Source organism: Micromonospora noduli, from assembly GCF_003264475.1.
In the GTDB taxonomy this organism is placed as follows: domain Bacteria; phylum Actinomycetota; class Actinomycetes; order Mycobacteriales; family Micromonosporaceae; genus Micromonospora; species Micromonospora noduli.
In genome coordinates this window covers 1-57,671 of the sequence record NZ_PYAC01000023.1, presented here as the reverse complement: position 1 = coordinate 57,671, position 57,671 = coordinate 1, and the positions used below count along the sequence as shown (strand labels likewise).

The following is a 57,671-nucleotide window of genomic DNA, read 5'->3' as shown; positions in this document are numbered from 1 at the left end:
CCGGATCGGGCACCACCGACCGGTCGGCCACCGCGGCCAGCTGATCGCCGCTGACCGGCACGGCACCCGGCCGGGCCTGACCCTGGAGAGGGTCAGGCCGCGGCGAGCGCTGGGGCGATCGTGTCGGGCGCCCAGCGCGAGCGGTGGCACTGCGACCAGCCCCGACAACCTGGGTCACCCAGCGAGCACAGCCGCAGCCTGCTGAGCACCTCACCGTCCTCGGTGTCCCGCACGTCGAAGTGCACCGGACGGACCGTGCCGTCCGGAGCGACGAGCAGGTGCCGGCCCGCGTCGAGCGTGTCGTCGCGCAACAGGCAGTTGCGGCCCAGCAATCGGGCCAGCGCGGCGATGCTCGCGTGCTCGGAGAGCTGCTCGGGCACCCCGTAGCAGTCCACCACCGTCGCGAACTCGCCCGGCGCCTGCCAGACGTCACACACCACCGCGTACGCCGGCAGCCGCGCCGGGTCGGCCACCGCCAGCGGCATCACCACCCGACCAAGCGCTTCCGCCAGCGCCGGGTAGACCTCCACGGGTTGAGCCCCGTCGATTCTCCAGTTCCACAGCTCGGTCATTCCGCCTCCTCGCTGCGTTCGTCCCCACCGGCCTCCGGATCGGGCCTTACACACGATGGTGGGGGGCATTTGACCCCAGCCGGGGGCAAGTTACCGGTCTGTGACCATTCCGGGCAAAATTTCCCTGAGCGGCATTGCTCGGAGTAGCGGGAAGGTGACAGTTTATCGGGTATGGTGCGCCATCCGCGCCACCGCCACCGCGTGTTCCGCCGCGGGTCGACCGCCCCCGGTCAGCGCAGCACGACCAGGTGCTCCCCCCGGGGCAGCAGCTCGCCCACCACGGGAGCGCCGGGCACCTCGCCGGCGACCAGCAGGCCACCTGAGGTCTGCGCGTCGGCCAGCAGCAACCGCTCCGCCTCGTCAGCCGCGCCGAAGTCCGTCCACGGGGTCACCCACTCCAGGTTGCGCCGGCTGCCGCCGCTGACGAACCCGTCGCGCAGCGCCTCACGCGCGCCGGCCAGATAGGGCACCCGGGCGGTGTCGATGGCCACCGTGACCTGGCTGGCCCGGGCCAGCTTCGAGGCGTGCCCGAGCAGCCCGAACCCGGTCACGTCGGTGCCGCACCGGATGCCGGCGGCGACCGCCGCGTGGGCGGCCTCCCGATTGAGCGCGCTCATCGTGGCCACCGCCTCCGGGAAGCTCTCACCGGTCGCCTTGTGCCGGGTGTTCAGCACACCCACCCCGAGCGGCTTGGTCAGCGACAACGGCACCCCGGCCCGCCCGGCGTCGAGGGTGATCAGCTCCTCCGGTCGGACCGTGCCGGTGACCGCGAGACCGTACTTCGGGCCGTCGTCGTCCACGCTGTGCCCGCCGGCCAGGTGACAGCCGGCCTCCCGCGCCACGTCCTGGCCGCCGCGCAGCACCTCACGGGCCAACTCCAGCGGCAGCACGTCGCGCGGCCAGCAGAGCAGGTTGAGCGCCACCAGCGGGGTGCCGCCCATCGCGTACACGTCGGAGAGCGCGTTGGCCGCTGCGATCCGACCCCAGTCGTACGCGTCGTCGACCACCGGGGTGAAGAAGTCGGCGGTGCTGACCAGGCCGGTCCGCTCATCGAGGCGCACCACAGCCGCGTCGTCGCCGTGGTCCAACCCGACCAGCAACTCGGCGGTGCCGGTCGCCGGGCCGAGACCAGCCACCATGATCTCCAGCTCGCCCGGCGGGATCTTGCAGGCGCAGCCACCGCCGCGGGCGTACTTGGTCAACCGTACGGGTTCGGTCATCCACCAATGATCGCGACAAGGCGCCACGATCGCCACCGCGACCACCCATCCGGTGACCAAATTCGGACGCCCGAGAACGATCGTGACCGGTGTTACCGCTCCGTGACCCGCTGGGTTGCGTTCTGCCACATCAGGCCGCCTACAGTGGCCGCACCGGGGGTCAACCGACCCCGATCCGGGAGACGACAGGGGACGGTGGACGACGTGACGACGGGCGAACCGCTCATCGTGCTGGACGCGGTCAACAAGTGGTTCGGGCCGCTGCACGTGCTGGACGACGTCTCACTGTCAGTGGGTCGGGGCGAGGTGGTCGTGGTGATCGGCCCGTCCGGCTCCGGCAAGTCGACGCTGTGCCGCACGATCAACCGACTGGAGCCGATCAACTCGGGCACCATCACCTTCGACGGTCAGCCGCTGCCGGCCGAGGGCAAGCCCCTCGCGAAGCTGCGCAGCGAGGTGGGCATGGTCTTCCAGTCGTTCAACCTCTTCGCGCACAAGACCATCCTGGAGAACGTCACCCTCGGCCCGATCAAGGTCCGCAAGGAGAAGCCGACCGCCGCCCGCGAGCGCGGCCTGGCCCTGCTGGACCGGGTCGGCATCGCCAACCAGGCGGACAAGTTCCCGGCCCAGCTCTCCGGCGGCCAGCAGCAGCGGGCGGCCATCGCCCGGGCGCTGGCCATGCAGCCCAAGGCGATGCTCTTCGACGAGCCGACCAGCGCCCTGGACCCGGAGATGGTCGGCGAGGTGCTCGACGTGATGACCTCGCTGGCCAGCGACGGCATGACGATGGTCGTGGTGACCCACGAGATGGGCTTCGCCCGGCACGCGGCGAACCGGGTCATCTTCATGGCCGACGGGCAACTGGTCGAGGACGCCCCACCGGCGGAGTTCTTCGCGAACCCGCGCAGCGAGCGGGCCCGAGACTTCCTCTCCAAGATCCTCACGCACTAGGCGTCCGTAGTGGAGCGCGCCGTACTCGGTGGGCTCCGTTGAAGAAGGAGAAGAGTATGCGTATCAAGCGCGTTGCGGCAGTCGCCGCGGTCGCCGCTCTGGCGCTCGGCCTCACCGCCTGTGGTGGCGACGACGGCGGGGAGGGCACCGGCGCTGGCAGCAAGTCCTTCACCGCCGGCACCACCATGGAGAAGCTGAACAAGGCCCAGAAGATCAAGGTCGGCACCAAGTTCGACCAGCCCGGCTTCGGCCTGAAGGGCCTCTCCGGCAAGCCGGAGGGCTTCGACGTCGAGATCGCCAAGATCATCGTCAAGGAGCTCGGCATCCCCGAGGACAAGATCGAGTGGGTCGAGGCCCCCTCGAAGGTCCGCGAGGACGTGATCGTCAACGGCACTGTCGACCTGGTCGCCGCGACCTACACGATCAACGACAAGCGCAAGGAGCGGATCGCCTTCGCAGGCCCGTACTACGAGGCCGGCCAGAACATCATGGTCAAGAAGGACGACACCACCATCACCGGTCCGGACTCGTTCAAGGACGGCACCAAGAAGGTCTGCTCGGTCACCGGCTCGACGCCGTTCGAGGAGATCAAGAAGTACGTCAAGGACGTCGCCACCCAGCTGGTGCCCTTCGACACCTACGACAAGTGCCGGGACGCCCTCAAGAGCGGCCAGGTCGACGCCGTCACCACCGACAACGTGATCCTGCTCGGCTACATCGCCAAGGACGAGGCGTCGTTCAAGCTGGCCGGCAGCAACTTCACCAAGGAGCCGTACGGCATCGGGGTGAAGAAGGAGGACGCGGACTTCCGCAGCTTCATCAACGACACGCTGGACAAGGCCGTCGCCGACGGCAGCTGGAAGAAGGCCTGGGACAACACCGCCGGCAAGTTCGGCGCGGAACTGGGCTCGGCGCCCACCATCAACCGCTACTGATCTGATCCTTCGATCTGGAGGGTGGGGAGGAACACCGACCCGTGAACGTGCTCATCGACAAGTTCGACGTCTTTGCGGGTGGTTTCTGGCTCACCCTCCAGATCTGCATCCTCGCCGCGATCGGCGCCCTCGTCCTGGGCGCCATCGTGGCGGTGCTGCGCATCTCACCGGTGCCGCCGTTGCGCGCGCTCGGCACCGGCTACGTGAACGTCTTCCGCAACATGCCGCTGACAGTGGTGATGTTCTTCGCCGCGTTCGGCCTGCCGGCGCTCGGCTCCAACGCGGACTTCCTCCGCATCCCGGTGCTCGACTCGCTGTTCACCCGGCTCGGCACCGACCTGCCGTACTTCCGGTTCGCACTGATCGCCCTGGTGCTCTACACCGCGGCGTTCGTCTGCGAGGCGCTGCGGTCCGGGGTGAACGCGGTGCCCGCCGGCCAGGCGGAGGCGGCGCGGTCACTGGGCCTGACCTTCGGGCAGAACCTGCGCTACGTGGTGCTGCCACAGTCCTGGAAGGCCTCGATCGTCCCGCTCGGTTCGGTGATCATCGCGATGATCAAGAATTCGGCGCTGGCCGGCTTCTTCGGGGTTGCCGGTGACCTGTCGGCCACGGCCGACCAGCTCACCGGGGCCGAGGGCTATGCCTTCGTCCCGGTCGCCATCGGCATCTCGATCGGCTACCTGATCATGACCGTGCCGCTCGGCGCCCTGCTGGACCGGATCGAGAAGCGACAGGCGGTGGCCCGATGAGTCAGCAGACCAGCGTCCTCTACGACGTCCCTGGCCCCCGGCAGCGGCGGATCACCCTGATCAGCAGCCTCGTCGCCGGCGTGGTGCTGCTCGTCGGCGCATACTTCTTGATCTACCGGCCCCTGGACGAGAATGGCCAGCTCTCGATGGAGCTGTGGGGCCCGCTGATCGACCCCTCCAACGAGAACTTCTCCCAGGTGTGGGAGCGGATCGGCCTCGGTTTCAAGAACACCCTGCTCGCGGCGGCCCTGGCCATCGTCTCCTCGCTGGTGATCGGCACGCTGCTGGCCGTGCTGCGGATCCAGCTCAAGAGCCTGATCCGACGGCGCTTCACCGGCGTGGCGACGCCGCTGGCGTACCTGCTGCGCGGGCTGAGCAGGCTGCTGTCGGCGGTCACCCGGGTCTGCGTCGAGGTGTTCCGCGGCCTGCCCGTCGTGCTCACCATCTTCTTCGTGGCTCGCGGTTTCCCCGAGTTCGGCTTGTACTTCGACAACTTCTGGTACCTGGTCATCGGCCTCACCATCTACAACTCGGTGGTGATCGGCGAGATCCTCCGCTCCGGCATGGAGGGGCTGCCCGGCGGTCAGGCGGAGGCCGCCGCCGCCATCGGACTCTCCCCGGCACAGACCACCCGGATGATCCTGCTGCCACAGGCCTTCCGGGTCATGCTGCCGGCACTGATCAGCCAGTTGGTCGTGGTGCTCAAGGACACCTCGCTGGGGTTCATCATCAGCTACGAGGAGACCCTGAACATCGGCAAGCAGCTCATCGGCGTGCTGGGCAACCCGATCCAGGTCTACGTCGTGATCGCCGTGCTCTTCATCGTGGTGAACTACTCGCTGTCGAAGCTCGCCCAGTACGTCCAGCGGCGGCTCGCCCGCGGCCGCAAGACCGCCGACACCCCGGCACAGAACCCGCCGCCGGCAGCCCTGGTCTCCCAGGCCGAAGGCGGCGGCGGAGGCGGCGGCGGCATGGGCGCCTGATCGACTCGACTTCCTTGATATCGGGGTATCCCTTCAACTGGGATACCCCGATGTTGCTTACTGCGTGTCAAGGACCGGCCCCGAGTCGGATGGAACGAAAGCCCTGAACGATCCCGTCTCGGAGGCCGACTCGTTCGTGTCGTACATCAACGCTCGCCCGTATCGCAGCGCTCCGCGCCCAGGGCAAGATCTGAGCCAATGAGTATCGTTGCCCGGCTGGTCGTCGGAACAATCGTGGCGCCGTTCGCCGCCGTCGGTGTCTACCTGCACGGACTGTGGGCGGGTCACTTCCTCGATCTCCGCGCCACCAGCGTGTACTGCCCCGCCAAGCCCCTGGCTTCCACGTCGACCAGCGCCGACTGGCTGCCACTGCGGCATCTCTGTCGCTATGCCGACGGGACCACAACCGAGCTGGTCCCCCCATACGTCAACCCGATCGTGTTTCTCTGTCTGGCCATAGCGGTGGCCTGCACGGCACTCGCCCTGCGATCCGCCCGCCGCCCGGCAAACGCCGACCCGACAGCATTCGAGCCTCCGCGATGAGCGATACCCAGGGTCTGACCGGCAGGTCATGTCGGCGGCCGGCGCAGCGGCCGTTCTGACGGAGGCCGGACGGGGCGAGCCCGAGCGTCTCGCCCCGTCCCGCCCTCCGGTTGCCGTCGAGGGGCGCGGCTGCGGGGTTACGTCTCACCTGGAGAGCCGCACCCAGCCCGCAGACCCGATCGGTCAGCGGGCGATCTCGGTGACCCGGGACTCGCGGACCACTGTGACCCGGATCTGACCCGGGTAGGTCAGCTCCTCCTCGATCTGCTTGGCCACGTCGCGGGCCAGCACTGCCGCCCCGATGTCGTCCACGTCGTCCGGCTTGACCATCACCCGGATCTCCCGGCCGGCCTGCATGGCGAAGACCTTGTCCACGCCGAGCTTGCTGGCCGCGATCTCCTCGATCCGCTCCAGCCGCTTGACGTACGCCTCCAGGCTCTCCCGGCGCGCGCCCGGCCGACCACCGGAGCAGGCGTCGGAAGCCTGGGTGAGCACAGCCTCGATGGTCTGCGGGGGCACCTCGTTGTGGTGCGCCTCGATGGCGTGCACCACGTCCTCGTGCTCGCCGTACTTGCGGGCCAGGTCCGCGCCGATGATGGCGTGGCTGCCCTCCACCTCGTGGGTGAGCGCCTTGCCGATGTCGTGCAGGAACGCCGACCGTTTGATGATCGGCACGTCCAACCGCAGCTCGGCGGCCATGATGCCGGCGATGTGGGCGGTCTCGACCAGGTGCTTGAGCACGTTCTGCCCGTACGAGGTGCGGTAGCGCAGCCGGCCGAGCAGGGTCACCAGCTCCGGGTGGATCTCGGTGATGCCGACCTCGACCAGGGCGTCCTCGGCGGCGCGGAGGCAGAGCTGCTCCACCTCCTGCCGGGCCAGGTCGTAGACCTCCTCGATCCGGTGCGGGTGGATGCGCCCGTCCAGGACCAGCTTCTCCAGGGTCACCCGGCCCACCTCGCGACGGACCGGGTCGAAGCAGGAGAGCAGCACCGCCTCGGGGGTGTCGTCGATGATCAGGTTGACGCCGGTCACCGACTCGAAGGCGCGGATGTTGCGCCCCTCCCGGCCGATGATCCGCCCCTTCATCTCGTCACCGGGGAGGTGCAGGACGCTGACCACGCTCTCCGCGGTCTGCTCGCTGGCGACCCGCTGGATCGCGTCCACCACGATGTGTCGGGCGCGCTGCTCGGCGGTGTTGCGCGCGTCGGACTCGATGTCCCGCACGAGCAGCGCCGCTTCCCGCTTGGCCTGCGTCTCGATGGCGTCGACCAGCTCCAGTCGGGCGGACTCGGCGGTGAGCCCGGCGACCCGCTCCAGCTCCCGACGGCGCAGCTCCTCCGACTCGGTCAGCTCGGCCTCCCGCTGGGCGAGCGCGGCCTCCCGGGCGGCGAGGGCAGCCTTCGCGGCGGTGAGCTGTCGCTCCCGCTCGGCGAAACGCTCCACCTCCTCGGTGTGCATCCGCTCCCGCTCGTCCATCCGAGCTGCCCGGCGTTCCACCTCGGCGGCCTGCTCCCGGGTGGTGGCGGCGAGCACCGCGACCTCCCGCTCGCCGCTGCGCCGGGCTGCCGTCCGCAACTGCTCGGCGTCCGCCTCGGCCTGCTTGTGGGCGCGCTCCAGAACGGTGTCCGCCTCGGCCCGGGCGTCGTCGAGGACCCGGCGCGCCTCGGCGCGGGCCGCCTTCGCCTCGGCCTTCGCCGCCGCCGCCTCGGTACGGGCCGCGGCGGCCGCTGACTTCGCCACGTCGATCGTGCTGTTCGCCTCGTCGGCCGCGGTCCGCAGGGCCGCGAGGGACTGCTCCTGGCGGTCCTTCTCGGCGATGAAGGCGGGATCCTCCGGTGCCGGCGCGGCGCCCATCCGGCGCAGTGTCCGGATGCCGACCAGCACGGCCCCGATCACCACCACCGCGAGGACGAGGACGGCCGCGAGGAGCACGACGTCGAACGCGTTCATGCCGGGACCCCGTCGGGTCTACCGATGAACCTGTGCCGCCGCCCCGCCATGGCCGCCTCCCCTAACGTCGAGACCGCAGCGACCGTGCCAGGGGCACACTCCTGCGGCTGTGGACGCCCGACCGGAGCGGCTGGCCGTGGGTAGCTTTCTCCGCCGGCGGTGCCCGTGGGCAGCGTCGGCGACCGGGTGCAGTTGTCGCAGCGTTCCGGACCGGCCTGTCCGGAACTGCCGCCAAAGGCCGCGGAGTCGGCCAAAGTGATGCTGTTCTGTTACGCGATCTATGTTGTGCGCTTAGCCTGCGCTGGTCGGGCAATGTGAGCCTGTATGGCGAGGCTAGGTCGCCGGGGGTGCTCTGGTCAAGGACTCATGATCAAACCCCCCGAACGGAGAGAAGTTGAACCGTTACCGCGCGCTGATATCGCGCCGGACAGGAAGGGACAAACTCCGCGAGGTGTGCTGCCCCCTGGACGTGTCGGGCCTGCTCAGTGCCGTCCAAGGGGTCGTCGGACGAGGCCGAGGACCGAGGGAGGTGTGACCCAACCGTCTAACCGACGTCAGCTGGCACCGACCGCCACCGCTGCCGCGACCAACGCCGCGTTGTCCGCAGCGGGCGAGCCGTCCGGCAGACACACTGTGTCCTCGAGCCCGATTCGGGTGTCCAGACCCCGGCGTACCGCCTCGGCGAGGACCGGCCAGGTCGCCGGTCCCTCGGCGTGCAGCAGCACCGACGGCGCGTCCGCCGGCAGCGCGGCGAGAACCCGGGAGGCGTCGGCCAACGCGACCGCCACCTCCTCGGCCATGCACTCGACCAGAACCCGCCCGGCCGGCACCCGCCACCTCCGGTACGCCGCGACCGCGTCGAGCGTCCACAGCCCTGCCTCGACGAGCACACCACGCTCGTGCAGGGCGGCCGCGACCGCCTCGGCGCCGGGCTCGTGCGCGTTGACCGAGGCGAAGTCGGGCAACACCGGCCAGGCCCGGACGGCGGCCACCCTGGCAGCCGGATCCGGCACGATCCAGGCGCCGGTGCTCACCCCCACCGGCAGCCCCGGCCGGGCGGAACGGATCGCGGTCAGTGCCTCAGCGATCACCGTCGGCCGCAGCGACTCGACGCCGGCCTCGTCCCGGGGATGGACGTGCACGGCCGCGACCCCGAGCGCCACACAGCGGGCCGCATCGGCGGCGAGCTCCGCCGCCGTGAGCGGCACGGCCGGATGGGCTTCCCGGCCGCGCCCACCGTTCAGACAAGCCTTCAACATCGGGGCCCCATCGGGAGTCGCAGCGGCCCGCTCACTCGACCAGACGGTTGTCGCGCTCCAACTCGCCCTCGGCGTCGGCGAGCGCGTCGGCGTCGATCTGCTCGGCGAACTCGGCCGCCTCGGCGCTCTGCGCCGCGAGCGCGTCCTTCACCGCCCGGATGGCCACACCAGGCGGGTAACCCTTGCGGGCCAACATGCCCACCAGCCGGCGGAAGACCGCGTCCGGCTCGCCTCGGGCGGTGCGCAGCTTGCGCTCCACCAGGCCACGGGCGGTGTCCGCCTCGGTCTCCTCGTCCAGCTCACCCAGCGCCTCGGTGGCCACCTCGCCGTCCACGCCCTTGCGGCGCAGCTCGTTGGCGAGTGCCCGGCGAGCGAGGCCGCGCCCGGCGTGCCGGCTGGACACCCAGGCCCGGGCGAACGCGGCGTCGTCGATGATGCCGACCTCGTCATACCGGTCGAGGACCTCGGCCGAGACCTCCTCGGAGATGCCCCGCTTGGCCAACGCCCCGGCCAGCTCGGCCCGGGTGCGGGGCCGGACGGCAAGCTGGCGCAGGCAGATCTCGCGGGCCAACTCCGACTCGTCGCGAGGGGGCGTCGGAGACTCGACGGTGTCGGCCTCCTCGGACCGACCCCGGCGGCCCCGCCGAGGGCGGGGCGCATCAGTGGCGTCGCCCGTACGAGGCGGACTGGCATCCCAGCCCCGCCCCGTACGAGCGCGTCGTCCTGCCATGGGTCAGCGACCGGTCAGAAGTCGACCGGCGGCAGCTCCGGGCCACCGGCGGCGTCACCCGCGCCGACCCCGACGCCGAGCTTCTCCAGGATCTTCTTCTCGATCTCGGCAGCCACGTCCGGGTTTTCCTTCAGGAACTCCCGGGCCTTCTCCTTGCCCTGGCCGAGCTGGTCGCCGTCGTACGTGTACCACGCTCCGGACTTGCGGATGATCGCCTGCTCCACGCCGACGTCGATCAGCGAGCCCTCACGCGAGATGCCCTTGCCATACATGATGTCGAACTCGGCCTGCTTGAACGGCGCGGCGACCTTGTTCTTCACGACCTTGACCCGGGTGCGGTTACCGACCACGTCGGTGCCGTCCTTGAGGCTCTCGATGCGTCGCACGTCGAGCCGGACCGAGGCGTAGAACTTCAGCGCCCGACCACCGGTGGTGGTCTCCGGGCTGCCGAACATGACGCCGATCTTTTCCCGCAGCTGGTTGATGAAGATCGCCGTGGTGCCGGTGTTGCTGAGCACACCGGTGATCTTCCGGAGCGCCTGGCTCATCAGCCGGGCCTGGAGGCCCACGTGGCTGTCGCCCATCTCGCCCTCGATCTCGGCGCGCGGCACCAGGGCCGCCACCGAGTCGATCACGATGATGTCCAGAGCGCCGGAGCGGATCAGCATGTCCGCGATCTCCAGCGCCTGCTCGCCGGTGTCCGGCTGGGAGACCAGCATCGCGTCGGTGTCGACACCGAGGGCCTTCGCGTACTCCGGGTCGAGCGCGTGCTCGGCGTCGATGAAGGCGGCGATGCCGCCGTTGCGCTGGGCGTTGGCCACCGCGTGCAGTGCCACGGTGGTCTTACCGCTGGACTCGGGACCGTAGATCTCGACCACCCGGCCACGGGGCAGGCCGCCAATGCCGAGGGCCACGTCGAGTGCGATGGAGCCGGTCGGAATGATTGCGGTCTGGACGACCGGCCGGTCACCCAGCCGCATCACCGAGCCCTTGCCGAATTGCTTGTCAATCTGAGCGAGAGCAAGGTCGAGTGCCTTCTCCCGGTCAGGCCCTGCTGCCATGGTTGCCACCCCTGCCTTCGCCGGCGTCTTTGCTGAGCTTCGCGTCACGCGGACACGCTAGGCGCTAGGTCCGACAGAAAACCAGCCGACGGGCCGCGAGCTGTGGACGAGCACCCCGCTGTGGACAATAGCCGAACAGGTGTACGACTCGACAAGCGACACGCGGAACCGACGAAAAGGCTGCTCAGCGTAGTCGAGCGGGCACCCGGTCGGGGTACGCGGCACAAACCGCACGCCACACCACGTGTGTCTGCTCCCCCGATGCCAGGGCCTGCTCGATGGTCCGCCCGCCGAGCTGGGACAGCACCTGATCGCGGGCGATGCTGGCCGCGTAGCCGGGCCCGAACGCCTCGTCCAACCGCGTCCAGAAGTCGGTCAGCCGCACAGTGATCAGCCCTCCTCGTCCGGTGCCCCGGTCGGCACCGGGCGCAACGCTAGCGCCACCAGGGGCGCCGCCGCGACCGCCGCGAGCAGGGTGAGCACGGGATATCCGGCGAACTGCATGACAAACCCGCTGACCACGGCGGCCCCGGCCCCGGCCAGCCCCATGATCAGGTCGGACAGCCCCTGGACGCTCGGCCGCACCTCGGCCGCCACCGACTCGGACAGCAGGGTCGAGCCGGCCACCATCGTCCCCGACCAGCCCAACCCCAGCAGGACCAGACCGACCGAGAGCCGAGGCGTGTGGTGCCCGGCGGTGCCGGCGACGGCGCAGGCGGCCAGCAGCAGCCCGACCCCGCCGAGGATCACCGCCCGCCGGCCGAGCCGGTCGGTGAGCCAACCGACCACCGGGGAGAACGCGTACATGCCGGCGATGTGCAGGCTCAGCACGATGCCGACCAGCCGCAACACGTCGGCGTCGGCGTGCGACTCACCGAGCCGGACCGGAGTCATCGCCATCACCGCCACCATCACCAGGTGACCCACCGCCACGGCGGCGATGCCGAGTCGGGCGGCGGGCTGTCCGCGTACCACCGACCAGGCCGCACGCATCCCGGCGCCGCGCGGCGCGCGCGCCTTGACCGGCGCGGCGGCCGGCGTCACACCGCCACCTGCCGCCGGCGCCTCGGCCGCCACCGCGGTCGCCGTCGCATCGGCGGCCGGCGGCAGCTCGGCGGCCGGTGCGTCGTCCGCCGCGACCCGCCGCGCGGTGAGCAGCGGGTCGGGCCGGAGCAACCCGAGGAGTACGACGGCAGCCAGCACGAACGCGGCCGCGCTGAACGCGAACGGGCCGGCCAGCGGCGGCAACCCCCAGCCGGTGGTGACCCGGTCGGCCAGGGCGGCGAAGTTCGGCGCGGCCACCGCACCGATGGTGGTGGCCCAGACGATAAGGGAGAGCTGCCGCCCCCGGCGGGCCGGCTCAGCGAGGTCCACGGCCGTGTAGCGGGCCTGCAAATTCGCGGCGGTGCCCCCACCGAAGAGCAGCATGCCGAGGAAGAGCAGCGGCACCCAGCGGGTGGCCGCGGCCAGCACCACCAGCAGGCCACCGACGGCGCCGACCGCGTACGCCAGCACCAGACCCGGCCTGCGGCCGTGCCGCGCCATGATCCGGGTGACCGGGACGGCGAGCAGCGCGGCACCGACCACCCCGGCGCTCTGCGCGACACCGGCCACCGCGGTCCCGGCGATCCGGGCCGCGAGCAGCGCACCCACGGCGATGCCGATGGTCACGCCGATCCCGCCGATGATCTGGGTGGTGAAGAGCAGCCGCAGGGTACGCCGCTGGATCGACGCGACGTCGGGTCGGGCGACGGTACGCGGCGCGGTCAGGTCGGTCGCCATTGGCGCTCCTGTCGAAAGGGGTGACTCATCCTCGCGCACCCGCACCGACCAGCGGCAGTGGGTTTTGCCGGAACGGGGTCGCCACCGGCGCGGCCCACGCCATGGTGCCCGGGTGGTCGAGCGGTTCGACGCGGCGTGGCACCGGCGCGATCTGGGTCTGATCGCCGCCAAGGGCGTGTTCAGCAGCGCCCGGCCCGCCGGCCCCCGTTACCCACCCACGCGATCGGCGACGCACTGTCAATCTTGGACAGTTTCCGTCAGCGGCTGACGGAAACTGTCCAAGATCTGAACAGGTCACGGCGGCGCAGGGTGCGTGGGGCGGTCGCCGGTCAGCCGGGCAGGGCGCGGGTCACGACGGTCAGGTCGGCGACCAGGCCCTCGTACGCCTTGTCCTGGTCGTCGGCCCGCAGGACGGCGGACGGGTGGATGGTGGCCAGCAGCCGAGCCTGCGGCGCGTCGGCCCGCTTTCCGGCGTTGTCCACCGGCACCTGCTCGAAGTCGGCGGGGTGTTGGGCCGACTCCGGCCAGGGCAGCAGCTCGCCCCGCTGCCGGGTGACCCGGAAGGACGGGCCGAGCAGCGCCTTGGCAGCGGTCGCGCCGAGCACCACCACGACGTCCGGACGCAGCCGGGCGAACTCGGCGACCAACCAGGGGCGGCAGGCGGTGATGTGCACCTGGTCCGGGGTCTGGTGGATCCGCCGCTTGCCGCGCTGTTCAAAGCGAAAATGCTTTACGGCATTTGTGAGGTAGAGGTGACCCGGGTCCAGCCCGGCGTCGTCGACCGCGCGGCGCAGCAGGCGACCGGCCGGACCGACGAAGGGCAGCCCCTTCTGGTCCTCCATGTCGCCGGGCTGCTCGCCGACCAGCACCACCCGGGCGCTCTCGTCGCCCCGGCCGAAGACCGTCTGCGAGGCGTCCCGGTACAGCTCGCAGCCCCGACAGCCGCCGGCGGCGGTGCGCAGGTCGTCGATGGTGTCGGCGTCGGGCGGGATGAAGCGCTGGGCGCCCGGAGCACTCTCGGCCATGCCGACTGTTATATACCCGTTCGATGCTCGCCGCCGGATACGCCCCGGCACACCGGCCGCATCGCGTCAGTACCCGTTACCGCCCCCATCGCCGCCGGACGCGATCGCGATCAGCACGATGACGATGATGATGATCGCCACCGCCACCGCGATCCAGATCCCCTTACGAGCCCCACCAGAAGCCATGTCCCCCACCTCCAGGCGCCCGCATACCCGTCCCGGCCGTCCCGAATCCCCGCGATGTCCTACTTTCTGCCGCAAGGTGCACGGGTCCGACATCTTCCTCGACACGACCCGCGATCGAGGGAAGGGCGGCGGGTCAGGTGGGGAAGCCTTGGGAGGGGGGTGGGTTCTCGGCTCGGGCGAGGGCCGCCGCCAGGGCGACCAGGTCGGCGGTGTCCAGGGAGCTGACGGTGATGCGCAGGGCCGGCGGGGCGGCGATCCGGTAGAGCGCGCCGGGGGCCACCGCCCAGCCGGCGTCGCGGAGCGCGGTCACCGTGCTGGTCTCGTCCGCGACCGGCAGCCAGACGTTGATGCCGCTGCGACCGTGCGCGGTCAGGCCGTGCTCGGCCAGCGCGGCGAGCAGCCCTTCGCGGCGCTGCTCGTAGCTCTGCGCCGCCCGCTGCACCAGCTCGGTGACCGCCGGGTCCCGCCACAGGGCTAGCACCAGGCGTTGCAGCACCGTGGAGACCCAGCCGGCGCCGACCCGGGTACGGCCGCTCACCCGGGCCACCGTCGTCTCGTCGCCGACCAGCACCGCCATCCGCAGGTCCGGGCCGAAGGGCTTGCTCACCGAGCGGAGGAAGGCCCAACTCGCTGTCGCACCGGCGAGCGGGTGCAGGGGTACGCGGGCCAGTTCGGCCGCGTGGTCGTCCTCGATCAGCAGCAGGTCCCGGCGGCCGGCGAGCAGCGTCCGCAGCGCCTCGGCGCGGGCCGCGGAGACGGCGGCGCCGGTCGGATTCTGCGCCCGGCTGGTGACGATCAGCGCCCGCGCTCCGGCGGCGAGCGCCGCCGCCACCCCGGCGACCAGCGGCCCCTCGTCGTCCACCGGTACGCCGATCGGGCGCAGGCCCAGCGCGGCGACGAGGTCGAGCAGGTTGGCCCAACCCGGGTCCTCGACCGCCACCGCGTCGCCGGGGCGCAGGTGAGCGCCGAGCAACCGCTCGATGCCGTCCAGCGCACCGCCGGTGAGCGTCAACTCCCCGACCGGTACGCCGTCGGCGCGCAGCCGGGCACGGGCCACCTCGGCCAGTTCGGGCAGCACTCCGGCATCTGAGTAGCCGACCGACGGGCCGTTCTCGGTGGCGAGCGCCGCCAGGTGCGGGCCCAGCGGGGGCAGCAGACGAGGGTCGGGTTCACCCCGGGAGAGGTCTCGGGCGCCGGGCAGCGGTGGGGGGCGCAGCGCGGAGCGGCGGGCGGCCACCGGCGGGCGGGGGCGTACCCGGGTGCCGTGCCGACCGGCGGTGGCGAGCAGGCCACGCTGGCGTAGCTCCTGGTAGGCGCGGGCGACGGTGGCGGGGCTGACCCCCAACTCGGCGGCGAGTGCCCGCACGGGCGGCAGGGCGGCCCCCGGTGACAGGGCGCCGGTACGGATGCCGGACTCGATGCTGGCCGAAATATCGACGGCCGTCGTACCGGTGAGCTGATAGTGTGCTGACACAAATAAGAGATTGTACTAGAACAAGGGGGCGCGCGCATGTATCCACCCACCGCCCGGACCACACCCCACCGCTCCCGCGACAAGATGAGCTACGACCAGGCCGCCGCCCACGCCGTGCTCGACGAGGCGTACGACTGCGCGCTCAGCTTCACCGTCGACGGGCAGCCACGGGTGCTGCCCACCCTGCACGTCCGCATCGGCGACACGCTCTACCTGCACGGCTCCACCGGCAGTCGGCCGCTACTCGCCGCCCGGGGCGACGACGGGTTGCCGGTCTGCGTCGCGGTGACAGTGCTCGACGGGCTGGTCTACGCCCGTTCCCAGTTCCACCACAGCGCCAACTACCGCTCGGTCGTCGCGCACGGCACCGCCCGACTGGTCACCGACGAGCGGGAGAAGCTCGCCATGCTCACCGCGCTGGTCGAGAAGGTCGGCGCGGGACGCAGCACCGCCACCCGTCCGCCCAGCCGTCGCGAGTTGGCCGAGACGGCCGTACTGGCACTGCCACTGCGCGAGGTGTCCGTCCGGGCCCGCACCGGCGGGGTCCGCGAGGACGAGGCCGACCTGCACCTGCCGCACTGGGCCGGCGTGCTGCCCCTGCGCCTGACCGCCGGGGCACCCGAGCCGGACGCCGGGGTCACCGCACCGCTGCCGGCGTACCTGCGGACGCCCCGCACGCCCTGGCACGACCCGGTGCCGCTGCACGGCGAGCACGTTCGGCTGGAGCCGCTGGAGCTGGCGCACACCGACGAGTTGCACGCCGCCACCGCGGACCCTGAGGTGTGGCGGCACCTCAGCGTCGCGCCGCCCACCGCCCCCGCCGAAACCGCCGAGGTGATCGGCGCAGCCCTGGCCGCCCAGCACCGGGGCGAGCGGGTGGCCTGGGTGCAGCGGTGCGCGGCGACCGGGGCGGTGGTGGGCAGCACCTCCTACTACGACATCGACCCGGAGCGGCGGGCGGTGGCCATCGGGCACACCTTCCTCGGCCGGCCCTGGTGGCGTACCGGGATCAACACCGAGGCGAAGTTGCTGCTGCTCAGCCGGGCCTTCGACGACCTGGGCGCGGTACGGGTCGCCTGGCACACCGACATCCGCAACGTTCGCTCCCAGGCGGCCATCGAACGGCTCGGCGCGACCCGGGAGGGGGTGCTGCGGATGCACCGACAGCGCCCGGACGGCTCCTGGCGGGACACCGTGCAGTACGCGATGACCGTCGACGAGTGGCCGAACGCACAGGCCAGGCTGCGAGAAAGACTTCTGCGGACGGCACCGGTGGCGTGATGATGGCGGGCGTGCTGGGGATCACCGACATCTGGACGTACGTGCTGGGCACCGTGGCCATCATCCTGCTGCCCGGGCCGAACTCACTCTTCGTGCTCTCCACCGCGGCCAAGCGGGGCGCCGCGGTCGGCTACCGGGCCGCCGGTGGCGTGTTCGTCGGCGACGGGGTGCTGATGTTCCTCTCCGCCGCCGGGGTGGCATCGCTGCTCAAGGCGTACCCGCCGCTGTTCATGGTGATCAAGTACGCCGGTGCCGCGTACCTCGGTTATGTCGGGGTGACCATGCTGCTCGGCGCCGTGCGGCGCTGGCGCGACCGCAACGACCCGAGCACGCCGCGGCTCATCGACGCCGCGGAGCCGGCGGCGATGCGCAGCCCGTTCCGCAAGGCACTGGTGATCAGCCTGCTGAACCCGAAGGCGATCCTGTTCTTCATCTCGTTCTTCATCCAGTTCGTCGACCCCGGTTACGCCTGGCCGGCACTGTCGTTCCTGCTGCTCGGGCTGATTGCGCAGGTGACCAGCGCGCTCTACCTGACCGCGTTGATCTTCGCGGGCACCTTCCTGGCCGCCCAGTTCCGCCAACGCCGCCGCCTGGCGGCCGGTGGCACCACCGCCGTGGCCGCCCTCTTCCTAGCCTTCAGCCTCAAGCTGGCCACCGCCAGCGCCGGCTAGTCCGCCGCGATCTTGCACTTTCGATCGTCGAAACGCGCACTCTGAACCGGTTTGTCGCTACAGAAACTGCAAGAGGGCGGGGGAGCGGGGGTCAGGTGCCGTCGCCGCCGCCGGAGCCTCCTCCCACACCGGCGCCGCCGGCGGTGCCGCCCAGGCCGTAACCCGGTCGAACCGGCTCGTCGGGGTGGCGGCTGACGTGGGCCGACCCCGCGATCTGTGCGGACCAGTCGGCGTGCGCGGCCGCGGCGGCGTGCCGGTTGATCGCCTGGCGGATCCAGCCGTCCACGGTGGCCACCCAGTCCCGCCGGCCGGCGTCCTCGTGCCAGACCCGGAACCTGCTGATGCTCTGGTGGGTGATTCCGGCCAGCGCCAGCCGGCGATCCATCCAGAGGATCGCCTCAAGGCCCGCCGAGTTGGTCACGAAGATCACCTCCAGCTCGGTGATCGGGCCGGCGTAGAGCGGCCCCACCCAGTAGCCCCAGCGTTGGTGCAACGGCAGGGTGTGTTCCACCCCCGGCAACCCGCCCTCCTGCAACCCGGACTGGCGGATCATGAAGCCGAGCGTGTCCAGCGCCGCCAGCACGTGCTGCTGGGTGGGGAGCGGATGCACGAAGACCGGCACCATGGCCCCCTGGTCAAGGTCGGGGTCGAGCGACACCTCGGTCCGCAGACCCATCCGCAGGCTCAGCAGCGGCACCCCACCGAAGGTGGTCACCGGGGTCTCCCACGGCAGCGGGAACGCGAAGTCGACAGCCCGCCGCCGACCGGCCGGTACGACGAACCGGCCGGCGATCGGCAGGTGGTGGAACTGCACGAGACGTCGGGCCGCGGCCGGGTCGTCCGGCTCGACAGTGGTGACGAGGCCGAGCCGGATGTGCCGCACCAGCACGTCCTCCGGGCCGGCCGCGAGGGTCACCCGCCCGGGCAGGCGCAGGCCCGGTCGGGTACTCGGGTTGGGCAGCGTGGTCTGCACGGAGAGCCCGGTGCCACCGGACTCCGGGGACACTCCCGTCAGCCGCACCGCGCGCCCCCTCCCGGGACGGGGCCCCGCCGGCCCCACCAGGCGCGCCTACCCGGTCGGGGTCGGCTCAAGCCCGCTGCCGTGTCGAGCGTTGACCCGGCCGCACCTCGTCAGTGCGGCCGGGTCGACAGGTCAGCGCAAACGACGCCCGCGCGGGACCGTGTCGGTCTCGTCGTCGAACTCCCCGATGACCTCCTCCAGAAGGTCCTCGAGGGCCACGAAGCCGATCGGCCGGGCCGGGCCACCGCCGTTGCGGACCAGCGCGAGCTGCGACTGCCGGGCCCGCATCGCCGCCACCGCCTCGGTGACCGAGGACGTCGCGGGCAGCGTGAACGCGGGGGTCATCAGCGCCCCGGCGGTGGCGACCCGGCCGGTGGTGACCACCCGTACCGCCTCCCGGACGTGCACGAGCCCGCACACGTCGCCCGCCTCGTCGAGTACCGCGAGCCGGGATCGGCCGCTGTCCCGGCTGACCTCCTCGATCCGCTCGGCCGGGTCGTCCCGGCGGACGGTGACCATGGTGGCGAACGGTTCCATCACCTGCGCCACCGACGTGCCCTGCAACTCCAGCATGCTGGTCAGCAGTTGGTGCTGCTCGGCACCGAGCAGCCCGTGCTCACGGGACTGCTCCAGCAGGATCCGCAGCTCGTCCGGGCCGTGCACCTGGGCGAGCTGGTCCTGCTGGTTGACGCCGAACAGCCGCAGGATCGCGTTGGCCAGGGCGTTCAGCGCGGAGAGCACCGGCCGGGAGACCCGGGCGAAGGCGCGGAACGGCAACGCGAGCAGCGTCGCCGAGCGCTCCGCGTCGGTGATCGCCCACGACTTCGGTGCCATCTCCCCCACCACCAGGTGCAGGAAGGTCACCACCCCGAGGGCGAAGACCAGGGCGACCAGGTGACTGGCCGCGTCCGGCAGGCCCACCGCGTGCAGCAGAGGGCTGAGCAGATGCTCGATCGCCGGCTCGGCCAGCGCGCCGAGACCCAGTGTGCACAGCGTGATCCCGAGCTGCGCGCCGGCCAGCATCAGCGACAGCTCGCGGACGCCATCCAGCGCGGCCCGTGCCGCCCGGCCACCGTTCGCCGCCGCCTGCTCCAGGCGGTAGCGCTTGCTGGCCACCAGGGCGAACTCGGCGGCCACGAAGAACCCGTTCAGTGCCAGCAGGATCACCGAACTGAACAGTGCGATCCCGGGGCTCATGCGGTCACCTCGGGTTTGGTCAGCTGCAACCGCACCGAGTCGGCCACGTGCCGGTCCACGGCCAGCACCTCGACCAGGGCCCGGGGCTCCGCCTCGTTGTCCTCGCCGTCCGCCCCCTCGGGTTGCAGGCTGATCTCCAGCCGGTCACCGACCTCCGGCACCCGGCCCAGCTCCCGCATCACCAACCCGGACAGGGTGTCGTACTCGGGGGCCTCGGGCAGGGCGATGCCGGTGCTGTCGGCGACCTCGTCGATCCGCCAGCGGGCCGGCACCACCCAGGACCCGTCGTCCTGCCGGGCCGGTGCCCGCTCCGGTGGGTCGTCCTCGTCGCGGATCGGGCCGACCAGCTCCTCGGCGATGTCCTCCAGCGTGATGACGCCGGCGAAGCCGCCGTACTCGTCGACCACGCACGCCATCTGCCGGTGCCCGGACCGCAGGCGGTCGAGCACCGTGGGCAGGGGCAACGTCTCCGGTACGAGCAGCGGCGGCCCGGCCACCGCGCTCACCGGAGTGGTGGCCCGCTCCCCCGGGGGTACGCCGAGCACGTCGGCGATGCCGACGATGCCGAGCAGGTCGTCGACACCCTCCGCACCGCGTACCGGGAAGCGGGAGTGGCCGGTGTCCAGCAGCTCGACCACCCGGCTCACCGGTTCGTGCGCCCGGACGGTGTGCACGTCGACGCGCGGCACCATGGCTTCGCCGGCGGTCAGCTCGCGGAAGTCCAGGCCTCGGTCGAGCAGCGTGGACATCTCGGCGTCGAGGCTGCCCTCCTCGCGGGACTCGGCGATGATCTGTTCCAGGTCCGCCGGGGTGGCGCCGCTGGGCAGCTCCTCGATGGGCTCGATGCCGATGCGGCGCAGCAGCCGGACCGAGGCCCGGTCGAAGAGCCGGATCAGCGGCCCGGCGACGGCCAGGTAGATCAGGGTGGAGCGGCTCAGCGCCCGGGCCAGTTGCTCGGCCCGGGCGATGGCCAGGTTCTTCGGGGCCAGCTCACCGAGGACCATCTGCACGATGGTGGCGATGACCAGGGCCAACGCCACCGACAGCGGCAGGCTGACCGCCTCGCTGACGCCGGCCAGGCCGAGCAGGTCGGCGAGGCCACCGCCCAGGTACGGCTCGGCGACGTAGCCGGCCAGCAGCGCGGTGACGGTGATGCCCAGTTGGGCACCGGAGAGCATGAAGGAGAGCCGGCTGGTGACGGTCAGGGCCCGGGCGGCGGCCTGATCGCCGTCATCGGCGAGCTGGCGCAGCTTGCCCCGGTCCACGGCGACATAGCCGAACTCCTGCGCCACGAAGTAGCCGGTGGCGGCAGTGAGAAGAATGATCAGAAGGAGACCAACGACGATCAACACGGGTCGCTCAGGGCTCCCGGGGTCGTCGGTACGGGGATATGCCGGGCACGACCCGGCTGGCTACTGCTGCCCTCCTGGGCAGAAGAGTCGATCATGCCGTCATTTTATCGGCGCTGGCTGGGACTCCGCTGGGGGTGGGCCGAAGGAGCGGAACGTCCGGTTCAGCGGACGCCGCCGGTGGGCAGGCCGGGCTGCCGCCTGGCGGTCGTCACGCCGGCCCCGCCGGCCCGCTGCCCTGTCCGCGGTCGGCCAGCTCATCGGCGTCGAGCAGGCCCCGGTCGAGCCGCCCCGACCGGTACGCGGCCCGCCCGATCATCTGCGCCGCCACCGGCGCGGTCGCCAACTGGAAGACCGCCACCAGCAGGATCATGCCCAGGTCGGCCGGGGACCGCAGCCGCAACGCGATGCCCAGCAGCAGCAGGAGCACCCCCAGCACCTGCGGCTTGGTCGCCGCGTGCATCCGGGACAGCGCGTCCGGGAAACGCAGTACGCCGATCCCGGCGGCCAGGGCGAGCAGCGCGCCGGCCACCAGACAACCGGCGCCGAGCCAGTCCGCGATCGTCGCGATCACTGCTGCTCCCGGACGGCGAAGCGGACCAGCGACACCGAACCCACGAAGCCGAGCAGGGAGAGCACCACCAGCACGGGCAGCGTGGTGGCGTGCCGGTTGACCGCCGCCTCCGCGCCCACCGCGCCGACCATCGTGGCGAGCAGCATGTCCGCGGCGATCACCCGGTCCACCAGTGACGGGCCCCGGTAGAGGCGGGTCAGCGCGAGGAGCGCGGTGACCGACAGCAGTGCGGTGAGGACGACGGCCAGGAACGTGGTCACGGGCGGGTTCCCTTCTCGGATGAGGTGACGTCGAGGTGGCGCAGTTCGGTGGCGGAGCCGACCGCGCGGACGATTCGCCGCTCGACGGCGAGTGCGCGGTCCCGGGCCGCGTCCAGGTCCCCGGGGCCGTGGGTGTCCAGGACGTGCAGGTAGAGCGTTCCGGAGTCCCGGTCCACCTCGAGGATCAACGTGCCCGGCACCAACGAGACCGCCTCGGCGGTGAGTGCCAGGTTCAGGTCGGTGGGCACCCGCAACCGGACCGCGATGATCGCCCCGCGGGGTCGGTAGCCGGGCTGCACGGCGATCCGGGCGACGTGCAGGCTCGCGCTGACCAACTCGACGGCGAACCGGCCCGCGAACACCAGCAGCGCCCACGGTCGCAACCGGCCACCGAAGCTGACCGCCGGCAGCGGGTAGAACACCAGCACTGCCGCACCCACCAGCAGGCCACCGACCAGGTTGGCCCAGTTGATGTCGCCCCAGAGCAGGTTCCAGACCACCACCAGCCACCCGAGCGCCACCGCCTGGTCCCGCCAGCGCCCGATCCGGCCCCGACCCACCACGGAGGGCGCGGGGGCGTCGGGAGCCGGCTCCGGGGAGCCGGTCACGGCACACCGCCCGGCAGCACGGCACGGACGTACGGGGTCCGCAGCCGCAGGTCCGCAGCCGCGTCGGCGGTGACGTCGAAGAGCGGACCGGCCAGCACGGTCAACGCCAGCCCGAGGGCTACCAGGGCCACTGTGGCGCCCACCATCAGCCTCGGCAACTGGACGACCGGTTCGCTGGTGGCCAGCCGGGGCGCGCGCCAGAAAGCGATGTTCCACACCCGGGACGCCACGTAGAGGGTGAGCAGGCTGGTCAGCGTGCCGGCCGCGACCAGCACCCCGGGCAGCGGCCCGCCGGCCGCCACCCCGGCCTGGAGCAGGCCGAGCTTGCCGAGGAAGCCGGAGAACGGTGGCACTCCGGCGAGGTTCATGGCCGGGATGAAGAAGAGCACACCCAGCAGCGGTGCCACCCGGGCCAACCCGCCGATACGACGCAGGTCGGTGCTGCCGGCACGCTCCTCGACCAGGCCGGCGACGAGGAACAGCGTGGTCTGGATGGTGATGTGGTGCACCACGTAGAAGATCGCGCCGGCGAGGCCGGCGGCGGTGCTCAACGCCACCCCGAAGATCATGTAGCCGATGTGACTGACCAGGGTGAACGAGAAGAGTCGCTTCAGGTCGGACTGGGCCACCGCACCGAGGATGCCGATCACCATGGTCAGCCCGGCGACGACCATGAGCAGGATGTGGGCACGCCCACCGGGAAACAGCAACGTCTCGGTACGGATGATCGCGTACACGCCCACCTTGGTGAGCAGACCCGCGAAGACGGCCGTGACCGGAGCCGGCGCCGTGGGGTAGCTGTCCGGCAGCCAGGCCGACAGGGGGAAGACCGCCGCCTTGATCGCGAAGGCCAGCAGCAACATCAGCTCCAGGGCCAGTCGGACACCGTCGGGCAGGTCGTCGAGGCGCTGGGCGAGCTGGGCGAGATTGAGCGTGCCGGTGGCCGCGTACACCAGACCCACCGAGGTCAGGAAGATCATCGAGGAGAGGATGCTGACCACCACGTACGTCGAACCGGTCCGGATCCGGGTCTCGGTGCCCCCCAGGGTGATCAGCACGAAACTGGCGGCCAGCAGGATCTCGAACCCGACGAAGAGGTTGAACAGGTCACCGGCCAGGAACGCGTTGGTGACGCCGGCGGTGAGCACCAAATACGTCGGGTGGAAGATCGACACCGGCGAGCTCTCGCTGGTGTCGCTCTGACCCTGGCCGATCGAGTACAGCAGCACGCAGAGGGTCACCGCCGAGGAGACCACCAGCATCAGCGCGGCCAGTTGATCGGCCACCAGGACGATGCCGACCGGCGCCGGCCACCCCCCGACGGCCACCACCACCGGCCCGTGCCGGTACGCCTGCACCAGCAGCAGCACCGCCACCGTCAGCGTGCCGCTCAGACACAGCACACTGATCGCGCGCTGGATTCGCGGCTTCCCGGCCAGCAGCAGGGTCAGCGCCGCACCGAGCAGCGGCACCACCACCGGCAGTGGCACCAGGGTGCGCATCACGACTCGTCCCCGTGTCGTAACCGGCGGCGGGCCGGCTCGGGATCGACCTGTTCCGGGTCGCCGTTCGGGCCCTCCCCACCGAAATCGACGGCACCCGCCTCGTTGCGCCCGGCCTGCCGGATGATCTGCCGATCCTCCAGGTCGTCGGGCACCTCGTCGTCGCCGGAGAGATACCAGCTGCGGTACGCCACCGCGAGCAGGAACGCGGTGAACCCGAAGGTGATCACGATGGAGGTCAACACCATCGCCTGCGGCAGCGGGTCACTCATCCGCTCCACCGGGCCCGTGCCGACGATCGGCGCTCCGCCCGACCGCCCGCCCAACAGGATCAACAGGTTCACACCGTTGCCGAGCATGACCACACCCAGCAGGATCCGGGTCAGGCTGCGCTCCAACAGCAGGATCACCCCGCACCCGACCAGCACCGCGACGGCCAGCACCAGCACCAACGTCGGCCCCGCACCGCTGCGCGTCATGCCCGGTCCCCCTTGTCGACGGTTAACCCGCCGGTGGCCGTTCCGGTGGCCTCGATGTGCCGGTCCACCTCGGCACCGAGGCTGCGCAGGATGTCCAGCACCAGCCCGATCACGACCAGGTACACGCCGATGTCGAAGAAGAGCGACGTGACCAGATGGGCGTCGCCGACCAGTGGCAGCGCTCGGTCGACCTTCGCGCTCTCCAGCACCGACCCGCCGACCAGCAGCGCCACCACGCCACTGCCGACAGCCACGGCCAGCCCGGCGCCGAGAATCGCGCCGGCGCCGATCGGGGCCGCCTCGGTCAGCTCGTACCGGCCGCCGGCCAGATAGCGCACCACCAGGGCGAGACCCGCCACCAACCCGCCGGCGAACCCGCCGCCCGGCGCGTTGTGCCCGGAGAAGAGCAGGAACAGCGAGAACAGCACCACGGTGTGGAAGATCAGCCTGATGACCACCTCCAACACGATCGAGCGGCGCTCCTCGTAGAGGGTGGGGCCACCGCGCAGCCAGACCGGCCGGCCGCGTCCACCCACCCCCTGCTCGGACTCGGGCCGGCGCGGCCGCGGCCCGGTGCGGGAGCGCTCGAAGATCAGGCTGGCCACCCCGGTCGCGGCCACCACCAGCACCGCCAGCTCGCCCATCGTGTCCCAGGCCCGGATGTCGACAAGGGTCACGTTGACCACGTTGCGGCCGTACCCGTGCACCACCGCCAGGTCGGGGAAGGCGGCGGAGATGTCCGGTGCCCGGCGGGCGCCGACGGCGGTGAGGGCCAACCCGGCGGCCACCAACCCCGCCGCCACCCCGATCACCCGACGGGCCCAGCGGGTACGGCGCAGCGGGCGGGCCGAGAACCGCTCCGGCAGGCGACGCAGCACCAGCACGAAGACCGCGATCGTCGAGGTTTCCACCAGAAACTGGGTGAGCGCCAGGTCGGGCGCTCCGTGCAGCACGAACAACATCGCCGTGCCGTAGCCGGTCATGCCCACCAGCAGCATCGCGGTCAGCCGGCGACGGGCACCGACCGCCAGCACCGCCGCCACCGTGATCACCACGACGACCACCGGTTGCAGAGGGCTGTCCCAGAGCGGAACCCGCGCCCGCCAGGGGCTGGCGGAGAGCATCGCCGCACCCGGCACCAGCACCAGGGTGACCAGGATGATGCCCAGATACTGCGGCAGTGAGCCGCGCTGGGTCGCGCCGGTGACCTCGATGGCCAGCCGGTCGAACCGGCCGATGACCCACTCGTACCCCTGGTTTCCACTCACCGGCGATCGGAGCCGGGCCAGCACCGGGGCGAGCGGCCCGCGCACGGCGAAGAGCAGGCCGCCGCCGACGAGCGCCAGCACGGACAGGCCGAGCGCCGGGGTCGGTCCGGCCCAGAGCGCCAGGTGCGCGTCGACCCCGCCGAGCAGATCGGCGTACGGGCGCAGCAGGTCGTCCAGCACGCTCGCGGCCGGACCGGCGAGCAGACCGACACCGGCGAGCACCGCGGGCGGGACCAGCATCGACGCGGCGATCGATCCCGGCGGGACCGGCGCCACACCCGGCCGGTCGGCGAACGCGCCCCAGAGGAAGCGGGCGCTGTACGCGACGGTGAGCACCGTCCCGAAGACCAGGCCGGTGAGGAGCACGGGCTGGTCGGTGAACGCCCCGAACACCGCCTCCTTGGCCACGAAGCCGACCAGCGGTGGCACACCGGCCATCGACGCCGCGGCCAGCACGGCGACCACGAACAGCGGCCGGGACCATTGCCGCAGCCCGGACAGCTCGCGCAGGTCACGGGTGCCGGCACCGTGGTCGATGATGCCGACGACCAGGAACAGCGCCGCCTTGAACAGGGCGTGCGCCAGCAGCATCGCGGTGCCGGCCAGCGCGGCGTCCGGGGTGCCCGAGCCGGTCACCGCCACCAGCAGGCCGAGCTGACTGACCGTCCCGTACGCCAGCAGCAGCTTGAGGTCGGTCTGGCGCAGCGCTGCCCACCCGCCGAGCAGCATGGTCGCCACGCCGGCGACCTGCACCAGCGGTCGCCACGGGCCGACCGTCGCGAGCACCGGGGCGAGCAGCCCGACCAGGTAGACGCCGGCCTTGACCATGGCGGCGGCGTGCAGGTAGGCGCTGACCGGCGTGGGTGCCGCCATCGCCACCGGGAGCCACGAGCTGAACGGCAGCACCGCCGACTTGGACAGCGCACCGGCCAGGATCAGCAGCACGGCGCCCACCAGGTACCCGCCGCCGGGCAGCGGCTGCGCGCTGATCTCCGACCAGCGGTAGGTGCCGGCGTGCTCGCCGAGCATGATGAAGCCGACCAGCATGGCGAGGCCGCCCAGTGTGGTGACTGTCAACGCCTGCGCCGCCGCCCAGCGGCTGGACCGCCGTTCGGTGCTGTGCCCGATCAGCAGGTACGAGAAGATCGTGGTCAGCTCCCAGCCGACGTAGAGCAGCAGCAGGTCGTCGGCGAAGACCAGGACGAGCATCGCGCCCGCGAAGGCGACCAGGATCGCGGCGAACTGCGCCAGCCCGATGGAGCCGGCGCTGAAGTAGCTGGCGCTGTAGACCAGCACCAACGCGCCGACGCCGCCGATCAGCAGCGTCATCAGCCAGGACAGCGTGGTGAGCCGGAACGCGATGTCGAGGCCCAACTGCCGGATCCACGGGTATGTCTCGACCACCGCCCCGCCGTCGGCGACGGCCGGGGTGCGGGCCACCGCCCAGCAGAACGCGGCGGCCGGCGCGAGCGCCAGCGGGTAGCACGCGCGCGGACCCCACCAGCGGACGAGCAGGGGCGCGGCGAGGGCCGCCACGAGGTGGAGGATGAGCAGTACCAGCACCTGCACTCCCGATCGACATGGCCGACGCCCGTGGCAGCGGTGGCGCCTAGCAGCGATCAGACGCCAGTTCCTCCCCCGCCGGGCGGTTTTGCCAGAATTCGCCCACCCAACCCCAACCCAGCCCCAGCCCCAGCCCCAACCCCAGCCCCAACCCAGCCCCAACCGGTGATCAAGAGGTTTGCGTCATCCGCGCCCGCGTTCCTGACGCAAACCTCTTGATCAACGCGGGAGAGGGTGCGGCGTCGTCAGCGCAGCAGGGCGTTGTTGAGGGGTTGCGCGTCGTCGGGGGTGGGGCGGTCGCGGCGTAGCTCGGCCAGCAGGTCGAGGCGGCCGAGTTGGCGGGCGACCCGGTCGACCACCCGCTCGGCGGCGGTCAGCGACCGCACCGACAGCAGGCGGCCACGGCTCTCGCGACGCAGCACGAAGTAGTGCACGGCAACGCGGACCTGACCCCGGTCGGCGGCGCTGGCCTGGGCGGTGCAGAGAACCATCTCGCGAAGACAGTGGGCGAGGCGTTCGGCGAGCTCGAGCTCGGGGCCGTGCAGGCCGGTGCGGAGCGCGGCGAGGTGGCTGTCGACCTTGCGAATCAGCACGTCGGTGCCCGGTTCGACGGTGCGCTGCTCGCCGGCCATCAAATCCCCTCACCCCGGTTCGCGTTGCGAGTGAAGTTACTTTATGTTGCTCCTTAGAAGCAAGCAGTTAAGTGAGACTTAACGTATTAAGCGCACGTTCCACGCTTTTTGCCTTTTGCAGGCCCATTCCGTCGTGGGCCGCTCGTGGATGTCGGACCGGCGGGGCACGATGGACCGGTGACCGGGGCAGACGCAGACGCCGGCGCGGTGCTGGCCGGGTTCGGCCCGGCCACCCGCGCCTGGTTCGACAACGCCTTCGCCGCCCCTACCGCCGCGCAGACCGGCGCCTGGCGATCGGTCGCCGCCGGCCGCAACGCGCTCGTGGTGGCGCCCACCGGCTCGGGCAAGACGCTCGCGGCCTTCCTCTGGTCACTGGACCGACTTGCCCGCGAGCCGGCTCCGACCGAGGCCCGCCAGCGGTGCCGGGTGCTCTACGTCAGCCCGCTCAAGGCCCTCGCCGTCGACGTGGAACGCAACCTGCGCGCCCCGCTGGCCGGCATCCGGCAGGCGGCCACCCGGCTGGGCGTCGCACCGCCCGACATCACCGTCGGCATGCGCACCGGCGACACCCCCGCCGACGAGCGACGAGCCTTCGCCCGCACCCCGCCGGACATCCTCATCACCACGCCCGAGTCGCTGTTCCTGCTGCTCACGTCCGCGGCTCGCGACTCGCTGCGTGGCGTCCAGACGGTGATCGTCGACGAGGTGCACGCGGTGGCCGGCAGCAAACGCGGCGCCCACCTCGCCCTCTCCCTCGAACGCCTCGACGAGCTGCTGCCCACCCCGGCGCAGCGCATCGGCCTCTCGGCCACCGTCCGGCCGATCGACGCCTGCGCGCAGTTCCTCGGCGGCGCCCGCCCGGTCGACGTGGTCCAGCCGGCCACCCCGAAGACCATCGAGGTCAGCGTGCAGGTCCCGGTGGAGGACATGACCCGCCTGGACGAGCAGGAGCAGCCACCGGAGGACGACCTCGGCGGCCCCGGGCCACGTCGGGCGTCGATCTGGCCGGCCGTGGAGGAGCGGGTCTTCACCCTCATCGGGCAGCACCGCTCGACCATCGTCTTCACCAACTCCCGGCGCAGCGCCGAGCGCCTCTGCGCACGGCTCAACGAGCTGGCCGCCGAGGCGGTGGCCGCATCCGCGTCGAACGAGGGCGCGATCGGCGTACCGGAGGGGTTGCCTGCCGGCGACGACCCGGCGGGCGACGACGGCCCGGCGTCCGGCGCGCAGCGCTGGGGTGGCCCCGCCGGTCCGGTGCGCAACCGGCCGCCGGCCGAGGTGATGGCCCAGTCCGGCGCGGCCACCGGCGCGCCGCCCGTGATCGCCCGCGCCCACCACGGCAGCGTCTCCCGGGAGGAGCGCAAGCACATCGAGGAGGCGCTCAAGTCCGGTCAACTCCCGGCGGTGGTCGCCACCTCCAGCCTGGAGCTCGGCATCGACATGGGCGCGGTCGACCTGGTGGTGCAGATCGAGGCGCCGCCCAGCGTGGCCGCCGGCCTGCAACGGGTCGGCCGGGCCGGGCACCAGGTGGGCGCCGTCTCCCGGGGGGTGGTCTTCCCCAAGCACCGCGGCGACCTGCTCTCCTGCGCGGTGGTCGCCGAGCGGATGACCGACGGCGCGATCGAGGAGCTGCACTACCCGCGCAACCCACTGGACGTGCTGGCCCAGCAGATCGTCGCGATGGTGGCGCTGGAGCCGTGGGCGCTCGGCGACCTGGCCGTGCTGGTCCGCCGGGCCGCGCCCTTCGCCGAGCTGCCCGACTCGGCGCTGCACGCCGTGCTGGACATGCTCTCCGGCCGCTACCCGTCCACCGCCTTCGCCGAGCTGCGCCCCCGACTGGTCTGGGACCGGACCACCGACCTGCTCACCGGCCGCCCCGGCGCGCAGCGACTCGCGGTGACCAGCGGCGGCACCATTCCCGACCGGGGTCTGTTCGGGGTGTTCCTGGCCGGCGCCGAGCGGGCCGCCCGGGTCGGCGAGCTGGACGAGGAGATGGTCTACGAGTCCCGGGTCGGCGACGTCTTCCTGCTCGGTTCGTCCTCCTGGCGGATCGAGGAGATCACTCCGGACCGGGTGCTGGTCTCGCCCGCCCCGGGGCAGGCCGCGCGCATGCCGTTCTGGAAGGGCGACCAGCTCGGTCGGCCGGTGGAGCTGGGCCGGGCCATCGGCGCCCGGGTGCGCACCCTGCTGCGCCAGACCGACGAGGCGGCTCTGGCCGCGCTGCGCGACGGCGGGCTGGACGACTGGGCCGCCGGCAACCTGATGGCCTACCTGCGCGAGCAGCGGGAGGCCACCCGCTCGCTGCCCGACGACCGCACGGTAGTGGTCGAGCGGTTCCGCGACGAGCTGGGTGACTGGCGGCTGGCCGTGCACAGCGTGCTCGGTGCCCGGGTCAACGGGCCGTGGGCCCTCGCGGTGGGCCGCCGGCTGGCCGAGCGGTACGGGGTGGACGCCCAGGTGATGCCCTCCGACGACGGCATCGTGGTGCGACTTCCGGACACCGCCGACGAGCCCCCCGGCGCCGACGTGGTGGTCTTCGAGCCCGACGAGATCACCCAGCTCGTGGAGGAGTCGGTCGGCACCTCCGCCCTCTTCGCCGCCCGCTTCCGGGAGTGCGCCGCCCGGTCCCTGCTGCTGCCGCGCCGCGACCCGCGCCGCCGCCAACCGCTCTGGCAGCAGCGGCAACGCGCCGCGCAACTGCTCGACGTCGCCCGCGAGTACGCGGACTTCCCGGTCACCCTGGAGGCCGCTCGGGAGTGCCTCCAGGACGTCTTCGACCAGCCGGCACTGGCCGGGCTGATGCGCGACCTGGCCACCCGCAAGGTGCGACTGGTCGAGGTGGAGACCAGCGCGCCGTCGCCGTTCGCGCGGTCGCTGCTCTTCGGCTACGTCGGCGCGTTCCTCTACGAGGGTGACGCCCCGCTGGCCGAGCGCCGCGCCGCCGCACTCGCCCTCGACTCCACGCTCCTCGGCGAGCTGCTCGGCCGGGTCGACCTGCGGGAGTTGCTCGACCCGGCGGTGCTCACCGAGACCGACCGGCAGCTGCGGTGGCTGACCGATCAGCGCCGCGCCCGCGACGCCGAGGACGTCGTCGAGCTGCTGCGGGTGCTCGGTGACCTGAGCGACGCCGAGTTGACCGAGCGGGGAGTGCCGGAGACGTGGCTCAGCGAGCTGGAGGCCACCCGCCGGGTCCTGCGGGTCCGGATCGCGGGCGAGCAGCGTTGGGTGGGCGTCGAGGACGCCGCCCGCCTGCGCGACGCCCTCGGCGTGGCGCTGCCGATGGGAGTGGCCGAGGCGTACCTCGCCCCGGTGGCCGACCCGCTCGGTGACCTGGTGGCCCGCTACGCCCGCACCCACGGGCCGTTCGCCGCGGCCAGCTGCGCGGCCCGGTTCGGGCTCGGGGTGTTCGTCGTCGAGCAGGCGCTGCGCCGGCTCGGCGCCACCGGGCGGGTGGTCTCCGGGGAGTTCACCCCGGATTCGGCCGGCGCCCAGTGGTGCGACGCCGAGGTGCTGCGGATGCTGCGTCGCCGCTCCCTCGCCGCGCTGCGCCGGGAGATCGAGCCGGTGCCGCCCCGGGCGCTGGCGACGTTCCTGCCGCGCTGGCAGCAGGTCGGCTCATCCGCCCGAGGCATCGAGGCGCTCGCCGCCACTGTGGAGCAGTTGCAGGGCACTGCGGTGCCGGCGTCCGCGCTGGAGCGGTTGGTGCTGCCCGCCCGTGTCGCGGACTACTCCCCCGCCCAGCTCGACGAGCTGTGCGCCAGCGGGGAGGTGCTCTGGGCAGGGTCGGGCGCGATCTCCGGGGGCGACGGCTGGGTCACCCTGGCGTACGCGGACACCGCGCCGCTGCTGCTGCCGCCGCCGGACGAGGCGTTGACCCGTACCCCGCTGCACGACGCGGTGCTCGACGCGCTCGGCGACGGGCAGGCGCTGTTCTTCCGCCCACTGGCCGACCGGGTCGGCTCGACCGACGACGCCGCGTTGACCGGGGTGATCTGGGACCTGGTCTGGGCCGGGCACCTCAGCAACGACACCCTCGCCCCGCTGCGGGCGGTGCTCGGTGCTGGCGGCGCGCACCGCTCCCGTCCGTCCGCGCCCCGCACCCGTTACCGGCGGCCCGGTCGGGTGGCGCTGCCGACCCGGGGTGGTCCGCCGACCGTCGCCGGCCGCTGGTCGCGGCTCCCGGAGCGGGACCTCGACCCGACCCGGCGTGCCGCCGCGCTCGCCGACCTGCTGCTGGAGCGGCACGGGGTGGTCACCCGGGGCGCGGTGATGGCCGAGCAGGTGGTCGGCGGGTTCTCGGCGGTCTACCCGGTGCTGTCGGCGCTGGAGGAGCGCGGCGCGGCCCGCCGGGGTTACTTCGTCGAAGGGCTCGGGGCGGCGCAGTTCGCCGTACCCGGTGCGGTGGACCGGCTGCGCGCGCTGGCCGAGCCGACCGACGGTTCCCGGGGTCGGGGCGCGGTGGCCACCGTGCTCGCCGCGACCGACCCGGCCAACCCGTACGGTGCGGCGCTGCCCTGGCCGGAACGGGTGGTCGACTCCGGCGACGGGGCCACCCCGGCGACCGGGCACCGGGCCGGGCGCAAGGCGGGCGCCCTGGTGGTGCAGGTCGGCGGCGACCTTGTCCTCTACGTCGAGCGCGGCGGCCGGACGCTGCTCTCGTTCACCGACGACACCGACACGCTCGCCGCGGCCGGCAAGGCGCTCGCCGACGCCGTCCACTCCGGGGCGTTGGGCGCGATGTCGGTGGAGCGGGCCGACGGCGAGGCGGTGCACTCGTCGCCGCTGCGGGACGCGTTGACCGCCGCCGGCTTCCGGGCCACCCCCCGCGGCCTGCGCCTGCGCGGCTGACCCACCCTTCCTGCCCGCGCCGGCTGCTCCGCTGGACGAAGTCACCGCTGCGGAGCAGCCTCGGTGGCGGCGCCAGGGAGCGGTCCTCAGCCCAGGCCGTTGAGGACCTTCTCGTAGCGGGGCCGGTCGGCGGCCGGGGTCTTCGCCTCCAGGTAGTTCAGCACCACCGCACCACGCCGGTACGACTGACCACCCCAGGTCTCCGCGATGTCGCTGGCGCTGGTCTCGTCCGGGAAGACGTAGACGGTGACGGCGTCGGTGGCCATCAGCTCGGAACAGCCCAGGCCGAGGCCGTCCGGCCCACAGTCGACCGAGCGGTCCTTCGGGCGCGGCACCTTCAGGCCAGCAGCCCGGAAAGCGTCGACGACCTGCTTCGCGCCGGGCGCGCTGGCCGGACGCTTGGGCAGCACCACCGGCGGCGGGCTGGCCGGCCGTCGCTGCGTCGTGCCCTGTGCGGCGGCGGAGGGCGGGGTCGCGCCGTCGGCATCGGGTGCGGCTTGGGGCGTCGGCAGGCCGGTCGGGGCCGCCTCGGACGAGACGGACGGCGAGGCGGTCGGGCTGCCGTCGTCGTCACTGCCACAACCGGCGCTGAGGGCGACGGCGACCAGCAGGATTCCGACTGCGGTGAGGTTCCGAGTTGTCACCAGGGCAGTCTGCCCAACGTCCTCCGGCGGCGGGAGGGGCCGGTCGGCCACTGCGCTGTCCCGTATCCGCCAGCACGCCGCGGTTCTACTAGCCTGCGGGCATGTCCGCCGTGCCCTGGATCTCGCTGACCACCGACTACGGCCTCACCGACGGCTTCGTGGCCGCCTGCCACGGGGTCCTCGCCCGGATCGCGCCGGCCGCCCGGGTGATCGACGTGACCCATCTGGTGCCGCCGGCGGATGTGCGGCGCGGTGCCGCCGTGCTGGCGCAGACAGTGCCGTACCTGCCGGTGGGAGTGCACGTGGCGGTGGTCGATCCGGGCGTGGGCACCGCCCGACGGGGGGTCGCGCTGGCCACCCCGGGCGGGTTGCTGGTCGGCCCGGACAACGGGTTGCTGCTGGACGCGGCCACCGCGCTCGGTGGGGTGACCGACGCGGTCGAGCTGACCGGGTCGCGCTGGCTGGCCTCCCGGGTGTCCGACACGTTCCACGGCCGCGACGTCTTCGCGCCGGTGGCGGCCCGGCTGGCGCTCGGCGCGCCGCTGTCCGAGGCGGGCCCACCGGTCGACCCGGCCGGGCTGGTGCGACTTCCGACGCCGACGGCGACCCGGGACGCCGAGGGCTTCACCGCCGAGGTGCTGACCGTGGACCACTTCGGCAACGTCCAACTGGCCGCGCCGGCCGAGCTGCTCAATCCGCTGCCGGCCACGCTCCGGGTGGGCCGGCCGGGGCCGGTTGCGGCCCTCGTGGCGGTGCACGGGCGGACCTTCGGCGACGCCCCGGCCGGGGGCCTGGTGGCGTACGTCGATTCGGCCGGTCTGGTAGCGGTCGCGGTCAACGGCGGGCGGGCCGCGGACCTCCTCGCGGCCTCCCCGGGGGACCTCCTGCGGGTATCGGGCTGATGTTCGACTGTGGAATGCTTCTCCGGTGGGTGAGCATGTGGTTCCTGTGGGCTGTCCCTGCTGTGCATCCCGAACCGGCGGGGGGACGTGCCCCGTCTGTTTCTGGACCGACGACGGCCAGACCGACGCCGACGCCGACGCCGTCCGCGGTGGCCCCAACGGCGACCTGAGCCTCACACACGCCCGTCTCAACTACGCCGTCTACGGTGCCAGCCACCCGCGCTACCAGGACATGGTGCGCACGGCTCGCCCCGACGAGCGCCCCTGACGTCGACGGGGCGCCCGACGGGGTGAGCGTGGCTCAGCAGACCGGCACGCTGCCGCCGTACACGCTGGAGATGTACGCGTGGCTGACGTACTGGCCACTGGCCAGACGGTTCCAGCGGGTGGTGGTCCGGAACGGGCCGGCGACCGACTGACCGGTGACGTAGCACTGGATCGGCACGTGGGCCAGGCGGGCGGCGAGGCCCCGCGTCGCGTACGACGTGCTGGCCCCGGTGCGGATGTTGAGCGGCCCGTCACCGACCACGCCGCGCGGCCCGCCTCCGGTCCACAGGTAGGCGACGTCCACCCAGGCGTTGGTGGTCAGCCGCAACCCGTCCCAGAACGTGCCGTCGGCCAGGTCTATGCCGGCCGGGTTGAGCACGGTCCGCCCGAACTGGTCCCGTCCGCCGTTGTAGCCGGACTGGTACGCGGCCTGCGCCTCGGGCCGGCCCTGCGGCAGGTTCTTCCAGTTCTCCCGGACCGATGACGGGTTCCAGTAGTCGTCGCGGGTGTTCCACGGCCCGACGTCCCAGACCGGGGCGTACTCGCAGCGGGAGCCGCTGGTGGTGCAGACCCGCACGGTGTAGTCGCCGGTGTTGAGCGGGGAGAGCCCCCGCCGCGACGGCAGCGCCGCGAAGTGGTCCCGGGGTTGCACGGTACGGCCGTTGGCGGTCACCTCACCGACCAGCCCGATGCGGGTGGCGTACACCCGGTAGGTGCGGCCGGGCGTGGCGGCGGAGACGGCGGCGTTCGCGTCGGCGGTGAGCTGCACGCCCCGTACCGTCGCCGTGGCGCCGCCATCGGGGGCGGTGAGCACCACCCGGGTCTGCACCCTGGTGACCGGCCGGTCGAAGACCGCGCCGGTGGTGGCCGCCCGCCACTCCGTCCAGCCGGCGGCCCGCCAGCCGCGGACCTGCGCCTCCACTGTCGCCCCGGCCGGAACCGCGGCGTTGATCTCGGCGCGGACCCGGGTGGCCGGCCGGGTGAGGGTGCGGGGAGCGGTCAGCAGCATCCCCTCGGCGATCGCGCTGTGCGGGCTGCGGGCGCCGCGCCCGGTGGACCGGGCCTCCCGCAGGCGGAGGCCGGCGGCCGTACGCCGGACGTTGACATCATCGCGGTCGACGATGGTGAGGTCGGCGCTCCACCGTTCGTCGCCGGGTGCGGCGGCGACGAGGGTGATCGGAGCGCCGCCGGGTGCGACCGGGGCAGTGCCGGTGGCCGGTAGGAGCGCTGCGGTGAGCAGGAGGGCGAGGGTGGCGATGAGGGCGACGGATGGGATACGACAACGCGGTCGCGTCATGGGCATTCTCCTCAGAACTCCCTGACCCTCGCATGTCGGGAGATCATGAGGAACCTGAGTACAAATGGCGACACATGCGAATCTTGCTCGAAAGAGGGAGGATGGCAGGGTGCCCGAAGGCGACACCGTCTGGAACACCGCGCGCGTGCTGCACCGCGCGCTGGCCGGCGCGCGGATCACCGGCAGTGACTTCCGGGTGCCGCAGCTGGCGACCACGGACCTCACCGACTGGACCGTCCGCGAGTCGGCCAGCCGGGGCAAGCACCTGCTGCTGCGGCTCAACGCCCCGACCGAGGAGCACTGGACCCTGCACTCCCACCTGCGGATGGACGGTGCCTGGCGGGCGTACGCCCCGGGGGAACGCTGGAGCGGCCGGCCCGCGCACCTGATCCGGGCGGTGCTGCGCAGCCCCGGCGCTGTCGCGGTCGGCTACCACCTGCACGACCTGACCCTGGTGCCGACCGCCGAGGAGGACCAGTTGGTCGGCCACCTCGGCCCCGACCTGCTCGGCTCCGACTGGGACCCGGCCGAGGCGGTCCGTCGGCTCGCCGACCACCCGGAGCAGACCATCGGCGAGGCGCTGCTCGACCAGCGCAACCTGGCCGGCGTGGGCAACCTCTACAAGTGCGAGGTGCTGTTCCTGCGGGGCGTGTCACCGTGGACCCCGGTCGGCGGAGTGCCCGACCTGCCGGGCCTGGTGGCCCTCGCACAGCGGCTGCTCGCCGCCAACCGGGGCCGGTGGACGCAGAGCAGCACCGGCTCACTGCACCGGGGGCAGACCAGCTACGTGTACGGCCGCCGCGCCCAGCCCTGCCGCCGCTGCGGCACCGCGATCCGCAAGGAGGAGTTGGGCGAACGGGTCACCTACTGGTGCCCGGTCTGCCAGCCCGAGCGTCCGGGTCCGTCGTCATCCGGCTGACCAGGCTCTCGCCTGACGGGATCCATGGCAGAAACGGACGATTGGGTAATTCCTAACCGGCCTCCGGAGTCGCATGCTGCGGTTGAGCGCTCACCGACCGTCAGCAGAGTGCCGAGGTCCCCCACGCCGGGGTGGCGGACCTCGCGCCCCGAACCGGGGAGAGTCATGGCGATGTTCCGCAGACTCCGCTCCACCTTCTTCGAGCGGACCACCCGCGACACCGACGCCGACGGCCGGGCGGCGTCCGTGCCGACCCCGCGTACCGCCGAGGAGGCCGTTGTCACGCCGAGCCTGGACCCGGCCGTCGTGCCCCGCTACTTCGGCCCGGTGCCGAACTTCGCCCACAGCCCCCGCCCGACGCGGGACCCCGACGGGCAGGTCGTGGCCGGGACCGGGCTGCGCAAGTTCGTCGACCCACTGCCCCTGCCGGGCCAGCCGGGCAGCGGCGACCTCGGCAGCCACCTGCCGGTGGCGGTGCCGGACACCATCAGCTATCCGGGCTGCGACTACTACGAGATCGGCCTACAGGAGTACGCCCAGCGGCTGCACCGGGACCTGCCGGTCACCCGGCTGCGCGGCTACCGGCAACTCAACCTGGGCACCGACCCGGCCGGACACAACACGGTGGCGCCTCCGGAGCGACAGTGGCACCTCGGGCCGATGATCCGCGCCCGTCGGGGTCGACCGGTCCGGGTGAAGTTCATCAACCAGCTCCCCACCGGTCGGTCCGGCGAGCTGTTCCTGCCGGTCGACGACACCATCGAGGGGGCCGGCCTGGGCCCACTGGACGGACCGGCGCCGTACCCGCAGAACCGGGCCGTGCTGCACCTGGCCGGGGCGCAGACCGGCTGGACCAGCGCGGGCAACCCGGGGCAGTGGATCACCCCGGCCGGGGAGATCACCCCATACCCGACCGGGCCCGGCCTGGCCCACGTGCCGGACATGCCGGCGCCCGGAGCCGGCGCCACCACGCTCTACTTCCCGAACGAGCAGAGCGGCCGACTGCTGTGGTTCCACGACAACACCCTCGGCCTGGCCCGGCTCACCGTCTACAGCGGACAGCTCGCGCTCTACCTGCTCACCGACCGGGCCGAGGACCAGCTCGTCGCCGACGCGGTGCTGCCGGCCGACCAGGTGCCGTTGGTGATCGAGGACAAGACGTTCGTTCCGGACGACACCCAACTCGCCGCCGAGGACCCGACCTGGGACCGGGAACGCTGGGGCGCCCGGGGCAGTCTCTGGCACCCGCACGTCTACCAACCCCGGCAGAACCCGTACCGGTCCGGCGGACGCAACCCCACCGGCCGGTGGGACTACGGGCCCTGGTCCCGCAACTCCGCCTCGGACGACGCCCGCATCGACGGCTGGGTGCCGAACCCGTACCACGACCCGGTCGGCGCGCCGGACGAGCCGCCGATGAGCCCCGGCGTACCGCACCCGTCGGCCGTTCCCGAGGCGTACGGCGACACCCCGCTGGTCAACGGCGTCGCCTACCCGTACCTGGAGGTGCGGCCGCGCACGTACCGGTTCCGGATCCTCAACGCCTGCCTGGACCGCAGCCTCAACCTCCAGCTCTACCGGGCCTGCTCCGACGCGGCGATGTGGACGGCCGACGGGGCGCTCGCCGACCCCGACGCCGGTGAGGTGCCGATGGTGCCCGCCGCGCGGGCGGCGGACCGTCCGGCGGGGTGGCCGACCGACGGACGCGACGGCGGTGTGCCGGACCCGCGCGCAGCCGGCCCGGAGTTCATCCAGATCGGCAACGAGGCCGGCCTCCTGCCGGCGCCTGTGGTGCTGCCGAACCAACCGATCGGCTACCGCTACGACCGGCTCGACCCGACAGTGCTGAACGTTGACGGACACACGCTGCTGCTCGCCCCGGGAGAACGAGCCGACGTGCTCGTCGACTTCTCCGCCGTGCCGCCGGGCAGCACGCTGATCCTGTACAACGACGCTCCGGCCCCGCTGCCCGGCTTCGACAGTCGCTACGACCAGCACACCGACGCCCCGGACCACAGCGCCGAGAGCGGCCCACCCCAGACCGAACCGGGGTACGGCCCGAACACCCGCACCGTGCTCCAGTTCCGGGTCACCGGGACACCCGAGTCGCCGTACGACCTGAGCCGGCTGCGCGATCGGCTGCCCCTGGCGTACGCGGCCAGCCAGCGCCCGCCGATCGTCCCGCAGCCGGCGTACGACCCGGCGTTCGGCACCCGGACCCCGGCGCAGACGACGGTGCCGGTGCACGCCACCACTGTGACGTTCACGCCGACGGCCGGCACCGGCCCGGTGACAGTGCCGATCGCGGTCAAGGCCGCACAGCAGATCTTCGAACCGGACCACGGCCGGTTGGCGGGCCGGCTCGGCGTCGGGCACCCGCACGCCGGGCCGCTCAACCCGACGACGCTGCCGCTCGGTGCGACCGACCCGGTCACCGAGGTGCTCTTCGCCACCGACCCCGCCGTGCCGGTGGGCGCCCCCACCGACGGCACGCAGCTCTGGCGGATCAGCGGCAACGTCCGGCAGACCGAGCCGTTGCACGTCGCCGGCTGCGACATGCAGGTGATCAACCGGGTTGGCTGGGACGGCACGCTGCGACTTCCGCACGGCACGGAGCTGGGCTGGAAGGGAGTCATCCGGGTCAACCCCCGGGAGGACGTGGTGGTGGCGCTGCGCCCGGTCGCGCCGGCGCTGCCGTTCAAGCTGGGAGACAGCGTCCGGCTGCTCGACCCCTGTCGCCCGGCCGGAGCGCGGACCGGGTCGACGCCGGTCAGCCCGATCGACGGGCGACCGGCCACTGTGGTCAACCAACTGGTCAACCTGGGCTGGGAGTACCGCTGGCACAGTCAGCTCGCCGGCCACCGCGACGGCGGGATGAGCCGGCCGCTGGTGCTGCGGGTGGCGCCGAAGGCGCCGACCGGGCTGACCGCCACACCGGTGTCCGGCTCGGCCACCGCGCTACCCGCGATCGCGTTGGCCTGGACCAGCAACGGCGGGCGACCGCCCGCCACCAGCCACCTGCTGCAAAGGGCCACCGACGCGACCTTCGGCGGCGAGGTCACCACGATCACCGTCGCGGCCGCCGCCACCCGCTACACCGACGCAACAGTCACCCCGGGCGTGACCTACCACTACCGGATCCGGGCGGAGAACTCGGTCAGCTACTCGTCCTGGTCGAACGGCGTACCCGCCTCGGTGCACCTGGCCGCGCCGAGCGGTCTGGTCGCGACGCTCCCGCCGGCCGCGCCGCTGCGCGTGGCGCTGCGCTGGACGAACCGCTCGTTCGCCACCGGCATCGACGTGCAGCGGGCCACCAACCCGACGTTCACCAGCGGCCCGGGCACCACGGCGATCGGGGTCGGCGACAACCACCTGGACGCGACAGTGGCACCTGACACCACGTACTACTACCGGGTGCGGACCACCTACCTGGGCTCCGCCTCGGCGTGGTCGACGGTCGCCACGGTGACCTCACCACCCGCGCCGGGAACCCCCAGCGGGGTGAGCGCCACCGCCAGCGCACCGGGGCCGGACACCGCGACGGTGATCCTGGCCTGGGAGGCGAGCACACCCGGCGGCCCGGGGTCCGGGTTCATCGTGCAGCGGGCACTCGACCCGGCCTTCGAGCAGGAGACGGCCACCTTCACGGTGACCGGCCGCGGCTTCACCAACACGGGGCTGGAACGGGACGTCACGTACCACTACCGGATCCGGTCGTTCAACGTCGTTGGCACCTCGCCGTACACCGGGCCGGTCCTGGTGACGACACCACCGTGACCGGCCCTGGGCCGCGCGCGGCCTCGTGGGGTGCGCCGTCAGCGCGGTCCCTGGGGCGTACGCCGTCAGCGCGTTGGCGCGCGCAGCGGGGTGCCGACGGCCCGCAGCTCGGCAAGCGCCCCGGCGACCCCGTGCAGCAGGTCGGTCGCCTCGGTGAGCCGGTCGGCGGCAGGGTGGGCGGTCTCCGGTCGGGAGTCCTCGGCCAGGTAGCCGGCGGCGGCGACCACCAGCCGTTCGTACGCCGCCACCCCGCCCTCCAGTTGGGCGGTCAGCGCGGCGTGCGCCTCGGCCAGTGGCGGCCGGGCGTCGGCCGGGGCCAGCCGCAGCGCGCGTTCGACGCTGGCCACCCGCGCGGCCAGGTCGCGCAGCGAGCGGTCGGCGGCCGCAGCTTCCAGCACCGCCGGCTCGGCCAGCCCGGTGAGCCGGGGTGCCATCCCGGCCAGGGTGAGCGCCGCCCGGTCCAGTCGGGCCCACTGCTCTCCGGCGCTGGTGCCGCGCAGCGCGATCCGGGAGCGGACCCGGCGCACCTCGGCCAGCACGCCCGGGCCGACCGGCAGCCGCTCGACGGCGGCGATCAATCGGGCCCGCGAACGGGCCGCCGCCTCGGCCGGGTCCAACGCGGGGGGCGCCGGCTGGGCGGCCAGGGCGCGCACGTCGATCCAGCGCCAGGCGGCGAGCGCCACAGCGCTGCCCGCGGCGCCGGCCCAGGCCGCGTCGGGCAGACCAAGGCCGGCGTACGGAGTCAGCACCACCGCCGCGCCGCCGAGCCCACCGGCCAGCACGCTCCACCGTCGGGCCGACCGGCGAAGCCGACCCAGCCTCCGGAAGTACCGTGTCCGCTCGTCTGCCACAGTGACCCCCTCGATCCGGTCGTTCAGCCGGCGGCGGTCGGGTCGCCGGTGCCCCGCTCGCGAGCCATGCTGGCGCGCAGCTCGTCCAGCCGGGCGGCGGCCGTCGGGTCGTTGGCCGGGCCGGTCTTCTCGGCCTGCGGCACGGCCGGTCGTTGGGCCGCGCCGCCGAGCTGCTCCCCCGCCATGCTGGACCGGATCTGCTCGAGCCGGGCGGAGCCGGCCGAGTCGATCGTGGCCTTCTGAATTTCCAACATACGGCCCTCGACGGAGTTGCCGGCCAGTTCGGCGCGACCCATCGCGTTGGCGTACCGCCGTTCGATGCGGTCGCGCACCTCGTCCAGCGACGGGGTGTTGGTGGGCGCGGTCAGCGACGACATCGACTCCAGCGAGCGGGCCACCGTCTCCTGCATCTTGGCCTGCTCCAGCTGGCTGAGCAGCTTGGTGCGCTCGGCGAGCTTCTGCTGGAGGATCATCGAGTTGTTCTCGACCGCTCGCCGGGCCTGGGCTGCGGCGCCCAGCGCCTGGTCGTGCAGGGTCTTCAGGTCCTCGGTGGCCTGCTCGGCGGAGACGAGCTGGCTGGCCAGTGTCTGCGCGGACTGCTCGAACCGCACCGCCTCGGCCTCGTCGCCCTTGGCCCGGGCCTGGTCGGAGAGCACCAGGGCCTGCCGGGCGTTGCCCTGCAACCGCTCAACCTCGGTCATCTGTCGAGACAGCTTCATCTCCAGCTGACGCTGGTTGCCGATCACCGCGGCAGCCTGCTGAACCAGCGCCTGGTGCTGCCGCTGGGCATCCTCGATGGCCTGCTGGATCTGCACCTTGGGATCGGCGTGTTCGTCGATCTTCGCACCGAAGAGCGCCATCAGGTAGTTCCAACCCTTGACGAACGGGTTCGCCATCTCCGCGGTATCCCCTCAGTAGCGTCGCTCCACCACGGCCGGGCCGGCTGGACCGTCCGACCGTGACCGGCCGGTCTCCATCGTCCCAGCCGAACGCCAATGAGGCATCCGTACCGGGCGGTCGACAGCACCGGCGGCTCCTGCGAGCAACCCTACGCGGCCGGGGCCAGCCCGCCCATGGTCAACTGGATCGGCGGCTCAGGCCGCGCAGACCACGTCCCGGTCGCGCTCGGTCGGGCGGACCCGGGTGCTTCGCAGGGTGGCCTTGAGCGGCGAGTCCTGGCGGACCGAGACAGCGACCTTGCCGTCGGAGGTGACCTGACGGACACCCCGGTTGGTGCTCTTGGCTGCGGCGTCGGCCGGCTCGTCCTGCATCGAGACGAGCACCCCGGGCATCTGCTCGGCGAGCGCCACGGTGTCGCTCACCTCACGCAGCAGCTCGGAGAGGCGGGCACCGAGGGCGTCGCAGATCGCGGCGAGCAGCTCGCTCGACGGCTCCTTGTGCCCGCGCTCAATCTCGGAGAGGTAGCCGAGGCTGACGTTGGCGGCGGTGGAGACCTCACGCAGCGTGCGCTGCTGGCCCTGCCGGCGCGCTCGCAGTGCGTCACCGATCACCCGGCGTAGCAGGATCATCGCACCTCCCCCTGAGGGATACCTCGCGCCCGCCGCTGGGCGGCCGGTCGCGGCGGACCGCGCCGACCCCGAACGTCGGAGCCTTCCCGCAACCGTACCCGTTGCGGGCCCTGGCGACATCCCGCCCCGCCCGTCGGTTCGTCGGGACGGGCTCGCCGCTGCCCGTGTGGCGGCGGCTTGGGTGGCTCTGACCGCTTCGGTACTGGCGTTCACGAGGTCGCGGCGGCGAGCCGCTCGGCGAGCAGCCGCAGCGCCTCGACAACCGCCTCCGCCCGGACGTGGTCCCGCCCGTTGCCCAGGTCGAGCTGGCGGACCTCGCCGCCGTTCGGGCCGGCGACCGCGACGTAGACCAGGCCCACGGGTTTCCCGTCCTGCGGCTCCGGGCCGGCGACCCCCGTGGTGGCCAGCCCCCAGTCCGCGCCGCACCGCTGCCGGCCACCCTCGGCGAGCGCCGCCGCCACCTCCGGGTCCACCGGCCCCCGCTCGGACAGCAGGTCATCCGGTACGCCAGCCAGGGTCGCCTTCAGCTCGGTGGCGTAGACCACGAGACCACCCCGGTACACCCCGCTGACCCCGGCGATGTTCACGATCGAAGCGGCGAGCGACCCACCGGTGAGCGATTCGACAGTGGCCAGGGTCTCGTGCCGCTCGGCCAGCCGGTGCACGACCGCGGCCGCCGCACTACCCACCTCCGCACCGTCCACCTCAGCACCGTTCACCCCAGCACCACCAACCCCAGGACCGCCCACCCCAGCACCACCCACCTCGTCACCGTCCACCGACACCCAACCAGTCCTTCCCCACCCACCAGTCCCCAACCCAACTGCCCACAACCCCCCGACCCCATCGCGTCGATCATGAAGTTGGCGTCACGACACGCCGCCCCGGAGGGCAACAACTTCATGATCAACGGGGGCGGAGGGGGTGGGGCGGGGTGGGGGTTAGCGGGGGCGGCGGAGGCGGAGGGCTTGAGCTATGTAGTCGAAGCCGGTGATCACCGTGACCAGGACGGCCGCGGCCATGATCCATGGGCCGACGGCGGCGAGCGCGGCCGGCATCGGCCAGAGATACCAGGCGATGGCGAGGATCTGGAGCGCGGTCTTGACCTTGCCACCTCGGCTCGCGGCGATGACGCCGTGCCGGATCACCCAGAACCGCAGCCCGGTGATGCCCAGCTCGCGAACGAGGATCAGCGCGGTCACCCACCAGGGCAGTTGGTCGTACCAGGAGAGCAGCACCAGCGCCGCGCCGGTGAGCGCCTTGTCGGCGATCGGGTCGGCCACCTTGCCCACCGAGGTGACCAGCCCGAAGCGGCGGGCGATCCAGCCGTCCACCAGGTCGGTCGCCGAGGCCACCGCGAAGATCAGGCAGGCCGCCATCCGCCAACCGGAGTGGGTCATCCCGGACATGATCACCGAGGCGGCGAAGACCGGCACCAGCACCAGCCGCAGGGCTGTCAACGCGTTGGCCGCGTTGACGACGGGCACCACGGCCACCACCCGGCCCGGCGTCGACTCCGTCGCCCCGGTCACCGCCGCACTCCGCTCGGGCCGCCGTGGCGTTCCCGGCACCGCACCACCTGGGTCCCCCGCTCCGCTCGGGCCCGCCGTCACCGTGCCGCGCCGGGCGCCGCCGAGATCATCTCATCCGGCACGGCGAGCAGGTCCACCCCTTCGGTGCCGGTCACCGTTGCCCGCACCAGATCGCCCGGGCGCAGCGCGGCCAGGTCGACCCCGCCCTCGGCCGGGGCGACCAGGGTGGTGGAACCGTCCACCTCCGGCGCCTGGTGGGCCGCCCGGCCCTCCACGACGCCGTCCTCGATCGAGTCGACCAGCACCTCGACGGTCGAGCCGAGCCGGTCTTCGGCCCGCTGCGAGCAGAGCTCGTCGGCGAGGGCGCTGAGCCGGTCGTAGCGCCGCTTGATCGTCGCGGCGGAGACCTTGCCGGGCAGGCCGGCGGCCTCGGTGCCGTCCTCGTCGCTGTAGTCGAACATGCCGATCGCGTCGAGCCGGGCCTCGGTCAGGAACCGGACCAGCTCGTCGACGTCGGCGCGGGTCTCGCCGGGGAAACCGACGATGAAGTTGCTCCGGGCGCCCGCGTCCGGGGCCAGGGCGCGGGCACCCGCCAGCAGCTCCAGGAACCGGTCGGTGGAGCCGAAACGCCGCATCCGGCGCAGCACCGGCTCGCTGGAGTGCTGGAACGACAGGTCGAAGTACGGGGCCACGCCCGGGGTGTTGGCGATCGCCTCGACCAGCCCGGGTCGAGTCTCGGCCGGCTGAAGGTAGCTGGCCCGCACCCGGACGATGCCGCTCACCGCGGCGAGCTGCGGCAGCAGCTTCTCCAGGGCGCGCGGGTCACCCAGGTCCTTGCCGTACGAGGTGGAGTTCTCGCTGACCAGCACCAGCTCCCGTACGCCGGTCTTGGCAAGCCACTCCGCCTCGGCGAGCAGCTCGTCCGGGGTACGCGAGACGAAGGCCCCCCGGAAGGCCGGGATGGCGCAGAACGCGCAGCGGCGGTCGCAGCCGCTGGCCAGCTTCAGCGAGGCCACCGGGCCGGTGTCGAGCCGTCGGCGCAGCACCTGGCGCAGGTGTGCCGGGGTGTGCTCGTCGGTGTCGACGACGGTGCGGCTCACAGTGCCATGGCCGGGCAGGGACACACCGCTGTCGCGGCGCTGCACCGGGGTCAGCGGCAGCAGCTCGCGCCGGTCCCGTGGGGTGTGCGCGGTGATCTGCTCGCCGGCGACGACGGCGTTCAGCCGGGCGGCGATGTCGGGGTAGTCGTCGAAGCTCAGCACCGCCTGGGCCTCGGGGAGGCTGTCGGCCAACTCCCGGCCGTACCGTTCGGCCATGCAGCCTGCGGCGACCACCTTGGCGCCCGTTCCGGCGGCGGCGAGCAGGGTCTGGATCGAGTCCTGCTTGGCCTTCTCCACGAAACCGCAGGTGTTGACGACCACCACGTCGGCGCCCTCGCCGTCGGTGGTCACCTGCCAGCCGTCGGCGTGCAGGCGGGCGGCCAGCTCCTCCGAGTCGACCTCGTTGCGGGCACAGCCCAGGGTCAGCAGGGCGACGCGACGGCCCTCGGCGTGGTCAGCGGGAGAAGGAGAGGTGGCAGACACCATCCGAGGGTACCGGGCCGGCCGGGTAAGCCCACGCACGCGGGCTGCGGAGACGGTCAACAGGGAGGCGAACGTCATTCCGGTCAGTGCGCCTCGGCGCCAACCCGGGTCAGCGCGTCGAGCAGGAACACCTCGGTGCCGGCAAGGCCGGTGGAGCAGAAGACGGAGATCTGGTCCGCGGTGGTCCGGCCGGGAACCGCGCCGGCCAGGATGCCGCCCAGGTCGCGCAACCGCCCGGCGTACGGGGGTGTGGCCGCGAGCATCGGCGGCTGGTAGTCCGCCGCCTGGGCCGGTGAATCGGTGACCAGCAGGTCGGCGGTGTCCAGCAGGTCGGTGCCGAACTCGCTGCGGTCGCGCTGCTTGAAACCGACCGCGTTGACGTGCGTGCCGGGGCTGAGGTCGGCGGCGCAGAGCACCGGGGTCGGGCTGGTGGTCGCCAGCACCACAAGGTCCCGCCCGACGACGGCCGAGCTCGGGTCGGCCACCGCGCGGGCCGGCACGCCCAGTTCGGCCCGGACCCGGGCGGCGAAGGCCTCCCGGCGAGCGGCGGAGCGGCTGTGCACCACCACCTCGCGCAACGGGCGGACCGCGGCGGCGGCCCAGACCTGGGTCCACGCCTGCCGGCCGGAGCCGATCACCCCGAGGGCGGCGGCGTCGGGACGGGCCAGCGCGTCGACCGCCAGGCCCCCCAACCCTCCGGTACGACGGGAGCCCAACTCCTCGCCGACCGCGACCGCCCGGATCGCCCCGGTCCGGGCGTCGTGCAGCACCACCAACTGCTCGCCCTGCGGATGACCGAAGGTGTCGTACGAGCGGAAGCCGTACCACTCGCCGACCAGGTGCCCGGCGGTGAGCACCATCCGCCCGCCGCTCAGCGGTGCGGCGGCCCGGGGCGGCGCGATCAGCCGTCCCTCGTACGCGGCCAGGAGGGCGGCGCGCATGGCGTCGACAGTGGTGGCGGCGTCCAGCGCGGCGGCGACCTCGGGGTCGGCGTAGAGCATGGTCATGGTGGCGATACTGCAAGTTGAAGTCAGGTGGAGGTCAACGGACCGTGGTGGTGGTCACCGCCCCGCCACCGGGGTCGGTGCTAGCGTCGGCACCGGCGGCCGAATGCTCGTGGCCGCTCCGGACGAGTGGTGGGCGTACCCGGTCAGGCCAAGACGCCCCGCGTGACGTGCAGACTCGACTCGTCCCGGCGCGGCAGCCCGGGCGCTTCCGGTGAGGTGAACGATGGCCTGGCTCGTACTGGTGATCTCGGGGCTGTTGGAGACGGCCTGGGCGATCGCCCTGGACCGCAGCGCCGGTTTCAGCCGGCTGGTCCCGTCCGTGGTGTTCGTGGTGACCCTGCTGCTGAGCATGGCCGGGCTGTCGTACGCGCTGCGGGACATCCCCGTCGGCACCGGCTACGCGGTCTGGGTCGGCATCGGCGCGGTCGGCACCGCGCTGGTCGGGATGCTGGCGCTCGGCGAGTCGGCGAGCCTGCCCCGAATCCTCTGCCTCCTGCTGGTGGTCGCCGGCGTGATCGGTCTCAAGATCTTCCACTGAGGCGCGCCGTCGGCAGGCGTGACCAGCGCCCACAGTGGGTAGTGATCGATTCGTCACGACAGGCTCTCACCCGGAGGAAGACATGGCCGACATGCCGAGCACCGCCCGTCCCCGCAGCAACGCCGCCCGCATCCTCACCATCGTGGGCTTCGTCTTCGCGGTCCTGGCCCTGCTGCTCAACCCGATCATCTTCGGCGTGCTCGGCGTCATCGCGGGCGTCGTCGGCGCGGTGCTCGGTGACAAGCCGCTGGGTTGGTACGCCGCCGTGGCCAGCGTCGTCGCCGCGATCATCAGCTTGGTGATCATCGGCGCGCTGATCAACAACTGACCACTCCCCCACATCGCGGGCCCGCCGGATTCCGGCGGGCCCGTCGCGCGTCCGGGTCGACTGTCGATCAGTCCACGTCGCCGCGCAGGCCGACCAGGACCTCGTCCAGCTCGTCCGGCTTGACCAGCACGTCGCGCGCCTTCGACCCCTCGGACGGCCCGACCACCCCCCGGGTCTCCATCAGGTCCATCAGGCGGCCCGCCTTGGCGAAACCGACCCGCAGCTTGCGTTGCAGCATCGAGGTCGAGCCGAACTGCGAGGTGACCACCAGCTCCACCGCCTGCACCAGCAGGTCCAGGTCGTCGCCGATGTCCTCGTCGATTTTCTTCTTGTTCTCCTGCGCCGGGGCCAGCACGTCCTTGCGGAACTCCGGCTCACGCTGGTCCTTGCAGAACTTCACCACGTCGGCGATCTCGCGCTCGGTGACCCAGGCGCCCTGGATCCGGACCGGCTTGGAGGCGCCCATCGGCAGGAAGAGCCCGTCACCACGGCCGAGCAGCTTCTCCGCGCCCGGCTGGTCGAGGATGACCCGGGAGTCCGCGAGGGAGGAGGTGGCGAACGCCAGCCGGGACGGCACGTTCGCCTTGATCAGACCGGTCACCACGTCGACCGAGGGACGCTGGGTGGCCAGCACCAGGTGAATGCCGGCGGCCCGGGCCAGCTGGGTGATCCGGACGACCGAGTCCTCCACGTCGCGCGGCGCGACCATCATCAGGTCGGCAAGCTCGTCCACGATCACCAACAGGTACGGGTACGGACGCATCTCGCGTTCGCTGCCCGGCGGAGCCGTGATCTCGCCGTTGCGGACCTTGCGGTTGAAGTCGTCGATGTGCCGGACCCCGTTGGCGGCGAGGTCGTCGTAGCGCATGTCCATCTCGCGGACCACCCAGTCCAGCGAGTCGGCCGCCTTCTTCGCGTTGGTCACGATCGGGGTGACCAGGTGGGGAATGCCCTCGTAGCCGGTCATCTCGACCCGCTTCGGGTCGATCAGAAGCAGGCGCACCTCGTCCGGGGTGGCCCGGGTGAGGATGGACACCAGCAGGGTGTTGAGACAGCTCGACTTGCCCGCGCCGGTGGCGCCGGCGATCAGGATGTGCGGCATCTTGGCGAGGTTGGCCACCACGTACCCGCCCTCGATGTCCTTGCCGAGCGCCACCACCATCGGGTGGTGATCGCTGGTCGCCGCCCGCGAGCGCAGCACGTCGCCGAGGGCCACGTTCTCCGGGTCGGTGTTCGGGATCTCCACGCCGACAGCGCTCTTGCCCGGGATCGGACTGAGGATCCGTACGTCCGGTGACTTCACCGCGTACGCGATGTTGCGGGACAACTGGGTGATCCGCTCGACCTTGACGCCGTGCCCCAGCTCCACCTCGTAGCGGGTGACCGTCGGGCCACGGGTGAAGCCGGTGACGGCGGCGTCCACATCGAACTGGTCGAACACGCCGGTCAGCGCGGCGATCACCTCGTCGTTGGCCTTGCTGCGGGTCTTCGCGGCCGCCCCGGCGCTGAGCATGTTGGCCGGCGGCAGGGTGTAGTCCCCGGACAGACCGGTCAACGCGAGCTGCTCGGCCCGGGTCGGGGCGGGCGAGTGCTCCGGCGGCTCGACCGGCGGTTTGCGGCTCGCCGGCACCTTCCCCGGAGACTTGCGCGGCAGCACCATGGTTTCCTGGAGGTCCGCGCCGTCCAGGTCCTCGAAGTCGTCCGGGTCCAGTGGTGCGGGCATCCGCTTAGCCGGTCGCTTGCGCGCCGGCTTGGCGGCCACCTCGTCCGCCTCCTCATCCGCCTCCGGTGCGCCGACCAGCCCACCGGCGAGCAGGCCCAGCCGCTCCGGGATCTTGTTGATCGGTGTCGCGGTCACCACGAGCAGGCCGAAGAGCAGCAGCAGGATGAGCAGCGGCACCGCCACCCAGGCGGTGACCGCCCGCTCCAGCAGCCCACCGACGCCCGCACCGACCAGACCGCCGGCGAAGTCACGCTCCAGCGGGTCGGCCGGGTCCTGACCGATCTGGAGCAGCGCGGCGGTCGACACCAGCAGCGAACCCCAGCCGATCAACCCACGACCCCGGTGCTCTGGATCGGCCGGCTGACGCATCAGCCGCCACGCCCCGATCATCAGCAGCACCGGTACGACAACCGAGATCGCGCCCAGGAAGAGCCGGATCGTGTCGGCCAGCCGCGTGCCCACCGGCCCCGCTCCGGACAGCCAGAGCGCCACGGCGCTGAGCAGGGCGAGCCCGAACATGAGCAGCCCGGCACCGTCACGGCGGTGCTCCGGGTCGAGGTCGCGGGCCGAGGCGGCCTGCCGGCCGGCGGCGCGCACCGCCCAGCCCATCCCGTGCGCCAGCCCCATCCACAGTGCACCGACCGCACGGCCGACGTAGACCGCCGGGCCGGGCCGGGACGGCGTGGTGCGACGTCGGACCGGCGCCCGGGTGGTCTTCTTCGCCGGTTGACGGGCACGACTGTTGGTGCCACCGCGCGGCGACGCGCCGCGTCGCCGGCTCGCCTGAGAGGTACGGCCCGCCATAGAGTCACGGTAACGGTGGGGCCGGGCAGATCCCCGCTTTTCCGGGTCGTGTCCGCGCGTCGTAACACGAACCCCACCGCCGGCCGTGATATCCGCCTCAGAAGGGATGCCCCATGGCGTCGCCGGAAATCGAAGGCGATCGGGACGATCCGCTGGCCGGGCACCCTGGCGCGCTGCGTCCGCTGACCGGCGATCTGGTCGCCGCGGTGCTCGCTGCCCGTGGCCGATCCGTCGATCCGACCCCGGACGGCGAGCTGGTGGGCACCTTCGACGACAACCTGATCTGGTTCCTCCGCGTCGGCGGGGACGGGGAGCTGCTCCAGATCCGCACCATGGTCGATCCGACCTTCGGCATCGAACGGGTGCCCGACCTGTACGCGTTCTGCAACTCCTGGAACCACGACCGGCTCTGGCCGAAGGCGTTCGTCCACGTCGCCGACGACGGTCGGGCCCGGGTGTACGGAGAGGTGATCACCGACCTGGAACGCGGCGTGACCCCACACCAGCTCGACCAACTGCTCGACTGTGGCATCTCCACCGGCTGCCAGCTGGCCGTGGCGGTCCGTCGACTACCCGGCGCGGTGCCGTCGTGACCGGCCGGGACGAGTTCACCGGCAGCCGCACCGGCACGCCACCCACCGGCTCCGGTGACCGGCTCGCGCGGGGCCGCGTACCGGCGCTGGAAGCCGCGCTCGCCGAGGCCCGGGACCTCCCCGACGGCCCGGCCCGGCAGGTGGCCCTGGAGCGGCTCGCCGAGCGCGCCGACGCGGCCGGCGACGTCCGGTCCGGGATGGACGCGCGGTTCGCGTTGATCGAGGCGTACCTGCTGCACGGGGAGCGGTGGCGTCTGGTCGAGCCGGTCCGGCGCTGCCGGGCCGCCGCCGACCACCGACCCGACCTGCTCACCGAAACGGAGACCGGCCTGCTGCTGCGCTACCAGCGGTACGCGGTTGAGGCGCTGCTCGGCACCCCCCGGGTCGGGCTGGACCAGACCCGGTCCCTGCTGCACGACCTGGCCCACCGCGTCGGCGCGGACGGCCCGGACACACCGACCGTCGCTGAGCTGCATTGCCGGATCGCCGATCACCTGGGCGACGAGCCCACCGCCCGGCACTGGTACGAACGGTGGTCCGGAAAACGGCCGGGCCCGGCCGGCGGCTGCCCGGGCTGCGCCTCGGCCCGGCGTGCCGAGCTGCTGGCCGGCTGGGGCGAGTGGCATGCCGCGGTCAGCGAGCTCGGGGAAACCGACGGCGACCCGCAGTCCTGCACCGACCAACCCGAGCGGGACCTGGTCGCCGGTCTGCTGCCGGCACTGCGCACCGGCGAGCAGGCACGGGCGGCGACGGCGCACGTGCGGGCGTACCGCCGGCACCGGCGGGAGCGCGCTGCGTTCCCGCACCTCGCCGCGCACCTGCGGTTCTGCGCGCTGGGCGGGCACCTGGAACGCGGGCTGGCCATTCTGGCCGAGCAGCTGCCCCGGTTGGACCAGCCGACCGACGATCTCGCCGCCATGGAGTTCGCCGCCGCTGGGGCACTGGTCTGCGGGCTGGCCGTCGAGGCAGGTCTGGGCGGGCGGACGATGCCCCGGCCGGCGTACGGCGAACGGACGGCCACCGAGTTGGACGTCGCCACGCTCGGGGCGCTGCTGCTCGGGGTGGCCAACGAGTTGGCCGGCAGCTTCGACGCGCGCAACGGCACCGGGCACCACTCCGGACGGATGGCCGCATGGCTGGCCGAGCGCCCGCTCGCGGCGCCGGTTCCGCTGCCCACCGACGACGAACCTGACGAGCCCGACGAGCCCGACGCCGACTGGCCCGAGGCCGAGGCCGAGGCCGAGCTGGGCGAACGCGAGTTGTCCGCGCTCTCCCTCGGCATGATCACCGGGATCCTGGACGGGCGCGGCGACCGATACCTCGTGGACGAGGGCGAGACCGTGGTCGGCCACTGGGAGGGGGCGGTGATCCAGTTCCGGCGGGCCGGTGAGCGCGGCGAGGTGCTGCACGCCCGCGCCATGGCCGACCGCCGGCTGCCAACGGCCCGCCGCGCCGAGGCGTACGCCTTCTGCAACGCGTGGAACCACGACCGGCTGCTGCCCAAGGCGTACGCACACGACCTCGGCGACGAGTTGGTGCTGGCCGGCGACGTGGCCACCGACCTGGCGCACGGGGTCGCCCCGGCGCAGCTACGGGTCCTCATGGACGCCGCCATCGCCACCGGCATCGCGTACGCCGAGGCCGTCGCCGCGCTGCCCTGATTCGCCAGGGGCGCCAACGGTTGCAGTTGCCGCGCGACTGCACGACATCCGACAGCTCGCAACCGGGAGAACGGCACCGGGGTGATATCGCCGTCAGCCCATCGCAACCCCTCGGGAGTCGTCATGAACCGCCCTCTCCGGTCCGGCATCGTCGGTGCCGCCGTGCTCGCCCTGTCCGCCCTCGCCACCCCGACCGTTGCCGGTGCCGCCCCTGCGAAGCCGACCGTCTCGCCGAGCACGACGGCCGGGAACGCCGCGCCGACGATCCTGGCCCGGGCCGACATCGTCTTCCTCGGCGGCGACCCGTGGCACCCGTCGGGTCCGCTGGAGGTCAAAGTCGTCAACGAGGGTGGGGCAGCAGCGAAGGGCTTCTTCGTGCTCCGCCTGCCACAGGATGCCGACCTGACCGCTGGCGGCGACTGCCGGGCCGGTGACGGTGCGACGAGGACCTGGGTCTGCGGCGGCGCGGAACTGCCCGCCGGGGGCGATCGGACGTACCGCCTGACGGTGACCTCATCGGCTGCGCAGCCGGTCTTCGGGGTGGCCGAGTGGGGTTCCGTTGCCGGTCAGGACGCCACTGGCCGCGCCGACCAACCCACCGACTTCCGGATCAACTGGCCGGACCGCACGACGCTGCGGCTACGGGCCACCGCCGGCCCGGTCGTCGACGGTGCCGCGACCATCCGGGTCCGGGTCACGAACACCGGCACGTTCGACATCGGCGGGTACTCGTTGAACGTCGCCACCCCGGCCGGGGTGCGGGTGACCGCACCGGGGTGCTCCGACAGCGGCCGGATGAACGGTGCGGGCTGCGAGATCCTGCGTGAGCGCCGCCTCGCGGACGGCGCCACGGACAGCTTCGACGTACGTGTGGCGGCCGCTGGCGGCACGAAGAGCGTTCGACTCTGGCTCGCGCCCACCACCCGGTACACCAACCCGGACACCTCGGTGACGCTCCGCCTGACCGGCGGCGGATCCGGAGGCGGCGCGGCCACCACCGCGCCACCGGCCGACCCGACCACGCCAGCGACCACGGCGCCGGCAACGCCCGCCCCGAAGGCAGCGGAACTGCCGCGCACCGGCACGACCACCATCGTGTACGGCCTGATCGGCGTGTCGCTGCTGACCCTCGGCTGCGGACTGCTGCTCCTGCGACGCCGGCTCCAGCGTGGCTGACCCGCAACGGCGAGCCCAGCCGTGAAAACGGCGATGCCCGCCCGCACCTCGTGTGCGGACGGGCATCGTGACGCGTGCGGTCAGACCTCGACGACGGTGGGCACGATCATCGGCCGACGACGGTACTTGTCGTTGACCCACCGCCCCACGGTCCGCCGAACGATCTGCTGAAGCTGGTGCGGGTCGGTGATGCCGTCCGCCGCGGCCCGGTTGAGCGCCTCGGTGACCAACGGCACCACCGGGTTGAACGCCTCCGGGTCCTCGGAGAAGCCCTTCGCGGAGAGCGTCGGGCCGGCGACCACCTTGCCGGTGACCGAGTCGACGACCACTGTGGTGGCGATGAAACCGCCGTCACCGAGGATCCGCCGTTCGGTGAGCAGCGACTCGCTGACGTCACCGACAGCGAGGCCGTCCACGTAGACGTACCGGCTCTTCACGTGCCCGACCAGGCTGGCGCGGCCCTCGACCAGGTCGACCACGTCGCCGTCCTCGCAGAGCACCACCCGGTCGGCGGCGACCCCGGATTCGATGCCGAGCCGGGCGTGGGCGCGCAAATGACGCCACTCGCCGTGCACGGGCATCAGGTTGCTGGGCCGGACCACGTTGAGCAGGTAGAGCAGTTCCCCGGCGGGGGCGTGCCCGGAGACGTGCACCTTGGCCACGTCCTTGTGCACGACCACCGCGCCGGCCCGCGCGAGCCGGTTGATCACCCGGTAGACCGAGGTCTCGTTGCCGGGCACCAGCGAGGAGGCCAGCACGACGGTGTCACCGGGGGCGATGGTGATGTGCCGGTGGTCGCCGCTGGCCATCCGGCCCAGCGCGCTCATCGGCTCACCCTGGGAACCGGTGGACATCAACACGATCTGCTCCGGCGGCAGCGTGGTCGCCTCCTCGATCCCGATGACCAGGCCGGCCGGGATGTTGAGCAGGCCGAGGTCCCGGGCGATGCCCATGTTGCGGACCATGGACCGGCCGATCAGCGCGACCTTGCGGCCGTGCTCGGCGGCGGAGTCGAAAACCTGCTGCACGCGGTGCACGTGCGAGGCGAACGAGGCCACGATGATCCGACCCTTGGCCTTCGCGAAGATCGAGTCGAGCACCGGGCCGATCTCCCGCTCCGGGGTGACGAAACCGGGGATCTCCGCGTTGGTGGAGTCGGACAGCAGCAGGTCGACGCCTTCGGCGCCGAGCCGGGCGAAACCGGCCAGGTCGGTGATCCGGCCGTCCAGCGGCAGCTGGTCCATCTTGAAGTCGCCGGTGTGCAGCACCAGGCCGGCGGGGGTGCGGATGGCCACCGCGAGGGCGTCCGGGATCGAGTGGTTGACAGCGAAGAACTCACACTCGAACGGGCCGAGCCGCTCACGGCCGCCCTCCCGCACGGTCAGCGTGTACGGCTGGATCCGCCGCTCGGCCAACTTCGCCTCGACCAGGGCGAGGGTGAACTGTGAGCCGACCAGCGGGATGTCGGGCTTGTGGGCGAGCAGGTACGGCACCGCGCCGATGTGGTCCTCGTGACCGTGCGTCAGCACGATCGCCTGGACGTCGGCCAGCCGGTCCAGGATCGGACCGAAGTCGGGCAGGATCAGATCCACACCCGGCTGCTCGACGTCGGGGAACAACACCCCGCAGTCGACGATCAGCAACTTGCCGTCGTACTCGAAGACGGTCATGTTCCGACCGATGGCGCCGAGCCCGCCGAGCGGGATGATCCGCAGGCCGCCTTCCGGCAGCGGCGGGGGTAGCTCCGCCTCGATGTGCGCCTCGGTCACGCGTCCACCTCATTCTGCGACGCCGTTACTCGACGTCCATCGTGTCGTTCGTTCATTCGGGCAGCTCCAGGCCCGCTGCCGCGAAGTCCGCGCGCAGCTGGGCGATCTCGTCGTCGGTGGCGTCCACGAGCGGGGGTCGCACCGGGCCGGCCGGCAGGCCCAGCGACGCCAGGCCCGCCTTCACCAGGATGGTGCCCTGGGTACGGAAGATGCCGGTGAACAGCGGCAGCAGCCGCCGGTGCAGGGCCAGCGCGGTCGGCATGTCCCCCGCGTCGTACGCCTCGATCATCTGTGCGGTCAGCGCCCCGGTGAAGTGCGTCGAGGTGCCGACCACGCCCACGCATCCGACGGCCAGCGCCGGCAGGGTGAGGGCGTCCTCGCCGCTGTAGAAGGCGAGGCTGGTCCGGCTGGTGACCCAGCTGGTGGCGGTCAGGTCGCCCTTGGCGTCCTTGACCGCGACGATCCGGCCGTGTTCGGCGAGCCGGACCAACGTCTCGGTGTCGATCGGCACGCCCGAGCGGTGCGGGATGTCGTACAGCATCACCGGCAGGCCGGTGGCGTCGGCCACCGCGGTGAAGTGTCGCAGCAACCCGCTCTGCGGCGGCTTGTTGTAGTACGGGGTGACCACCAGCAGGCCGTGCGCACCCGCCTTCTCGGCGGCGGCGGCCAGCTCGATGGTGTGCCGGGTGTCGTTGGTGCCGACGCCCGCGACCACCTTGGCGCGGTCACCGACGGCCTCCACCACGGCCCGGATCAGGTGTTCCTTCTCCGCGTCGGTGGTGGTCGGCGACTCGCCGGTGGTGCCGTTGACCACCAGCGCGTCGTTGCCCTGCTCGTCGACCAGGTGGCTCGCCAGCCGGGCGGCGCCGTCGAGATCGAGGGAACCGTCGGGGGTGAGCGGGGTCACCATGGCTGTGAGCAGCCGGCCGAAGGGGCGGGACGCCGGTCGGGCTGCGGCGTCAAGGTGGTCGTGCGTCATACCCTCCAACCTAGCGGACGACCAGCCGAGGCCCGCCGGGGAAGGGCTCAGGACGCCTCGTGCGGGCTGGCCGCCACTTCGGTGCCGTCCGGCAGCGTGGTGATCACGAAGTCGGCGAACACGTTCGGGGCGACCCCCTGGAGCTGGCGCAGGCACTCCACGGCCAGCTCACGGATCTCCACGTCGGCGTGCTCGGTGGCCCGCATCGCGATGAAGTGCCGCCAGGCCCGGTAGTTACCGGAGACCACGATCCGGGTCTCGGTGGCGTTGGGCAGCACCGCGCGGGCCGCCTGCCGGGCCTGCTTGCGGCGCAGCGTCGGGTTGGGCTCGTCGGAGAAGCGCTGCTCGAGGCCCTCCAGCAACTCGGTGTACGCCCGAACGCTCGCCTCGGCGGCCTCCACGAACTTCTTGTGCAGCTCCGGGTCGTCGGCGATGACGGCCGGCTCGACCATGGCCGCGTCCCGCTCCGGGACGTAGCGCTGCGACAGCTGGGAGTACGAGAAGTGCCGGTGCCGGATCAGCTCATGGGTGAAGGAGCGGGACACCCCGGTGAAGTAGAAGGTGACCGAGCCGTGCTCCAGCACGCTCAGGTGGCCCACTTCGAGGATGTGCGCCAGGTAGCCGGCGTTGGTGGCGGTCGCCGGGTTCGGCTTCTTCCACGACTGGTAGCAGGCCCGACCGGCGAACTCGGCGAGCGCCTGGCCGCCCTCCGCGTCGGTCGACCACGGCACGTCGTCCGGGGCCGCGAATTGGGTCCACGCGATCAACTTGACCTGGGGCTGCACCATGTCCGGCATTCCTGGGACTTTAGTGGTGGGGTGCCGTCCGACCCAACTCAGGCGCGCCCCGTGCAATGTCGATCACTCAACAGCGGTGAGCCGCCGAAGCCCGGGGGGGTCCGGGGTCCGGGGTCCGGGGTCCGGGGTCATCGTTGTCGTTGTCGAGACCGGGACGGACAGTTCCATCAGCGTCCTTTGGAGCTGAATCGTTTGCGACATCGGCCCGGCGGATGGGCTCTTCATCAGGCACGTCATCTGCCAAGGACGGGCCCGCCCCAACCCGACGAGCGTGGCCCGAGCGCCGCCCAGGCACCTATACGCCCGAGCGGCCCGAGCGGCC

The 57,671-nt window shown here is 72.4% G+C and carries 51 protein-coding genes and 1 riboswitch (1 of these 52 running past the window's edge); of the genes, 18 read left to right on the top strand and 33 right to left on the bottom strand.

Annotated elements, in window-relative coordinates; genetic code table 11:
- Positions 1-44, top strand: partial view of a DUF2277 family protein gene (locus tag MED15_RS22385; protein ID WP_112700128.1) — the 3' end only. Its footprint begins 205 nt before the window's first position; only the last 44 of its 249 coding nucleotides appear in the window; its start codon lies off the left edge, out of view; the stop codon is at positions 42-44.
- Between the two features lie 48 nt (positions 45-92).
- Here MED15_RS22385 and MED15_RS22380 read toward each other — a convergent pair whose 3' ends face one another.
- Both MED15_RS22380 and selD read right to left on the bottom strand, forming a co-directional pair.
- Positions 93-572, bottom strand: coding sequence for a hypothetical protein (locus tag MED15_RS22380; protein ID WP_112586667.1), 480 nt, complete (start codon positions 570-572; stop codon positions 93-95).
- 230 nt (positions 573-802) lie between these two features.
- Positions 803-1,792 (bottom strand): selenide, water dikinase SelD, encoded by a 990-nt coding sequence (selD, locus tag MED15_RS22375; RefSeq protein ID WP_112586665.1) that lies wholly within the window; start codon positions 1,790-1,792, stop codon positions 803-805.
- A 195-nt stretch (positions 1,793-1,987) separates the two neighbouring features.
- Between selD and MED15_RS22370 the strand changes: the two genes are divergently transcribed.
- The 5 genes from MED15_RS22370 (at position 1,988) to MED15_RS22350 (ending at position 5,953) form a co-directional block, all read left to right on the top strand.
- Complete coding sequence (locus MED15_RS22370; RefSeq protein WP_088946762.1) at positions 1,988-2,743, top strand: amino acid ABC transporter ATP-binding protein; 756 nt, start codon at positions 1,988-1,990, stop codon at positions 2,741-2,743.
- Between the two features lie 56 nt (positions 2,744-2,799).
- Positions 2,800-3,678: a glutamate ABC transporter substrate-binding protein gene (locus tag MED15_RS22365; protein WP_112586663.1), complete on the top strand. Its 879-nt coding sequence runs from the start codon at positions 2,800-2,802 to the stop codon at positions 3,676-3,678.
- 41 nt (positions 3,679-3,719) lie between these two features.
- Positions 3,720-4,427, top strand: a complete 708-nt coding sequence (locus tag MED15_RS22360; RefSeq protein WP_112586661.1) for an amino acid ABC transporter permease — start codon at positions 3,720-3,722, stop codon at positions 4,425-4,427.
- Entirely contained in the window at positions 4,424-5,410 is a 987-nt protein-coding gene (locus MED15_RS22355; RefSeq protein WP_112736852.1) for an amino acid ABC transporter permease, read from the top strand. The genes MED15_RS22360 and MED15_RS22355 overlap by 4 nt, the downstream gene beginning before the upstream one ends.
- A 198-nt stretch (positions 5,411-5,608) precedes the next feature.
- The gene (locus MED15_RS22350) at positions 5,609-5,953 is read left to right on the top strand and encodes a hypothetical protein (protein ID WP_146763002.1); all 345 of its coding nucleotides are present in this window, start codon (positions 5,609-5,611) and stop codon (positions 5,951-5,953) included.
- A gap of 183 nt (positions 5,954-6,136) precedes the next feature.
- Here MED15_RS22350 and rny read toward each other — a convergent pair whose 3' ends face one another.
- The 8 genes from rny to MED15_RS22310 all read right to left on the bottom strand — a co-directional run bounded on the left by rny (position 6,137) and on the right by MED15_RS22310 (position 15,420).
- A complete protein-coding gene (gene rny, locus MED15_RS22345; RefSeq protein WP_112586655.1) occupies positions 6,137-7,903 on the bottom strand; it encodes a ribonuclease Y in 1,767 nt (588 codons plus the stop codon).
- 554 nt (positions 7,904-8,457) lie between these two features.
- Positions 8,458-9,162 (bottom strand): 3-keto-5-aminohexanoate cleavage protein, encoded by a 705-nt coding sequence (locus MED15_RS22340; RefSeq protein WP_112586653.1) that lies wholly within the window; start codon positions 9,160-9,162, stop codon positions 8,458-8,460.
- Between the two features lie 31 nt (positions 9,163-9,193).
- Positions 9,194-9,892, bottom strand: a complete 699-nt coding sequence (locus MED15_RS22335) for a regulatory protein RecX (RefSeq protein ID WP_112604541.1) — start codon at positions 9,890-9,892, stop codon at positions 9,194-9,196.
- 14 nt (positions 9,893-9,906) lie between these two features.
- Positions 9,907-10,953 (bottom strand): recombinase RecA, encoded by a 1,047-nt coding sequence (gene recA / locus MED15_RS22330; RefSeq protein ID WP_007456801.1) that lies wholly within the window; start codon positions 10,951-10,953, stop codon positions 9,907-9,909.
- Positions 10,954-11,137: 184 nt separating this feature from the next.
- Entirely contained in the window at positions 11,138-11,338 is a 201-nt protein-coding gene (locus tag MED15_RS22325; RefSeq protein ID WP_030489422.1) for a DUF3046 domain-containing protein, read from the bottom strand.
- A gap of 5 nt (positions 11,339-11,343) precedes the next feature.
- Positions 11,344-12,735 (bottom strand): MFS transporter, encoded by a 1,392-nt coding sequence (locus MED15_RS22320; RefSeq protein ID WP_112736850.1) that lies wholly within the window; start codon positions 12,733-12,735, stop codon positions 11,344-11,346.
- A 329-nt stretch (positions 12,736-13,064) separates the two neighbouring features.
- The gene (locus MED15_RS22315) at positions 13,065-13,760 is read right to left on the bottom strand and encodes a UdgX family uracil-DNA binding protein (RefSeq protein WP_112606287.1); all 696 of its coding nucleotides are present in this window, start codon (positions 13,758-13,760) and stop codon (positions 13,065-13,067) included.
- 319 nt (positions 13,761-14,079) lie between these two features.
- On the bottom strand, positions 14,080-15,420 hold the full coding sequence (locus MED15_RS22310) for an aminotransferase class I/II-fold pyridoxal phosphate-dependent enzyme (protein WP_112606284.1): 1,341 nt from the start codon (positions 15,418-15,420) through the stop codon (positions 14,080-14,082).
- A gap of 36 nt (positions 15,421-15,456) precedes the next feature.
- On the opposite strand from MED15_RS22310, the gene MED15_RS22305 reads away from it, so the two are divergent.
- Positions 15,457-16,701, top strand: coding sequence for a bifunctional pyridoxamine 5'-phosphate oxidase family protein/GNAT family N-acetyltransferase (locus MED15_RS22305; RefSeq protein ID WP_112606281.1), 1,245 nt, complete (start codon positions 15,457-15,459; stop codon positions 16,699-16,701).
- Complete coding sequence (gene leuE, locus MED15_RS22300; RefSeq protein WP_112586641.1) at positions 16,701-17,372, top strand: leucine efflux protein LeuE; 672 nt, start codon at positions 16,701-16,703, stop codon at positions 17,370-17,372. The genes MED15_RS22305 and leuE overlap by 1 nt, the downstream gene beginning before the upstream one ends.
- Positions 17,373-17,463: 91 nt before the next feature.
- On the opposite strand, the gene MED15_RS22295 is transcribed toward leuE, so the two are convergent.
- The 10 genes from MED15_RS22295 to MED15_RS22250 all read right to left on the bottom strand — a co-directional run bounded on the left by MED15_RS22295 (position 17,464) and on the right by MED15_RS22250 (position 27,825).
- Positions 17,464-18,393: a sporulation protein gene (locus MED15_RS22295; protein ID WP_112586639.1), complete on the bottom strand. Its 930-nt coding sequence runs from the start codon at positions 18,391-18,393 to the stop codon at positions 17,464-17,466.
- A gap of 132 nt (positions 18,394-18,525) precedes the next feature.
- Positions 18,526-19,590, bottom strand: coding sequence for a hemolysin family protein (locus tag MED15_RS22290; RefSeq protein WP_112586637.1), 1,065 nt, complete (start codon positions 19,588-19,590; stop codon positions 18,526-18,528).
- The gene (locus tag MED15_RS22285; protein WP_112736848.1) at positions 19,587-20,942 is read right to left on the bottom strand and encodes a hemolysin family protein; all 1,356 of its coding nucleotides are present in this window, start codon (positions 20,940-20,942) and stop codon (positions 19,587-19,589) included. The genes MED15_RS22290 and MED15_RS22285 overlap by 4 nt, the downstream gene beginning before the upstream one ends.
- Positions 20,943-21,150: 208 nt before the next feature.
- A complete protein-coding gene (gene mnhG, locus MED15_RS22280; protein ID WP_112586786.1) occupies positions 21,151-21,510 on the bottom strand; it encodes a monovalent cation/H(+) antiporter subunit G in 360 nt (119 codons plus the stop codon).
- Positions 21,510-21,773 (bottom strand): MrpF/PhaF family protein, encoded by a 264-nt coding sequence (locus MED15_RS22275; protein ID WP_112586633.1) that lies wholly within the window; start codon positions 21,771-21,773, stop codon positions 21,510-21,512. Before MED15_RS22275 ends, mnhG begins: the two co-directional genes overlap by 1 nt.
- Complete coding sequence (locus tag MED15_RS22270) at positions 21,770-22,381, bottom strand: Na+/H+ antiporter subunit E (RefSeq protein ID WP_112736846.1); 612 nt, start codon at positions 22,379-22,381, stop codon at positions 21,770-21,772. The genes MED15_RS22275 and MED15_RS22270 overlap by 4 nt, the downstream gene beginning before the upstream one ends.
- Positions 22,378-23,883 carry a Na+/H+ antiporter subunit D gene (locus MED15_RS22265; RefSeq protein WP_112586629.1) on the bottom strand — a complete coding sequence of 502 codons (1,506 nt, stop codon included), beginning with the start codon at positions 23,881-23,883 and terminating at the stop codon, positions 22,378-22,380. The genes MED15_RS22270 and MED15_RS22265 overlap by 4 nt, the downstream gene beginning before the upstream one ends.
- On the bottom strand, positions 23,883-24,362 hold the full coding sequence (locus tag MED15_RS22260) for a Na(+)/H(+) antiporter subunit C (RefSeq protein WP_112700250.1): 480 nt from the start codon (positions 24,360-24,362) through the stop codon (positions 23,883-23,885). Before MED15_RS22260 ends, MED15_RS22265 begins: the two co-directional genes overlap by 1 nt.
- Positions 24,359-27,193, bottom strand: a complete 2,835-nt coding sequence (locus tag MED15_RS22255) for a Na+/H+ antiporter subunit A (protein WP_112725324.1) — start codon at positions 27,191-27,193, stop codon at positions 24,359-24,361. The genes MED15_RS22260 and MED15_RS22255 overlap by 4 nt, the downstream gene beginning before the upstream one ends.
- Before the next feature lie 245 nt (positions 27,194-27,438).
- On the bottom strand, positions 27,439-27,825 hold the full coding sequence (locus tag MED15_RS22250) for a hypothetical protein (protein WP_112586625.1): 387 nt from the start codon (positions 27,823-27,825) through the stop codon (positions 27,439-27,441).
- 177 nt (positions 27,826-28,002) lie between these two features.
- Here MED15_RS22250 and MED15_RS22245 point away from each other — a divergent pair, with 177 nt between their 5' ends.
- On the top strand, positions 28,003-32,673 hold the full coding sequence (locus MED15_RS22245; RefSeq protein ID WP_112586623.1) for an Lhr family helicase: 4,671 nt from the start codon (positions 28,003-28,005) through the stop codon (positions 32,671-32,673).
- Between the two features lie 86 nt (positions 32,674-32,759).
- Here the strand turns inward: MED15_RS22245 and MED15_RS22240 are convergent, their stop codons facing one another.
- Positions 32,760-33,317, bottom strand: coding sequence for a hypothetical protein (locus tag MED15_RS22240; protein WP_145793412.1), 558 nt, complete (start codon positions 33,315-33,317; stop codon positions 32,760-32,762).
- A gap of 101 nt (positions 33,318-33,418) precedes the next feature.
- Here MED15_RS22240 and MED15_RS22235 point away from each other — a divergent pair, with 101 nt between their 5' ends.
- Together MED15_RS22235 and MED15_RS22230 are read left to right on the top strand one after the other, a co-directional pair.
- Complete coding sequence (locus MED15_RS22235) at positions 33,419-34,219, top strand: SAM hydrolase/SAM-dependent halogenase family protein (protein WP_112736844.1); 801 nt, start codon at positions 33,419-33,421, stop codon at positions 34,217-34,219.
- Between the two features lie 25 nt (positions 34,220-34,244).
- The gene (locus MED15_RS22230; protein WP_238671784.1) at positions 34,245-34,487 is read left to right on the top strand and encodes a CPCC family cysteine-rich protein; all 243 of its coding nucleotides are present in this window, start codon (positions 34,245-34,247) and stop codon (positions 34,485-34,487) included.
- 33 nt (positions 34,488-34,520) lie between these two features.
- On the opposite strand, the gene MED15_RS22225 is transcribed toward MED15_RS22230, so the two are convergent.
- Positions 34,521-35,783, bottom strand: a complete 1,263-nt coding sequence (locus MED15_RS22225) for a hypothetical protein (protein ID WP_112736842.1) — start codon at positions 35,781-35,783, stop codon at positions 34,521-34,523.
- A gap of 109 nt (positions 35,784-35,892) precedes the next feature.
- Here MED15_RS22225 and MED15_RS22220 point away from each other — a divergent pair, with 109 nt between their 5' ends.
- Together MED15_RS22220 and MED15_RS22215 are read left to right on the top strand one after the other, a co-directional pair.
- Positions 35,893-36,702, top strand: coding sequence for a DNA-formamidopyrimidine glycosylase family protein (locus tag MED15_RS22220; RefSeq protein ID WP_112725315.1), 810 nt, complete (start codon positions 35,893-35,895; stop codon positions 36,700-36,702).
- Between the two features lie 165 nt (positions 36,703-36,867).
- A complete protein-coding gene (locus MED15_RS22215; RefSeq protein ID WP_112736840.1) occupies positions 36,868-40,479 on the top strand; it encodes a hypothetical protein in 3,612 nt (1,203 codons plus the stop codon).
- Positions 40,480-40,544: 65 nt separating this feature from the next.
- On the opposite strand, the gene pspM is transcribed toward MED15_RS22215, so the two are convergent.
- From pspM to MED15_RS22175, 7 genes are all read right to left on the bottom strand, one after another.
- Positions 40,545-41,330 carry a phage shock envelope stress response protein PspM gene (gene pspM / locus MED15_RS22210; RefSeq protein WP_091400455.1) on the bottom strand — a complete coding sequence of 262 codons (786 nt, stop codon included), beginning with the start codon at positions 41,328-41,330 and terminating at the stop codon, positions 40,545-40,547.
- Between the two features lie 23 nt (positions 41,331-41,353).
- On the bottom strand, positions 41,354-42,226 hold the full coding sequence (locus tag MED15_RS22205; RefSeq protein WP_112586609.1) for a PspA/IM30 family protein: 873 nt from the start codon (positions 42,224-42,226) through the stop codon (positions 41,354-41,356).
- A gap of 198 nt (positions 42,227-42,424) precedes the next feature.
- Positions 42,425-42,859 carry a helix-turn-helix domain-containing protein gene (locus MED15_RS22200; RefSeq protein ID WP_091400451.1) on the bottom strand — a complete coding sequence of 145 codons (435 nt, stop codon included), beginning with the start codon at positions 42,857-42,859 and terminating at the stop codon, positions 42,425-42,427.
- 209 nt (positions 42,860-43,068) lie between these two features.
- Complete coding sequence (locus tag MED15_RS22195; RefSeq protein ID WP_112601999.1) at positions 43,069-43,578, bottom strand: CinA family protein; 510 nt, start codon at positions 43,576-43,578, stop codon at positions 43,069-43,071.
- Positions 43,579-43,800: 222 nt separating this feature from the next.
- Positions 43,801-44,391, bottom strand: coding sequence for a CDP-diacylglycerol--glycerol-3-phosphate 3-phosphatidyltransferase (gene pgsA, locus MED15_RS22185; protein WP_112586605.1), 591 nt, complete (start codon positions 44,389-44,391; stop codon positions 43,801-43,803).
- A gap of 77 nt (positions 44,392-44,468) precedes the next feature.
- Entirely contained in the window at positions 44,469-45,977 is a 1,509-nt protein-coding gene (gene rimO / locus MED15_RS22180) for a 30S ribosomal protein S12 methylthiotransferase RimO (RefSeq protein ID WP_112700456.1), read from the bottom strand.
- Positions 45,978-46,057: 80 nt separating this feature from the next.
- Entirely contained in the window at positions 46,058-46,981 is a 924-nt protein-coding gene (locus MED15_RS22175) for an ornithine cyclodeaminase family protein (protein ID WP_112736838.1), read from the bottom strand.
- Between the two features lie 91 nt (positions 46,982-47,072).
- A riboswitch (guanidine-III (ykkC-III) riboswitch) is annotated at positions 47,073-47,144 on the top strand.
- Between the two features lie 60 nt (positions 47,145-47,204).
- On the opposite strand from MED15_RS22175, the gene sugE reads away from it, so the two are divergent.
- Together sugE and MED15_RS22165 are read left to right on the top strand one after the other, a co-directional pair.
- Positions 47,205-47,519, top strand: coding sequence for a quaternary ammonium compound efflux SMR transporter SugE (sugE, locus tag MED15_RS22170; RefSeq protein ID WP_112586602.1), 315 nt, complete (start codon positions 47,205-47,207; stop codon positions 47,517-47,519).
- An 82-nt stretch (positions 47,520-47,601) separates the two neighbouring features.
- The gene (locus MED15_RS22165) at positions 47,602-47,847 is read left to right on the top strand and encodes a hypothetical protein (protein WP_112586600.1); all 246 of its coding nucleotides are present in this window, start codon (positions 47,602-47,604) and stop codon (positions 47,845-47,847) included.
- 67 nt (positions 47,848-47,914) lie between these two features.
- Here MED15_RS22165 and MED15_RS22160 read toward each other — a convergent pair whose 3' ends face one another.
- On the bottom strand, positions 47,915-50,374 hold the full coding sequence (locus MED15_RS22160) for an FtsK/SpoIIIE family DNA translocase (protein ID WP_112586598.1): 2,460 nt from the start codon (positions 50,372-50,374) through the stop codon (positions 47,915-47,917).
- 113 nt (positions 50,375-50,487) lie between these two features.
- Here MED15_RS22160 and MED15_RS22155 point away from each other — a divergent pair, with 113 nt between their 5' ends.
- The 3 genes from MED15_RS22155 (at position 50,488) to MED15_RS22145 (ending at position 53,804) form a co-directional block, all read left to right on the top strand.
- Entirely contained in the window at positions 50,488-50,967 is a 480-nt protein-coding gene (locus MED15_RS22155) for a YbjN domain-containing protein (RefSeq protein ID WP_112736836.1), read from the top strand.
- A gap of 86 nt (positions 50,968-51,053) precedes the next feature.
- Positions 51,054-52,628 carry a type III secretion system chaperone family protein gene (locus MED15_RS22150; protein ID WP_225855427.1) on the top strand — a complete coding sequence of 525 codons (1,575 nt, stop codon included), beginning with the start codon at positions 51,054-51,056 and terminating at the stop codon, positions 52,626-52,628.
- Positions 52,629-52,751: 123 nt separating this feature from the next.
- Positions 52,752-53,804 (top strand): LPXTG cell wall anchor domain-containing protein, encoded by a 1,053-nt coding sequence (locus MED15_RS22145; RefSeq protein ID WP_112736834.1) that lies wholly within the window; start codon positions 52,752-52,754, stop codon positions 53,802-53,804.
- An 80-nt stretch (positions 53,805-53,884) separates the two neighbouring features.
- Here MED15_RS22145 and MED15_RS22140 read toward each other — a convergent pair whose 3' ends face one another.
- From MED15_RS22140 to thyX, 3 genes are read right to left on the bottom strand one after another with little or no spacing between them, the layout of a single operon-like run.
- Complete coding sequence (locus MED15_RS22140) at positions 53,885-55,573, bottom strand: ribonuclease J (protein ID WP_112586590.1); 1,689 nt, start codon at positions 55,571-55,573, stop codon at positions 53,885-53,887.
- 52 nt (positions 55,574-55,625) lie between these two features.
- Complete coding sequence (gene dapA, locus MED15_RS22135; RefSeq protein WP_091400427.1) at positions 55,626-56,552, bottom strand: 4-hydroxy-tetrahydrodipicolinate synthase; 927 nt, start codon at positions 56,550-56,552, stop codon at positions 55,626-55,628.
- A 47-nt stretch (positions 56,553-56,599) separates the two neighbouring features.
- The gene (gene thyX, locus MED15_RS22130) at positions 56,600-57,340 is read right to left on the bottom strand and encodes an FAD-dependent thymidylate synthase (protein WP_091400425.1); all 741 of its coding nucleotides are present in this window, start codon (positions 57,338-57,340) and stop codon (positions 56,600-56,602) included.
- Positions 57,341-57,671 lie beyond the last annotated feature (331 nt).

Coding starts and splice junctions, on each gene's coding strand:
- MED15_RS22250 (WP_112586625.1), bottom strand. CDS start 27,825: ATGGCCGGCGAGCAGCGCACCGTCGAACCGGGCACCGACGTGCTGATT.
- MED15_RS22205 (WP_112586609.1), bottom strand. CDS start 42,226: ATGGCGAACCCGTTCGTCAAGGGTTGGAACTACCTGATGGCGCTCTTC.
- MED15_RS22305 (WP_112606281.1), top strand. CDS start 15,457: ATGTATCCACCCACCGCCCGGACCACACCCCACCGCTCCCGCGACAAG.
- recA (WP_007456801.1), bottom strand. CDS start 10,953: ATGGCAGCAGGGCCTGACCGGGAGAAGGCACTCGACCTTGCTCTCGCT.
- sugE (WP_112586602.1), top strand. CDS start 47,205: ATGGCCTGGCTCGTACTGGTGATCTCGGGGCTGTTGGAGACGGCCTGG.
- MED15_RS22260 (WP_112700250.1), bottom strand. CDS start 24,362: ATGACGCGCAGCGGTGCGGGGCCGACGTTGGTGCTGGTGCTGGCCGTC.
- MED15_RS22355 (WP_112736852.1), top strand. CDS start 4,424: ATGAGTCAGCAGACCAGCGTCCTCTACGACGTCCCTGGCCCCCGGCAG.
- MED15_RS22290 (WP_112586637.1), bottom strand. CDS start 19,590: ATGAGCCCCGGGATCGCACTGTTCAGTTCGGTGATCCTGCTGGCACTG.
- MED15_RS22350 (WP_146763002.1), top strand. CDS start 5,609: ATGAGTATCGTTGCCCGGCTGGTCGTCGGAACAATCGTGGCGCCGTTC.
- selD (WP_112586665.1), bottom strand. CDS start 1,792: ATGACCGAACCCGTACGGTTGACCAAGTACGCCCGCGGCGGTGGCTGC.
- MED15_RS22160 (WP_112586598.1), bottom strand. CDS start 50,374: ATGGCGGGCCGTACCTCTCAGGCGAGCCGGCGACGCGGCGCGTCGCCG.
- rny (WP_112586655.1), bottom strand. CDS start 7,903: ATGAACGCGTTCGACGTCGTGCTCCTCGCGGCCGTCCTCGTCCTCGCG.
- MED15_RS22315 (WP_112606287.1), bottom strand. CDS start 13,760: ATGGCCGAGAGTGCTCCGGGCGCCCAGCGCTTCATCCCGCCCGACGCC.
- thyX (WP_091400425.1), bottom strand. CDS start 57,340: ATGGTGCAGCCCCAGGTCAAGTTGATCGCGTGGACCCAATTCGCGGCC.
- MED15_RS22380 (WP_112586667.1), bottom strand. CDS start 572: ATGACCGAGCTGTGGAACTGGAGAATCGACGGGGCTCAACCCGTGGAG.
- MED15_RS22175 (WP_112736838.1), bottom strand. CDS start 46,981: ATGACCATGCTCTACGCCGACCCCGAGGTCGCCGCCGCGCTGGACGCC.
- MED15_RS22335 (WP_112604541.1), bottom strand. CDS start 9,892: ATGGCAGGACGACGCGCTCGTACGGGGCGGGGCTGGGATGCCAGTCCG.
- dapA (WP_091400427.1), bottom strand. CDS start 56,552: ATGACGCACGACCACCTTGACGCCGCAGCCCGACCGGCGTCCCGCCCC.
- MED15_RS22165 (WP_112586600.1), top strand. CDS start 47,602: ATGGCCGACATGCCGAGCACCGCCCGTCCCCGCAGCAACGCCGCCCGC.
- leuE (WP_112586641.1), top strand. CDS start 16,701: ATGATGGCGGGCGTGCTGGGGATCACCGACATCTGGACGTACGTGCTG.
- MED15_RS22235 (WP_112736844.1), top strand. CDS start 33,419: ATGTCCGCCGTGCCCTGGATCTCGCTGACCACCGACTACGGCCTCACC.
- MED15_RS22320 (WP_112736850.1), bottom strand. CDS start 12,735: ATGGCGACCGACCTGACCGCGCCGCGTACCGTCGCCCGACCCGACGTC.
- MED15_RS22265 (WP_112586629.1), bottom strand. CDS start 23,883: ATGCGCACCCTGGTGCCACTGCCGGTGGTGGTGCCGCTGCTCGGTGCG.
- MED15_RS22340 (WP_112586653.1), bottom strand. CDS start 9,162: ATGTTGAAGGCTTGTCTGAACGGTGGGCGCGGCCGGGAAGCCCATCCG.
- MED15_RS22200 (WP_091400451.1), bottom strand. CDS start 42,859: ATGATCCTGCTACGCCGGGTGATCGGTGACGCACTGCGAGCGCGCCGG.
- MED15_RS22215 (WP_112736840.1), top strand. CDS start 36,868: ATGGCGATGTTCCGCAGACTCCGCTCCACCTTCTTCGAGCGGACCACC.
- rimO (WP_112700456.1), bottom strand. CDS start 45,977: ATGGTGTCTGCCACCTCTCCTTCTCCCGCTGACCACGCCGAGGGCCGT.
- MED15_RS22225 (WP_112736842.1), bottom strand. CDS start 35,783: ATGACGCGACCGCGTTGTCGTATCCCATCCGTCGCCCTCATCGCCACC.
- MED15_RS22155 (WP_112736836.1), top strand. CDS start 50,488: ATGGCGTCGCCGGAAATCGAAGGCGATCGGGACGATCCGCTGGCCGGG.
- MED15_RS22145 (WP_112736834.1), top strand. CDS start 52,752: ATGAACCGCCCTCTCCGGTCCGGCATCGTCGGTGCCGCCGTGCTCGCC.
- MED15_RS22365 (WP_112586663.1), top strand. CDS start 2,800: ATGCGTATCAAGCGCGTTGCGGCAGTCGCCGCGGTCGCCGCTCTGGCG.